At 51.0% G+C, this 55,157-nt stretch carries 60 protein-coding genes and 1 pseudogene (2 of these 61 cut by a window edge); 49 read left to right on the forward strand and 12 right to left on the reverse strand.

The genetic code is table 11. From position 1 onward, the window contains the following. The 10 genes from DESLBE_RS23460 to DESLBE_RS23500 all read left to right on the forward strand — a co-directional run. On the forward strand, window positions 1-53 hold the 3' end of the coding sequence (locus DESLBE_RS23460; protein WP_018212801.1) for an energy-coupling factor transporter transmembrane component T. Its footprint begins 760 nt before the window's first position; 53 of the gene's 813 nt are visible here — the last part of the coding sequence; its start codon lies beyond the left edge, outside the window; it ends in the stop codon at window positions 51-53. A 161-nt stretch (window positions 54-214) separates the two neighbouring features. Next, window positions 215-862, forward strand: a complete 648-nt coding sequence (locus tag DESLBE_RS23465) for a cobalamin-dependent protein (protein WP_144678377.1) — start codon at window positions 215-217, stop codon at window positions 860-862. After that, the gene (locus DESLBE_RS23470; protein ID WP_144678378.1) at window positions 855-2,000 is read left to right on the forward strand and encodes a uroporphyrinogen decarboxylase family protein; all 1,146 of its coding nucleotides are present in this window, start codon (window positions 855-857) and stop codon (window positions 1,998-2,000) included. The genes DESLBE_RS23465 and DESLBE_RS23470 overlap by 8 nt, the downstream gene beginning before the upstream one ends. A 13-nt stretch (window positions 2,001-2,013) precedes the next feature. Beyond that, window positions 2,014-2,157, forward strand: a complete 144-nt coding sequence (locus tag DESLBE_RS26735; protein ID WP_172625493.1) for a hypothetical protein — start codon at window positions 2,014-2,016, stop codon at window positions 2,155-2,157. Between the two features lie 73 nt (window positions 2,158-2,230). Continuing rightward, window positions 2,231-3,037: a methyltetrahydrofolate cobalamin methyltransferase gene (locus DESLBE_RS23475; RefSeq protein WP_144678379.1), complete on the forward strand. Its 807-nt coding sequence runs from the start codon at window positions 2,231-2,233 to the stop codon at window positions 3,035-3,037. A gap of 13 nt (window positions 3,038-3,050) precedes the next feature. After that, window positions 3,051-3,749 carry a DUF1638 domain-containing protein gene (locus DESLBE_RS23480; protein ID WP_144678380.1) on the forward strand — a complete coding sequence of 233 codons (699 nt, stop codon included), beginning with the start codon at window positions 3,051-3,053 and terminating at the stop codon, window positions 3,747-3,749. A gap of 125 nt (window positions 3,750-3,874) precedes the next feature. Further along, complete coding sequence (locus DESLBE_RS23485) at window positions 3,875-4,525, forward strand: cobalamin-dependent protein (RefSeq protein WP_018212806.1); 651 nt, start codon at window positions 3,875-3,877, stop codon at window positions 4,523-4,525. Then, on the forward strand, window positions 4,501-5,220 hold the full coding sequence (locus tag DESLBE_RS23490; protein WP_172625494.1) for a GntR family transcriptional regulator: 720 nt from the start codon (window positions 4,501-4,503) through the stop codon (window positions 5,218-5,220). Before DESLBE_RS23485 ends, DESLBE_RS23490 begins: the two co-directional genes overlap by 25 nt. 81 nt (window positions 5,221-5,301) lie before the next feature. After that, complete coding sequence (locus tag DESLBE_RS23495; protein WP_144678381.1) at window positions 5,302-7,152, forward strand: ASKHA domain-containing protein; 1,851 nt, start codon at window positions 5,302-5,304, stop codon at window positions 7,150-7,152. Between the two features lie 15 nt (window positions 7,153-7,167). Then, window positions 7,168-7,878, forward strand: a complete 711-nt coding sequence (locus tag DESLBE_RS23500) for a vitamin B12 dependent-methionine synthase activation domain-containing protein (RefSeq protein WP_144678382.1) — start codon at window positions 7,168-7,170, stop codon at window positions 7,876-7,878. Between the two features lie 96 nt (window positions 7,879-7,974). On the opposite strand, the gene DESLBE_RS23505 is transcribed toward DESLBE_RS23500, so the two are convergent. Both DESLBE_RS23505 and DESLBE_RS23510 read right to left on the reverse strand, forming a co-directional pair. Further along, window positions 7,975-8,283, reverse strand: coding sequence for a type II toxin-antitoxin system RelE/ParE family toxin (locus tag DESLBE_RS23505; protein WP_144678383.1), 309 nt, complete (start codon window positions 8,281-8,283; stop codon window positions 7,975-7,977). Continuing rightward, on the reverse strand, window positions 8,270-8,539 hold the full coding sequence (locus DESLBE_RS23510) for a type II toxin-antitoxin system Phd/YefM family antitoxin (RefSeq protein WP_144678384.1): 270 nt from the start codon (window positions 8,537-8,539) through the stop codon (window positions 8,270-8,272). The genes DESLBE_RS23505 and DESLBE_RS23510 overlap by 14 nt, the downstream gene beginning before the upstream one ends. A gap of 194 nt (window positions 8,540-8,733) precedes the next feature. Here DESLBE_RS23510 and DESLBE_RS23515 point away from each other — a divergent pair, with 194 nt between their 5' ends. Further along, a complete protein-coding gene (locus tag DESLBE_RS23515) occupies window positions 8,734-8,946 on the forward strand; it encodes a hypothetical protein (protein WP_144678385.1) in 213 nt (70 codons plus the stop codon). A 135-nt stretch (window positions 8,947-9,081) separates the two neighbouring features. On the opposite strand, the gene DESLBE_RS23520 is transcribed toward DESLBE_RS23515, so the two are convergent. From DESLBE_RS23520 to DESLBE_RS23530, 3 genes are read right to left on the reverse strand one after another with little or no spacing between them, the layout of a single operon-like run. Continuing rightward, window positions 9,082-9,816, reverse strand: a complete 735-nt coding sequence (locus DESLBE_RS23520) for an ABC transporter permease (RefSeq protein WP_144678386.1) — start codon at window positions 9,814-9,816, stop codon at window positions 9,082-9,084. A gap of 2 nt (window positions 9,817-9,818) precedes the next feature. Continuing rightward, the gene (locus tag DESLBE_RS23525) at window positions 9,819-10,571 is read right to left on the reverse strand and encodes an ABC transporter permease (protein WP_144678387.1); all 753 of its coding nucleotides are present in this window, start codon (window positions 10,569-10,571) and stop codon (window positions 9,819-9,821) included. After that, complete coding sequence (locus DESLBE_RS23530) at window positions 10,568-11,482, reverse strand: ABC transporter ATP-binding protein (RefSeq protein WP_144678388.1); 915 nt, start codon at window positions 11,480-11,482, stop codon at window positions 10,568-10,570. Before DESLBE_RS23530 ends, DESLBE_RS23525 begins: the two co-directional genes overlap by 4 nt. Window positions 11,483-11,628: 146 nt before the next feature. Here DESLBE_RS23530 and DESLBE_RS23535 point away from each other — a divergent pair, with 146 nt between their 5' ends. Both DESLBE_RS23535 and DESLBE_RS23540 read left to right on the forward strand, forming a co-directional pair. Continuing rightward, entirely contained in the window at window positions 11,629-12,348 is a 720-nt protein-coding gene (locus DESLBE_RS23535; RefSeq protein WP_144678389.1) for a response regulator transcription factor, read from the forward strand. Beyond that, a complete protein-coding gene (locus tag DESLBE_RS23540) occupies window positions 12,345-13,709 on the forward strand; it encodes a HAMP domain-containing sensor histidine kinase (RefSeq protein ID WP_144678390.1) in 1,365 nt (454 codons plus the stop codon). The genes DESLBE_RS23535 and DESLBE_RS23540 overlap by 4 nt, the downstream gene beginning before the upstream one ends. Before the next feature lie 110 nt (window positions 13,710-13,819). Here DESLBE_RS23540 and DESLBE_RS23545 read toward each other — a convergent pair whose 3' ends face one another. Next, on the reverse strand, window positions 13,820-15,427 hold the full coding sequence (locus DESLBE_RS23545; RefSeq protein ID WP_144678391.1) for a gamma-glutamyltransferase family protein: 1,608 nt from the start codon (window positions 15,425-15,427) through the stop codon (window positions 13,820-13,822). A gap of 286 nt (window positions 15,428-15,713) precedes the next feature. On the opposite strand from DESLBE_RS23545, the gene DESLBE_RS23550 reads away from it, so the two are divergent. The 8 genes from DESLBE_RS23550 to DESLBE_RS23585 all read left to right on the forward strand — a co-directional run bounded on the left by DESLBE_RS23550 (window position 15,714) and on the right by DESLBE_RS23585 (window position 21,203). Next, on the forward strand, window positions 15,714-16,214 hold the full coding sequence (locus tag DESLBE_RS23550) for a rhodanese-like domain-containing protein (RefSeq protein WP_015944847.1): 501 nt from the start codon (window positions 15,714-15,716) through the stop codon (window positions 16,212-16,214). A 199-nt stretch (window positions 16,215-16,413) separates the two neighbouring features. Beyond that, the gene (locus tag DESLBE_RS23555; RefSeq protein WP_144678392.1) at window positions 16,414-17,133 is read left to right on the forward strand and encodes a TVP38/TMEM64 family protein; all 720 of its coding nucleotides are present in this window, start codon (window positions 16,414-16,416) and stop codon (window positions 17,131-17,133) included. Then, a complete protein-coding gene (locus DESLBE_RS23560) occupies window positions 17,123-17,785 on the forward strand; it encodes a VTT domain-containing protein (protein ID WP_018307007.1) in 663 nt (220 codons plus the stop codon). Before DESLBE_RS23555 ends, DESLBE_RS23560 begins: the two co-directional genes overlap by 11 nt. Further along, window positions 17,782-18,531 carry a (Fe-S)-binding protein gene (locus tag DESLBE_RS23565; RefSeq protein WP_018307008.1) on the forward strand — a complete coding sequence of 250 codons (750 nt, stop codon included), beginning with the start codon at window positions 17,782-17,784 and terminating at the stop codon, window positions 18,529-18,531. The genes DESLBE_RS23560 and DESLBE_RS23565 overlap by 4 nt, the downstream gene beginning before the upstream one ends. Window positions 18,532-18,545: 14 nt before the next feature. Beyond that, window positions 18,546-18,878, forward strand: a complete 333-nt coding sequence (locus tag DESLBE_RS23570; RefSeq protein ID WP_005811834.1) for an arsenosugar biosynthesis-associated peroxidase-like protein — start codon at window positions 18,546-18,548, stop codon at window positions 18,876-18,878. A 3-nt stretch (window positions 18,879-18,881) separates the two neighbouring features. After that, a complete protein-coding gene (gene arsS / locus DESLBE_RS23575) occupies window positions 18,882-19,865 on the forward strand; it encodes an arsenosugar biosynthesis radical SAM (seleno)protein ArsS (RefSeq protein ID WP_144678393.1) in 984 nt (327 codons plus the stop codon). Then, window positions 19,862-20,545 carry a TIGR04283 family arsenosugar biosynthesis glycosyltransferase gene (locus DESLBE_RS23580; RefSeq protein ID WP_144678394.1) on the forward strand — a complete coding sequence of 228 codons (684 nt, stop codon included), beginning with the start codon at window positions 19,862-19,864 and terminating at the stop codon, window positions 20,543-20,545. The genes arsS and DESLBE_RS23580 overlap by 4 nt, the downstream gene beginning before the upstream one ends. Next, window positions 20,538-21,203 (forward strand): TIGR04282 family arsenosugar biosynthesis glycosyltransferase, encoded by a 666-nt coding sequence (locus tag DESLBE_RS23585; protein WP_144678395.1) that lies wholly within the window; start codon window positions 20,538-20,540, stop codon window positions 21,201-21,203. Before DESLBE_RS23580 ends, DESLBE_RS23585 begins: the two co-directional genes overlap by 8 nt. Window positions 21,204-21,502: 299 nt before the next feature. Here DESLBE_RS23585 and DESLBE_RS23595 read toward each other — a convergent pair whose 3' ends face one another. From DESLBE_RS23595 to DESLBE_RS23605, 3 genes are all read right to left on the reverse strand, one after another. Beyond that, entirely contained in the window at window positions 21,503-21,814 is a 312-nt protein-coding gene (locus DESLBE_RS23595; RefSeq protein ID WP_005811823.1) for a nucleotidyltransferase domain-containing protein, read from the reverse strand. After that, window positions 21,790-22,182, reverse strand: a complete 393-nt coding sequence (locus DESLBE_RS23600; RefSeq protein ID WP_011460531.1) for a HEPN domain-containing protein — start codon at window positions 22,180-22,182, stop codon at window positions 21,790-21,792. The genes DESLBE_RS23595 and DESLBE_RS23600 overlap by 25 nt, the downstream gene beginning before the upstream one ends. Before the next feature lie 182 nt (window positions 22,183-22,364). Then, a complete protein-coding gene (locus DESLBE_RS23605) occupies window positions 22,365-23,603 on the reverse strand; it encodes a solute carrier family 23 protein (protein ID WP_144678397.1) in 1,239 nt (412 codons plus the stop codon). A 374-nt stretch (window positions 23,604-23,977) separates the two neighbouring features. On the opposite strand from DESLBE_RS23605, the gene DESLBE_RS23610 reads away from it, so the two are divergent. The 17 genes and pseudogenes from DESLBE_RS23610 (at window position 23,978) to hslO (ending at window position 41,117) form a co-directional block, all read left to right on the forward strand. Further along, entirely contained in the window at window positions 23,978-24,298 is a 321-nt protein-coding gene (locus DESLBE_RS23610; protein ID WP_005811819.1) for a heavy metal-binding domain-containing protein, read from the forward strand. A gap of 178 nt (window positions 24,299-24,476) precedes the next feature. Further along, a complete protein-coding gene (priA, locus tag DESLBE_RS23615; protein WP_026198952.1) occupies window positions 24,477-26,804 on the forward strand; it encodes a primosomal protein N' in 2,328 nt (775 codons plus the stop codon). 166 nt (window positions 26,805-26,970) lie between these two features. Continuing rightward, window positions 26,971-27,423: a peptide deformylase gene (gene def / locus DESLBE_RS23620; protein WP_144678398.1), complete on the forward strand. Its 453-nt coding sequence runs from the start codon at window positions 26,971-26,973 to the stop codon at window positions 27,421-27,423. A gap of 419 nt (window positions 27,424-27,842) precedes the next feature. Further along, window positions 27,843-27,977: pseudogene (locus DESLBE_RS27485) on the forward strand (16S rRNA processing protein RimM); the annotation flags it as partial. 28 nt (window positions 27,978-28,005) lie between these two features. After that, the gene (gene fmt, locus DESLBE_RS23635; RefSeq protein WP_144678399.1) at window positions 28,006-28,968 is read left to right on the forward strand and encodes a methionyl-tRNA formyltransferase; all 963 of its coding nucleotides are present in this window, start codon (window positions 28,006-28,008) and stop codon (window positions 28,966-28,968) included. Between the two features lie 36 nt (window positions 28,969-29,004). Then, the gene (gene rsmB, locus DESLBE_RS23640) at window positions 29,005-30,366 is read left to right on the forward strand and encodes a 16S rRNA (cytosine(967)-C(5))-methyltransferase RsmB (RefSeq protein ID WP_144678400.1); all 1,362 of its coding nucleotides are present in this window, start codon (window positions 29,005-29,007) and stop codon (window positions 30,364-30,366) included. A 14-nt stretch (window positions 30,367-30,380) separates the two neighbouring features. Further along, a complete protein-coding gene (gene rlmN, locus DESLBE_RS23645) occupies window positions 30,381-31,454 on the forward strand; it encodes a 23S rRNA (adenine(2503)-C(2))-methyltransferase RlmN (RefSeq protein WP_011460524.1) in 1,074 nt (357 codons plus the stop codon). Continuing rightward, window positions 31,451-32,254 carry an FhaA domain-containing protein gene (locus DESLBE_RS23650; protein ID WP_005811808.1) on the forward strand — a complete coding sequence of 268 codons (804 nt, stop codon included), beginning with the start codon at window positions 31,451-31,453 and terminating at the stop codon, window positions 32,252-32,254. The genes rlmN and DESLBE_RS23650 overlap by 4 nt, the downstream gene beginning before the upstream one ends. Window positions 32,255-32,302: 48 nt before the next feature. Then, window positions 32,303-32,752 (forward strand): FHA domain-containing protein, encoded by a 450-nt coding sequence (locus tag DESLBE_RS23655; RefSeq protein ID WP_005811806.1) that lies wholly within the window; start codon window positions 32,303-32,305, stop codon window positions 32,750-32,752. After that, window positions 32,733-33,452 carry a Stp1/IreP family PP2C-type Ser/Thr phosphatase gene (locus DESLBE_RS23660; protein WP_005811803.1) on the forward strand — a complete coding sequence of 240 codons (720 nt, stop codon included), beginning with the start codon at window positions 32,733-32,735 and terminating at the stop codon, window positions 33,450-33,452. The genes DESLBE_RS23655 and DESLBE_RS23660 overlap by 20 nt, the downstream gene beginning before the upstream one ends. Before the next feature lie 4 nt (window positions 33,453-33,456). Next, window positions 33,457-34,743 carry an FtsW/RodA/SpoVE family cell cycle protein gene (locus DESLBE_RS23665; protein ID WP_005811801.1) on the forward strand — a complete coding sequence of 429 codons (1,287 nt, stop codon included), beginning with the start codon at window positions 33,457-33,459 and terminating at the stop codon, window positions 34,741-34,743. Continuing rightward, window positions 34,740-36,158, forward strand: a complete 1,419-nt coding sequence (locus tag DESLBE_RS23670) for a penicillin-binding transpeptidase domain-containing protein (RefSeq protein WP_011460522.1) — start codon at window positions 34,740-34,742, stop codon at window positions 36,156-36,158. The genes DESLBE_RS23665 and DESLBE_RS23670 overlap by 4 nt, the downstream gene beginning before the upstream one ends. After that, window positions 36,155-37,894, forward strand: a complete 1,740-nt coding sequence (gene pknB / locus DESLBE_RS23675; protein ID WP_011460521.1) for a Stk1 family PASTA domain-containing Ser/Thr kinase — start codon at window positions 36,155-36,157, stop codon at window positions 37,892-37,894. The genes DESLBE_RS23670 and pknB overlap by 4 nt, the downstream gene beginning before the upstream one ends. 36 nt (window positions 37,895-37,930) lie before the next feature. Further along, on the forward strand, window positions 37,931-38,821 hold the full coding sequence (gene rsgA, locus DESLBE_RS23680) for a ribosome small subunit-dependent GTPase A (RefSeq protein ID WP_011460520.1): 891 nt from the start codon (window positions 37,931-37,933) through the stop codon (window positions 38,819-38,821). Window position 38,822: 1 nt separating this feature from the next. After that, complete coding sequence (gene rpe / locus DESLBE_RS23685) at window positions 38,823-39,497, forward strand: ribulose-phosphate 3-epimerase (RefSeq protein ID WP_005811794.1); 675 nt, start codon at window positions 38,823-38,825, stop codon at window positions 39,495-39,497. Further along, window positions 39,494-40,189, forward strand: a complete 696-nt coding sequence (locus tag DESLBE_RS23690) for a thiamine diphosphokinase (RefSeq protein ID WP_011460518.1) — start codon at window positions 39,494-39,496, stop codon at window positions 40,187-40,189. The genes rpe and DESLBE_RS23690 overlap by 4 nt, the downstream gene beginning before the upstream one ends. Window positions 40,190-40,232: 43 nt before the next feature. Further along, entirely contained in the window at window positions 40,233-41,117 is an 885-nt protein-coding gene (gene hslO, locus DESLBE_RS23695) for an Hsp33 family molecular chaperone HslO (RefSeq protein ID WP_144678401.1), read from the forward strand. An 807-nt stretch (window positions 41,118-41,924) separates the two neighbouring features. Here the strand turns inward: hslO and rpmB are convergent. Then, window positions 41,925-42,116 carry a 50S ribosomal protein L28 gene (rpmB, locus tag DESLBE_RS23710; protein ID WP_005813371.1) on the reverse strand — a complete coding sequence of 64 codons (192 nt, stop codon included), beginning with the start codon at window positions 42,114-42,116 and terminating at the stop codon, window positions 41,925-41,927. Between the two features lie 279 nt (window positions 42,117-42,395). Between rpmB and DESLBE_RS23715 the strand changes: the two genes are divergently transcribed. From DESLBE_RS23715 to DESLBE_RS23740, 6 genes are all read left to right on the forward strand, one after another. Further along, window positions 42,396-42,752, forward strand: a complete 357-nt coding sequence (locus DESLBE_RS23715; protein WP_005813375.1) for an Asp23/Gls24 family envelope stress response protein — start codon at window positions 42,396-42,398, stop codon at window positions 42,750-42,752. A gap of 30 nt (window positions 42,753-42,782) precedes the next feature. Then, the gene (locus DESLBE_RS23720; protein ID WP_144678402.1) at window positions 42,783-44,465 is read left to right on the forward strand and encodes a DAK2 domain-containing protein; all 1,683 of its coding nucleotides are present in this window, start codon (window positions 42,783-42,785) and stop codon (window positions 44,463-44,465) included. Between the two features lie 82 nt (window positions 44,466-44,547). After that, on the forward strand, window positions 44,548-45,219 hold the full coding sequence (sdaAB, locus tag DESLBE_RS23725; RefSeq protein ID WP_144678403.1) for an L-serine ammonia-lyase, iron-sulfur-dependent subunit beta: 672 nt from the start codon (window positions 44,548-44,550) through the stop codon (window positions 45,217-45,219). A 41-nt stretch (window positions 45,220-45,260) separates the two neighbouring features. After that, window positions 45,261-46,124 (forward strand): L-serine ammonia-lyase, iron-sulfur-dependent, subunit alpha, encoded by an 864-nt coding sequence (sdaAA, locus tag DESLBE_RS23730; protein WP_035214219.1) that lies wholly within the window; start codon window positions 45,261-45,263, stop codon window positions 46,122-46,124. Further along, complete coding sequence (recG, locus tag DESLBE_RS23735; RefSeq protein ID WP_144678404.1) at window positions 46,121-48,562, forward strand: ATP-dependent DNA helicase RecG; 2,442 nt, start codon at window positions 46,121-46,123, stop codon at window positions 48,560-48,562. Before sdaAA ends, recG begins: the two co-directional genes overlap by 4 nt. Before the next feature lie 139 nt (window positions 48,563-48,701). Then, entirely contained in the window at window positions 48,702-48,824 is a 123-nt protein-coding gene (locus DESLBE_RS23740; protein ID WP_005813383.1) for a small, acid-soluble spore protein, alpha/beta type, read from the forward strand. 46 nt (window positions 48,825-48,870) lie between these two features. Here DESLBE_RS23740 and gpr read toward each other — a convergent pair whose 3' ends face one another. Further along, the gene (gene gpr, locus DESLBE_RS23745; protein WP_011460511.1) at window positions 48,871-49,857 is read right to left on the reverse strand and encodes a GPR endopeptidase; all 987 of its coding nucleotides are present in this window, start codon (window positions 49,855-49,857) and stop codon (window positions 48,871-48,873) included. Window positions 49,858-50,141: 284 nt separating this feature from the next. Between gpr and rsmD the strand changes: the two genes are divergently transcribed. Beyond that, window positions 50,142-50,684 (forward strand): 16S rRNA (guanine(966)-N(2))-methyltransferase RsmD, encoded by a 543-nt coding sequence (rsmD, locus tag DESLBE_RS23750; protein ID WP_018307015.1) that lies wholly within the window; start codon window positions 50,142-50,144, stop codon window positions 50,682-50,684. Then, window positions 50,681-51,214: an ATPase gene (locus DESLBE_RS23755; RefSeq protein WP_018307016.1), complete on the forward strand. Its 534-nt coding sequence runs from the start codon at window positions 50,681-50,683 to the stop codon at window positions 51,212-51,214. Before rsmD ends, DESLBE_RS23755 begins: the two co-directional genes overlap by 4 nt. A gap of 112 nt (window positions 51,215-51,326) precedes the next feature. Here DESLBE_RS23755 and DESLBE_RS23760 read toward each other — a convergent pair whose 3' ends face one another. Further along, window positions 51,327-52,481, reverse strand: coding sequence for a nucleoside recognition domain-containing protein (locus tag DESLBE_RS23760; protein WP_144678405.1), 1,155 nt, complete (start codon window positions 52,479-52,481; stop codon window positions 51,327-51,329). 81 nt (window positions 52,482-52,562) lie between these two features. Here DESLBE_RS23760 and DESLBE_RS23765 point away from each other — a divergent pair, with 81 nt between their 5' ends. From DESLBE_RS23765 to DESLBE_RS23775, 3 genes are all read left to right on the forward strand, one after another. After that, window positions 52,563-53,321, forward strand: a complete 759-nt coding sequence (locus DESLBE_RS23765; protein ID WP_144678714.1) for a patatin family protein — start codon at window positions 52,563-52,565, stop codon at window positions 53,319-53,321. 211 nt (window positions 53,322-53,532) lie between these two features. Further along, entirely contained in the window at window positions 53,533-54,732 is a 1,200-nt protein-coding gene (locus tag DESLBE_RS23770; protein WP_035214222.1) for an acetate kinase, read from the forward strand. Window positions 54,733-54,797: 65 nt separating this feature from the next. Further along, window positions 54,798-55,157, forward strand: the 5' portion of a protein-coding gene (locus DESLBE_RS23775; protein WP_035214224.1) for a DUF177 domain-containing protein. The gene runs 150 nt beyond the window's last position; only the first 360 of its 510 coding nucleotides appear in the window; the start codon lies at window positions 54,798-54,800; its stop codon lies off the right edge, out of view.

Consider the following 55,157-nt stretch of genomic DNA (forward strand, 5'->3'; position numbering starts at 1 on the left):
GCTTAGGGGGCGGGCTGTATTTGCGGGTCGGTTTAAACTTAGGGATGCTGTGAATTAAGCGCGAAAGTAGTACAAATTGATTGAATATTTGATATTGACAAATAGTTCTGGCGTGTTAATATAAAACCATAGAACATCTTTTATTTTGTCCCAAGTTGTATATACAGGTATATGTAGCTTTCCGGTTATTAAAAACATTAAGGGAGTGAAAAGGATGCTGGATTTAAATGCATTGACACAGGCCATTGGGGATCTGGACGAAGGACAAGTAGTAAGCTTATTGGAGGAATTTGTTGCCTCCAAGCCCAGTATGGCGGAGGCCAACCAAGTGGTTGCGGCTTGTCAAAAAGGAATGAGCATCGTCGGAGACTTTTATGAAAAAAAGGAGTACTATGTTGGTGACCTTATTTTCGCCGGTGAACTTTTAAGCCAGGCATTTGATCTTTTGAAACCCGTGATTGGCGGAGACAGCAGCAGCAAGGTAGGCAGCATCGTTGTGGGTACGGTTCAGGGGGATATGCACGACATTGGCAAAAACATCTTTGCCAGTATGGTGGAGGCGGCAGGTTTTGTCGTCCATGATCTGGGCATCGATGTGGAACCCGGGGTTTTTGTGGACAAGGTAAAAGAGGTGAAAGCAGAAATATTGGGGATGAGCGGAGTTCTTACCCTGGCCATTGATTCCATGAAAGCAACGGTTGACGCTTTGGCAGCGGCGGGCCTGCGGGATCAGGTGAAGGTCATCATCGGCGGCAACCCTGTCACCGAGGAGGCCTGCAAACAGATCGGAGCCGATATGTTTACAACCAATGCCGCCGAGGGCGTAAAAATTTGTCAGAGGTGGGTGGAACAACATGTCTGATAAGATGGCTGAAAGAACACAGTTATTCACGGATCTGATTGACGGGAAAATCCCCAAGCGGGTGCCCATTATGTCAATGTTTACCCATGAATTTGCTATTCAATATGCCGGTATGGATTTAAAAAAGGTCCAATGGGATACGACGGATTTAGAGGCTTGCTTCGAGAAAGTGTGCGAAGATTTTTATTCCGATCTCCTGCCTGTCTCAGCCTTCAGAATGCCGTCCTTCTATAAGATATTGGGTTCGCGAAACTTTGTCATGGGGTCCAATGGTTTTCTGCAGCATCCGGAGGTGGAAGGGCTCAAAGTAGAAGAGTATGATGATTTTATTGCTTCCCCTTATAATTGTATCGTCGAAAAAGTGCTGCCCAATTTATATTCCGAACTTAACGCCGACCCGGTCACCCGCTCTATCGTCATGGCTAAGGCCTTCAAAGCTTATACAGACGAAAACAACAACTTGTTCAGGATCTATGGGAATCTGATCGGCAAATACGGTTACGGTACCGTATCCCTCTTTGCTGCCTTCTGCGAAGCACCCTTTGATATTTTGACCGACCAGTTAAGAGGATTCAAAAATATTTCCATGGATGTCAGACGGATTCCCGATAAAGTGGAAGCTGCTGTCAATGCGGTCACTCCTTTAATGATCAAAATGGGAACCCAGCCTTTCCCCAACAAATACAATGCCACCTTTATTCCCTTGCACATGGCTCCCTATCTTAGAGGGAAGGATTTCGACAGATTCTACTGGCCCAGCTTTAAAAAACTGGTGGAAGGTCTGGCGGAAAAAGGCATGAGGTCTTATCTGTTTGTTGAAGAGGACTGGATGCGTTATATCGACTATCTGGCCGAGCTTCCGGCCGGAACCGTAATGACCTTTGAGTACGGGGATCCCAAGCTTGTTAAGGAAAAATTGGGCAAGAAGCATATTATCGGCGGTTTCTATCCCCTTACCCTCCTGAAGACAGGGACCAAACAGGAATGCATCGACAAGGCAAAAGAGCTTAATGATATTCTGGCCCCAGGCGGCGGCTATTACTTTACTTTTGACAAGGCGATCATCACTGCTGACAGCGTGAATATTGATAATACCAGAGCGGTTCTGGATTATGTAGCCAATAACGCCAACTATTAAGGAGGGGAACTTCATGAACACCGATTACTATAAAACATGGGAAGAATACCTGGCCGGCCATCCGGAAATCGATGAGCAGGAAGCCCAGGTCATGGCACCTAAAATGCAGAGCTACGAGGATATGATGTTTAGCTTCATTATGTTCCTCTGCGCTTAAGTAGTTCTATAAAAAACAGAAACAAAGGGGCTGTGGCTAAACAGCCCCTTTTGTAACAAAAGGAGACTAAGCTATGATCATTATTGGAGAAAAAATTAATGGAACCATCCCCAGCGTAAAACAGGCGATTGCTGAGCGGGATGAAGAGTTCATCCGCAACCTGGCCCTTAAACAAACGGAAGCAGGAGCCCATTTTCTTGATGTATGCGCCAGCACAGCACCGGAATACGAAGTGGAAACCTTGATCTGGCTGATGAATATTGTTCAGGATACGGTGGATACGCCCTTGTGCATTGACAGCCCCAATGCCGCCGTGATCAAAGAAGTCTTTAAGCATGCCCGGCGTCCCGGGCTGATTAACTCCGTTTCCGAGGAAGGGGATAAATGCGAGCTTATTTTCCCTTTGCTTGAAGGCACGGAGTGGCAGGTGATAGCCCTGACCTGCGATAATAAAGGCATCCCTTCCGACACTGAGACACGGGTGGAGATTACGAAGAGGATTGTGGAAAAGGCTCAAAAGCATGGCATCACTCCGGACCGCATCCATCTTGATCCCCTGGTGCTGGCGTTATCGGCGGATAATAAATCCTTATTGAACTTTACCGAAACCCTGAAGTTGGTTAAAGAGTTATACCCCACAATTAAAGTAACTTCCGGGTTAAGCAATATTTCTTTTGGCATGCCTCTCAGAAAAGTTGTCAATCAAGGCTTTTTAACCATCGCTCTTTATGCGGGAATGGATTCCGCCATTCTCGATCCCACCAACCGGGATATGATGGCTACCCTGATGGCCACTGAGGCTCTGCTGGGCCGGGACCGTCTCTGCAGAAACTTCGCCAATGCTTTCCGCAAGAATAAAATCGGCCCCATCAAAGAGTAAATGGGGAGGATGTATGGTTAAGGAAAGTGCAGGAGGCACGGTGCTCATTGCCTGTAAAATGCTTCAGCATGAACTGAATAAGGCCATAGCCGAGAGTGGCTGCCCCTATCCGATCATCTGGATTGATTCCGAATACCATACAGACCCTAATGGACTAAGAGCTAAGCTCCAGGAGGAAATTGACCGGCTTGAAGAGGTAAAAACCATTCTCTTGGCTTATGGCTGCTGCGGCAATGGCACCGTGGGCTTGAAGGCGACCACCGGGGATCTGATCATTCCCCGGACTGAGGATTGTATTTCCATGCTGATGAGCCGGCAGGGCCAGGCCTATTTGCGGCCCAAAGCCACCTTTTTTATGACCAAGGGCTGGCTGGAAGGCACCCACAGCATGGCCAGAGAAATAGAGCATGCCGTAAAACGCTACGGGCCGGAACGGGCGAAAAAAATCTTTGAGCAGATGTTCAGGCACTATAAGCATTTAATGCTCATCGATACCAAGTCCTATAGTATTGAGGAATGTTTGCCTGAAGTAGAATTGCTGGCCCAAAGCCTTAATTTAGAACTGACCTTTGCCGAGGGCGATGTTTGGTTTTTAAGGAAACTGCTTTCAGGGAGCTTTGCCCAGGATTTCAGCATCACACCCCGAGGAGAAACAGTAAGTCAACAGGATTTTGCCTGCTGCAGCCAGGACCTTCCCCGCCAGCCCTATTGACCTGCAGGTATTGAGGGAAGACCCATTCCCTTTAAAAATTGACAAACCCCAGAGTGGGAAATAAGATGATTATGAGAAATACTTCTATATAAAGTGACCTGAGTATACCTGTTAGGGAGGGCGTAATGAAGGATTTTGGCACGACTGAAGAACTCTTGATCAATTATGTGGAACAACTCGAAGAGAACAAAGTCTTTGAGCTTGCCAATCATGCTTTAGACCAAGGGATGAATCCTTTAGACCTGGTCAACTTAATCATCGAAGGGATGAACCGGGTGGGCAAACGCTACGAAGCGAAAGAGTATTATATCGCCGACCTGATCATGGCAGGCATCATTTTTCGGGGAGTTTTGGAGCTGAAGCCCATGACATCGTATTTCAGCAGCCATCACAAAAAGAAAAGCGGGAAGGTGCTCCTGGGCACTGTCAAAGACGATATCCATGATATTGGCAAAGAGATTTTCCGGGCCTTGCTGGAAACCCATGGCTTTGAAGTCCTGGATCTTGGTGTGGATGTATCCGGGGAAACCTTTGTCAAAAAGACCAGGGAGTTTAAGCCTGATATCATTGGACTGAGCGGAGTGTTAACCAGCACTATCGATCAAATGAAACAGGTCATCGACATTTTAGCCGCTGCAGGACTGAAGGACCAAGTCAGGATTATCGCCGGGGCAAATTACCTTAACGCCGATGGCTGCAGCTATATAGGTGCTGATGCTTTCGCCACCGATGCCTCAAAAGGGATTGAAATATGTTTGGAATGGATGAAAAGATGATTAATCCCGTCTATCTTCAGATTGTGGAAGAGCTCAAACGGAAAATAAATAGCGGGTCCTTGAAGCCGGGGGATGCCGTTGCTTCAGAAAACGCTCTCAGCAAGGAATATGGGGCCAGCAGGATGACGGTCAGAAAAGGGCTGGCGGTTCTGGCCAAGGATGGCTATATTTATTCCATTCCGGGAAAAGGCAGCTTCGTGCAGAAACCGGAATTGAACAAATACACCATTTACTATGATGAGATGAAGAACTCCATCAACACGGTAGACCGTTCCCGCCTGCTGGAAGTCAATATTATCATGCCTGATGAAAAACTGGCCGGGGAATTGCAGATCACCAGGAATAAAAATGTGATTGTGATTCGCAGGTTGTTTTTTACCGAAGGCAAACCCATCGCCTATGATCTAAAATATCTGCCCTACTCCAAAGGGATGCCCATTGTGGAAGAAGAGCTGGAACAAGCCACTTTTCCCGAGATGGTTTCGGGCAGTGTGTCCTCTTTTTCTTTAAAAAAGGAACTGACCATTTATGCTCAGCCACCTGACGAAGAGATCAGGCGCCATTTAAAGATTCATGACGACCTGGCACTGCTGGTTATTGAACAGCGCATCCATAATGAAGAGAATAAGCCGATTGGCTTTTGCGTGACTTATTTCCGGGGAGACTATATAAAATTAAAGGGCAGAAGTGAGTAGACTTGCTGATTTAATGAGCTGCATCAATCTACGATGCAGTTTTGCTTTACACAAGCCCACCATGGGGAGGAGGTCGTTTTCTTGAAAGAAGTCAGGATAGTGTTCCAACCTGGAGAGATCAGCGTGCCGGTAATTGCCGGCACCACCATTATGGAAGCCATGAACCGGTCGGGACTGGGAGAGGATTTCCCCTGCGGAGGCAGGGGGAAATGCGGGAAATGCCGGGTAAAGGTTAGGGAGGGGCTGGAGGACTTTACGGCCATTGATGAAGATCATCTGACAGCTCAGGAGTTGGCGGAAGGCATTCGCTTAGCCTGTGCCACCAAAATAAACAGAGACATGATCATCGAGATGCAAAGTCCCAAAAAGCTGCAGCATCATATTCTGATTGATTCTGCGGAGAGAGCCTTTCATATTCAGCCCCATCTGCTCAAAGTATTTTCAGAAATTGCCCAACCCTCTCTCAGCGAGCATAAGTCGGACTGGCAGCGCTTGCAGGAAAGCCTGGCCGGGCTTGGCGGCAGTGCCGGCGATTTGCAGGCCCCTCTCTCCGTGCTCCGCCGGCTGTCGGACACCCTAAGGGAGTCCGCCAACCGGGTGACAACTGTAGTGTACGGTTCTCAGGTCTTGGGAATAGAGCAGGGAGATACCACCGGGACCCTCTTGGGCATGGCCTTTGATATCGGAACGACGACCATTGTCGGTTATTTGCTGGATTTGAATTCGGGTAGAGAGCTTGAAGTGGTATCGACCCTTAATCCCCAGGCCCAATATGGGGGAGATGTCATATCCCGCATAACCTTTGCCGGCAAAGAAGAGCAGGGACTGGACACCCTGCACCAAGCCGTTACAGGAGCTATGAACAGGCTGATCGGCGAAGCGGTTGACAAGGCGGGAGTGGACAGAAATCAGCTTTACGGAATTTCCGTGGCAGCCAATACCACCATGCATCACCTTTTCCTGGGGATAACCCCCCGGACCATTGGCATGTCCCCCTATGTTTCCGCCGTTAACCAGGGGCTTGTGGTGGCTCCTGCCGAACTGGGCCTGGAAATCAATCAGGCCGGCCGGGTTTTCGTCCTGCCCAATATCGCCGGCTTTGTAGGTGCGGACACCACGGCTGTTCTGCTGGCCGCCGATCTGGAGAAAAGGGATCAGGTTACCCTGATTTTGGATATTGGGACCAATGGGGAGATTGTTTTAGGTTCCCAAGACCGGATGGTGGCCTGTTCCGCAGCGGCCGGTCCGGCTTTTGAAGGAGCCCAGATCACCAGCGGCATGAGAGGTGCCGAGGGGGCGATTGATCATATCTCCTTTGACGATGGTTTGAGCTATACGGTCATCGGCAACGGGCTTCCCATAGGAATCTGTGGTTCCGCTCTTCTCGACGGAGTAGCCGGCCTTGTGGAGCTGGGCATGATCAATAAACGGGGCAAGTTTTTAGAGCCTGAAAAACTAACTCATCCCAGCGCCCTTAAATTAAAGGACAGACTTATTAAATATGAAGAGACCTGGGCCTTTCAATTGGTTGAAGCCGGTCAAACCCGCCATGGCCGACCGATTTTGATTACTCAGAACGATATTCGCGAGCTTCAGCTGGCCAAAGGGGCTATTGCAGCCGGTGTGAAGATTTTGCAGGAGGCCATGGGCATCGAGTGTGATGATATTAAGGAAGTGCTGCTGGCCGGAGCTTTTGGCAATTATCTCAATCCCCACAGCGCCTGTGTGATCGGCTTAATTCCCCGGGAGCTGGAGAACAGGATCAAGACCATTGGCAATGCAGCAGGAAATGGAGCGAAAATTGCCTTGCTTTCCGCCCAGGAGTTTTCGCGGGCCAAGGATCTGGCCGGAGAGGTTTCCTTTGTTGAACTGGGCAGCTATCCGGGATTCAACACTATTTTTGCACAAAACACCTATTTTAAGTTGGATTGAGGGGTGTGGGACACTATGGCAGAAGCAGGATCCTTGGCGGTTTTGGTGCCGGAGATAACCATAGAAGAGCTGTTTACGGCTCAGGGAGCGGATCTGAGCCGCCGCTCACCGAGACAGGACATGGTGGATTTAAACATCAAGCTATTGGCGGAAGCCAGGGAATTGGCAAAGGTCAGCATCATTTGGCAGGAAGTCAAAGTGCTGGGTTCGCAGCAGCAGGAGCTCTATCTTGAGGGTGGGCTTACCTTAAGGGGCAGCTTATTGCCCAAGGTGTTAGGCCCGGCAGAGAGTGCGGTTTTGTTTGCGATGACCATCGGGGAAGGGATCGATGAACGGGTCAAGGAATACACCCATCAAGGCAAAACCCTGGAAGCCTTTATCCTGGATGCGGCCGGATCGGCGATTTTGGCCAAAGCGGCCTATCATGCTATCGCCGAACTCGCAGGACTCTATAAAGAAAAGCAGCTGGATACCACGTTTTCTTTAGGTCCCGGACATTCTTACTGGAAAGGCCTCGAAGATGTAAGAACGATCATAGATTACCTGAAAGGGGAGCAGATCGGCATCAGCCTGACCGACTCCAACCTTATGCTGCCCAAAAAATCCATTGCCATGGTCATGGGAGTGGGCAGCAACTTGCCGGATTTCAAAGGTAAAACCCATTGCGATTTTTGCCATCTTAAGGGCAGCTGCACGATGCGGGAGCTGGGCGCCAATAATTGCTGAGGGCAGCAAAGCCCCCTGACCCCTCGTCAATCGAGAGGCCAGGGGGCTTTGATTTTGTTGAATTTCAAGGGAAACCCTTCTAGTGGAAAGTTACGACTATTCATTGAATAAGCCGGGACAATCGCGCATTCCATGAAGAACTCTGTATACGATAACCTCATTATCAATGACTTTGTAAAAAACTATATAGTTGCTGACAATGAGCATCCTGTATTCCTGCTTAGCTAATGCACTGTCAGGTACGATTTTCCCCGCATACGGAAATTCTGCCAATAAGTCGATTTTCTCAATAATCTTCTCCGATATTTCCAGGGCTGATTCTGGATTGTCTGCCCCAATATATATGAATATCTCGCCAATGTCATCACGGGCCGCTTGCAATAGAGTGACTTTATACTTGATCATTGTGAAGACTCCTTATATATTCCCTCACTTCATCTGAGGTATAGCTCGGTGCGCCATTAAGACGCTGCTTTTCGGCTTCTAATAGCTTAGTCCTCAGATCTAACATAGCCTCCCTGTGCTCGTAAGCAGCTATGCTCATAATAACCAATTCACCCTCACCATTTTTGGTCAGATAAACAGGTTCGGCCTTCTCCTTGCATATTTTAGTAATTTTCCCAAGTTCTGTTCTCAGTGAAGAGGTGGGCTTTATAATCATAATATCACTCCTGTGCAAAATTAAGTCTATATTTTGATCTTATTTTATACTGAATTTTGATCCTTAGCAATGGAAGCAAAGAGATGAGCAGAGAGCCCAGGGGTCTCGATGTAAGCAATTAATAATAAAGAAGTCCTGATGGTTAAAGATATCGGCTCACGAGGGGACATATATAAATAAGGAGAGGTGATACTATGTCCGCAGTTTCAAAGCAAATTATTGATATGATCGATATGTTGCCTGAGTCGGAACAAAAACTGGCATTTGAAATGATTAAAAGAATGGTCCTTGCCTGGGACAGCGATTTTACAAAGCTAACCTCTTCGGAGAGAGCGAGGTTAACAGAAGCCGAAAAAGAAATAGCCAACAATGAAACCGTTAACCATTCAGACATCGACTGGAATTAACCGACTTACTGATCGGGGAATCAGGGTTCTTTGCTTAAAAATTCGGCCGTTTTGGATTGACTCATCTAGATGAATCCATCGCAAAACGGCCGAATTTTCATTTAGCTAAGGCAGGCCCCTTTCCACAAACCCGGCTCAGCCGGTGTGAACATCACGCCGCTTCATCCAGAGCACGGCCCATAGTACGCAAGCAAGGACATAGAGGGCACAGCTCAGGAGAAAGTGCCCCAGATCGCACTGCATAGGCCCCCCAGGCTGATTGGCGCGCATGCCCAGGCTTAAAAGGGAATAAGGGAAGAAGACCCCATACCCTTTGGCAAGCATGCCCAGCCCGGCAATACCTCCCATCAGGGCCAGCCCCACCGGCACGGCAAAGCTGCGGATCATCAGGGATAAACAGAGCTGTACGGCGCAGATGGCGATGGCTCCCGCAGCGCCGGTCAGCAGCCATTCCGGAAATTGTCCGGGAACCGGGGAAGACAGCCCCGCCAGTTTTCCGGACAAAAGGTACAATGCCCCTGTCCATACCTGGGTGAAGATGACCATAGCCGAGGCGATGCACAGCTTGGCGAGAAAGAAACAGCTCACCGGTATGGGCATGGTCATAACCGAATTCCAGTTGTGGTTCAGATGCTCCAGCCGGTAGAGATAGGAGCAGTAGACACCAATAATGGCGGGAAGAAAGAAATAGCAGGAAAACAAGGTGTGCTGGGTCCAGAGGCTGTACCATCCATCCTGCAAAATACCGATATTCAGCAAATAGTTAAAGGTTCCGATCAAAGCGGGCAGAATAGGCAGCAGGATAAAGGCCAGCCAGACGGGACTGTGGCGCAGCTTCATTCCTTCGGCTTTAAGAGCGCGGCCAAACATAATCATACCTCCTTTCTCCTGAAGAGGGCACGCCCGCCGCTATAGAACAGCAGGGAGGCGGCTGTGATGATCAGGAATCCCGGCCAGTCGATATCCGTCCAATAAAAATCACTGATCCGTGTTTCCCGGTCCCAATTCATCCCCACCTGCATCAACACCCCGTAATAGCCCCAGGGAATCAGCCTGGCAAATTGCGGGGGGAGATACATGATGAAAAGCCCGGCGAAGCCCCCCAGCAATCCCAGGGAAAGAGGGATCATCTGATTGCTGCACAGCAAGGATAAAGTCTGCTGAAGCAGCAAAAGGGTGAGAGTCACCCAGGAGGTAAACAGAAGGTAGTATCCCAGCTGGGGAAGGGGAGGAGATTCCGTAAAACCTTTGGCATAGCCGGCTAAAAGCATAGCCATGACCTGTAAAATAACGAGGGCAAGAAGATAGAAGGCGCCGCAGAGAAATTTGGCATCAAACAATTTTCCCGCCGGCATGACCGTATTTAAAAGCCTGAAGGTCTGCCCTTTATGCTCCACATCGCTGAGCCGGGAGGCCACAACGGCTGTGACCACCGGCAGCATAATGGCATTGAGCACAGGAAACTGGTACAGACAGAGCAGCCAGCCCTGCTGCAGCTTCCCGGCGTCCATATTCTTTAACCCCCAGAAGAACCAGAGCAGCTGAAAGCCCAGCAAGGCGGCCACAATCAGCCAAATCTTGCGGTGCCGGGTTTTTCTGAATTCCACGGACAGGGCTTTTCTCATAAACTCACCGCCGATCCCGTCAGTTCCAGGAAGATATCTTCCAGGCTTTTTTCGCGCTGTTCAATCCGCACGACCCCTACCTTCTGTTCAAACAGGTTCAGGGTTAAACGGGACAATTCCCAATCCGCAAAGGCTGGGAGGAGCAGGTAATCCTGCTGGCTCTGCACAGCAATACCTTGTTCCCTCAGAACAGCGGCGGCCCGGTGATTATCCAAAGTGCGGATGGCTATGCTGGGGCTGCTTTTTTGGTGCAGGGCTGCTAAGCTGCTTTGAAAAACAAGCCGGCCCTTGCTGATGATGCCCAGATTGGTCGCCATTTGCTCGATCTCACTGAGCAAATGACTGGAGACCAGAACCGTGATCCCGTATTCCTTGGGCAGGGAACGGATCAGTTCCCGCATTTCCTGAATCCCGGCGGGATCAAGTCCGTTGGTAGGTTCATCCAGAATCAAAAGCCGGGGATTGCCCAAAAGGGCGCAGGCCAGCCCCAAACGCTGCTTCATGCCCAGAGAATATTGATTTGTCTTTTTATTTTTTTGGTTTTCCAGCCGGACAATCTCCAGAACCCGGCCGATGTCTTTTTCCGGAGTACCTTTGAGGGTGGCAATAATCCGGAGATTTTCATAGCCGCTTAAATGGCCATAATAGCTGGGGGACTCAATTAAAGACCCCACATCCCTGAGAATGGACATGCGGCTGCGGTGATTCATGGTTTTGCCGAATACCGTAATGCTGCCGGCGGTGGGCTTAACCAGGCCCAGAATCATTTTGAGTGTTGTCGATTTGCCGGCGCCGTTGGGACCAAGAAAACCGTAGACGGCTCCCTCGGCAACCGACAGATCCAAATCACTGACTCCCGGCGTCTTGCCATAGTGCTTACACAGACCCTGTGTTTTGATAATATCAGCCATACAAGTACCACCTTTAATCTGAAAGTAAGCTCAGCATAGCAGAGCAGGCTTACAGGAACCTGTGGGCCACCTTACATTTACCTTAAATCTTTGCCGGCTCATAGGTATTCTCCCGGCAATACCTTATAATAAAAGCGGTGATGAACATGAAGACAATTTTTGACTGCAAACTATTATTAGTGGATGACGAACCGGAGCTGCGCGGGATGCTGGTGGAGATTCTCCACAAAGAAGGCTTTCAGCGCGTCCGGACAGCAGCCAGCTGCCAACAAGCAAAAGAGCTGTTCCAAACAGAACAGCCCCAGGTTGTGATTTTGGATGTCTCCTTGCCCGATGGCGACGGCTTTTCATTAATGGCTGAATTAAGAAGCTTTTCCCCGGTGCCGGTGCTGTTTCTCTCGGCACGGGATGAGGATGAGAACCGTTTACTCGGCTTGGGGCTCGGTGCCGACGATTATATCACCAAGCCTTTTCTGCCCCGGGAACTGCTGCTGCGGCTCAAGGCCGTGCTGACGCGAACCTATTTTCCCCCCACCCTGCGGCAGAGCAAGAAACCCCTCTTCCGCCTGGGGGAAGCGGTGGTGGATCTGAACAGCGCCTTGGTGACCCGTCCCCAGGGTCAGGTGACCCTGACCGCTAAAGAATATATCTTATTGACAAAACTGTATGAAAACAGGGGCAACATCGTCACCGGAGACAGTCTGTGCCGGGCGGTCTGGGGGGATGATCTGTACGGATATGAGAATACGCTGATGGTGCACATCCGCCGCCTGCGGGAAAAAATAGAACCGGAACCCTCTTCTCCCTGCTGCCTCCTCACGGTGCGGGGTTTAGGATACAAGCTGACCGGGGTGGTGGAAAAATGAAAAACATGCTGAGGATTTTGGGACGTTATGTGGGCAGCGCCGCCGGCATTGCGCTGATTCTGCTGATCCTGAATGCCGCTTTGTTTTTGCTGTGGGTGACCGGAGCTAAACAAGAAAACGGAAACGCTTACCGGGTTTCCGTCATTGCCGACGGCCTGGCCAAGGAGGGGGAAGAGTATACCCTTGCCGACAGTGCACGGCAGGCCATGACGGCCCGCTATGAATGGGCCATGCTTCTGAGTGATTCAGGAGAAATCCTGTGGAGTCTGAATTTGCCCCGGGAGCTTTCCCGAACCTATACCATCCCGGAAGTAGCCAGCTTTACCAAATGGTATCTGCAGGATTATCCCGTCTATGTCTGGCGCCATCAGGACGGGCTTCTGGTGGTGGGCTGTCCCAAGGGAAGCGTCTGGAAAATGGGCATGGAGCTGCCCCAAAGCATTATGGACAAAACCATCTTTTGGATACCTATCGTGCTGGCGGCCAATGGGCTGGCTGCCGTGCTGCTGGCCCTGCTGCTTGGCCTGCGCCTGTTCCGCTCCATGCACACCCTGGTGAAGGGGATTGAACAAATGGCGGCAAAGCAGCCGGTGCAGCTGGGGACCAACGGAGTTTTAGGGGAGCTGGCCGCCGCTCTGAATCAAACCTCCCGGGAGCTGCAAAGGCAGGAGATCGCCCTGCAAAAAAGGGAGCAGGCACGAACCTCATGGATCGCCGGCATATCCCACGACATCCGCACTCCTCTTTCCATGGTCATGGGCTATGCCAGCCAGCTGGAGGATAATCAGGAGCTTGCCCGGCCGGTCAGGGAGCAGGCGGGAATCGTGCGCCAGCAAAGCCAACGGATCAAGACCCTGGTCAACGATCTGAATCTGGCCTCCAAGCTGGAATACGATATGCAGCCCTTGCACCAGGAGGAGGTTCTCCTGGCGCCCTTGCTGCGTCAGATTGCCGCTGATTTTTTAAACGGAGGGCTTGCCCGGCCCTACTCACTTGAATTAGATGTGGGCGAATCAGCCCGGCAGGCTAAGGTCCTGGGGGATCAGGAGCTGCTCAGGCGTGCCGTTTATAATCTGATCCAAAACAGCATCCGCCATAATCCCCAAGGCTGTGCTATCCGCATTGCTCTCCACCAGGAAAGTTCCCGCCGGGTCATCTCTGTCTCCGATAACGGCAAGGGCTTTGACCAAGAGCTTCTGGACCGGCTCAAGGGGGAGGACTCTTTGACCGGGATGCCGAGCCATGGCTTGGGCCTGACCCTGGTCCGGCAGATCGCAAGGGTTCATGAGGGGACCACGGAGTTTGAAAACCTGCCGGAAGGAGGGTGCCGTGTAGTGATCAGTCTGCCGCCGCCCTCCTAGGGGGATAAAAATTGGCCGTTTTGAGATCGACTCATCTGGATGAGTCAATCCAAAACGGCCAAATTTTCATTTAGTCCAAGCTTAAGGGAGCCGGCTCCCATGATTAGTTATTACCAAGCGGCAACGACTCCATCAGTTCGCGGCTCAGTAGCGCCGACCAGGACATCCTTGTCATTGCGCCAAATGATCTGTCCTCGTCCAAAGAGTCCGGTATTCGCACTCCACTCGATCTCATGCCCCATACGGCTGAGGCCGTCCCCGATATGGGAAGGCAGGGAACGCTCTACCTGAACATGGCGGTCCTGGACCCAGAGAAAACGGGGAGCGTCCAAGGCGGCTTGGGGATTGAGATGAAAGTCGATGGCATTCATCAGCACCTGAACATGCCCCTGGGGCTGCATGAATCCGCCCATGACCCCAAAAGGACCGACCGCGCTGCCGTCTTTAGTAAGGAAGCCGGGAATAATGGTATGGTAGGGGCGTTTTTTAGGTTCTAAAAAGTTAGCATGGTGGGGATCGAGGGAAAAATTATTGCCCCGGTTATGGAGGCTGATCCCCGTGCCGGGAACCACCAGACCTGAGCCGAAATCCATATAATTGCTCTGAATCATGGACACCATGTTTCCTTCATCATCGGCAGTAGCGAGGTAGACTGTTCCCCCTTTGGGAGGAGTGCCCGGCTCGGGGAGGAGGGCGGTTTGGCCGATGAGTTTGCGGCGTTCCAGAGCATATCCTTCGGAGAGCAGATCGCTGATCTTGACTTCCATACTCCGGGGATCGGCAATATATTTGCGTCCGTCCACATAAGCCAGCTTAATGGCCTCGATCTGCTTATGATAGGTTTCGATAGAGTCCTTTGCCGAGAATTGGAAGCCTTTAAGGATATTAAGCGCCATCAGGGCGACTAAGCCATGGCCGTTAGGGGGGATTTCCCAGACATCATAGTCCCGGTAATTGAGATGGATGGGGTCCACCCAGAGGGGCTGATAGTCTTCCAGATCCCTTTTGCGCAGATGACCGCCGTATTTTTGGGAGAAGGCATCGATCCGATCGGCTAAGTCTCCTTTATAGAAAGCCTGGGCCTTGCTTGCCGCGATTTGGGTTAAAGAGCGGGCATGATCAGGAGAACGCCAGACTTCGCCGATGAAAGGAGCGCGCCCTTGGGGAGCAAAGGTCTCAAACCAGGATGAATATTCCTCCCCCTTGAGCTCCTGGGCGTATTTCCCGTAGGCTATCTGCCAGTTCTGGCCCAGCACGGGGGAGACGGGATAGCCCTGCTCAGCATAATCGATGGCCGGTTTAAGGACTTCAGTCAAGGGCAGCCGGCCGAAGCGTTCCGATAAGGCTGCCCAGGCTGCAGGCGCACCCGGCACCGTCACGGGAATCCAGCCGTATTGGGGCATCTCCTTATGTCCGGCTTTGATGAGATCATGACCGGAGAGGGAAGCAGGGGCTGTCCCGCTGGCATTCAGGCCATGCAGCCGGCCTTTGGTCCAGACGAGAGCGAAAGCATCGCCGCCCATACCGTTGGAGGTGGGTTCAACCACAGTTAAACAAGCGGCAGTAGCAACAGCCGCATCAATGGCATTTCCGCCTTTTTTGAGGATGTCCAAACCGGCTTGCGCGGCCAGGCCTTGGGAAGTGGCCACCATGCCCCGGCTGGCAAAGCTCAGGGAACGCTTGGAAGGATAAGGATGATATAAGGGATCGTAAAACATACATAACCTCCAAATGTATAGTGATCATTAATTATGAATGGCTTAAGTATATCATTAATTGTTTAAAAATCCTGGCTTCTTTAATATCTCTGTGCTTCTTTAATATTTCTGTGAAATGGATTTCCCCACGTTTGGCTGCTCTTCAGGTGGCTCTGCAGGGCTATGGATTCATATAAAAAAACTATAGTGCTTGGGTATCTGATTGTAATTTTCAATTGGACACCCCATTATTTGCCTGATTATAATGAAGATTGTAGCAGAGATAAGAAGGAGGAGAGGGTTAACTATGAGAAAATTACTGTCCCTGACAATGTGCCTGCTTTTATCAGTATCCGTGCTGGCAGGCTGTACTCAGGCAACACCTGCCAGCGGAGGTTCCGCAGCGCCGGCTGCCGATCGTGCAGAGGCCGACATCAGCTGGCAGTACAAGACCGCGGACGAGACCAAGGCTATGCTGGATGCTCAGGAGAGCGTCATCATTCTTGATAGCCGCCCGGATGACATGTATACTAAAGGTCATATTCCCGGTGCCTACCACGTGCCCAGCTATCCTATGGATACTCCGGAGCTTGAACAGGTATTGAAAGATGCGGTGCCCAATCTCCAGGGTGATGACCCCATCGTGATCGTATGCAAGAGCGGCAACAAAGGGGCCAAACGGGCCATATCTTTCCTGCAGGATCAGGGGGTTGCCCCCGAGCGCCTGTTCATCCTGGAAGGTGGTGGTGATGGTTGGAAAATTCCCGAATACACTACCACTGCCAACGACTCTACCATTCCTAATTAGGCCGCCTCTAGGGTGACCACATCATTCAGCGACCAGTACATGGACGATCCTCAGTATATAAAGACCGAACGGGCAGTGAAGATGTGCTCTTTGCAGATGCCCAAGGTAAGGATCGATACGGCTAAAGAAGGGCTGCCAGGGGGTTATTGCTTTCCCTGGCAGCCCTTAGCACATTGTGCCCGGTGGGTAGAAACGAGGTATGTCAATGAACGAACAAAGATGGTCGAAAAAATATCGGAAGTGGACTGTTTGGGCAGTCATTATTCTGGCGGTGATCATTTGCCTGATTGTACCTCCCCTTAGGAGCGGACTTGGGTCAGTCTTCACCCTGCTCTCCTCAATGGACGTCAGCCAGGTAGTGGAGTACATCCGCTCCTTCGGTCCCTGGGCCGTCGTTGTTTCCTTCTGCCTGATGCTCCTCCAGTCTGTGGCTGCCCCTCTTCCGGCCTTTCTGATTACCTTCGCCAACGCTATGATCTTCGGCTGGTGGCAGGGGGCCATCCTCTCCTGGTCCAGCGCCATGGCCGGAGCGGCCATCTGCTTTTGGCTTGCCCGCCTTCTGGGGCGGGACACCGTAGAGAAGCTGGCCTCTAAGACGGCACTGAGCAGCGTGGATGTATTTTTCAGGCAGTACGGAAAGCATACTATTCTTATCTGCCGCTTGCTCCCTTTCGTCTCTTTCGATTTGGTGAGCTATGCTGCGGGGCTGACAGGCATGAGCTTTTGGGGCTTTTTCCTGGCTACGGGCATCGGGCAGCTCCCGGCCACCCTTGTGTACTCCTATGTGGGGGGTATGCTCACCGGAGGGGCCAGGCTCTTCGTCACCGCCCTGCTGATCCTCTTCGCCCTTACAGTTTTGATTTACCTATTCAGGAAGATTTATCAGGAGCGGAAAAGGGAAGCCACGGATGAACAATAGAAAGCCTTGGCTCTTTTTGGGGTTAGCTGTACTGGTGTTAATCGGCAACCTTATCTTCGGTTGGTCGGATTATCTTGCCAACCAGGAGACTCTGCCCCTTATGCGCCGCGCTCTGGAGGATAACTTTGCCCTGGCCCTGCTGCTCTACGGGGTCCTTACCGTGGCCGGCTGTGTGCTGCTGGCTTTGCCGGGGGTGACCTTTGCTATTGTAGCCGGGGTGCTTTTCGGTCCTGTATGGGGAACCTTGGCCTGCTGGTTGGCCGTGACCCTGGGCGCCTGCCTGTCTTTTCTGGCCGGGCGCTACTTTCTCAAGGATACGTTGAAGCCCCAGTTGGCAAAGAACAGCTATCTCAACCGCCTGCTCTTTGCGGGAGCGGGACAGAGAGATGTATTTTTGTTGGCGATCACCCGGCTGGTACCGCTTTTCCCCTACAATCTGCAAAATTTTGCCTACGGCATCACTGACATCAGATTCCTGCCCTATGCTTTGTACTCGGCCCTTTTTATGCTGCCGGGCACTGCGGCCTATACCGTAGGGGCGGCAGGGGTGGCCAGTCCGGAGAGACGGGGTCTTTATTTAATGATTGCAGGGGCCTTGCTGGCCCTTGTGTTGACATTATCCTTCATATTGAAGAAGGGGGTGAAGGAGTGAAGACGAGACAGCTCATCACTTTATTGGAAAAGAGTCATTATCCTTTCCGCAACTACCCGAAAGGGTCCTGTGCGACCCTGCTCTTTCCGGGGTGCAGTTTCCCTTCCCAGTTCCCCAAGACCATGGACGCACTGGCGGAGTTGTGCCGGGAACATGGGGTGGGCGTGGCCTATGACTGCTGCGGCAAACCGGTGGCGGAGCTGAAGGGGGAGAGGCACATGGTGCGGATCGGGGAAAAGATGACTGAGCGGCTGGAGCGGCTGGGCGTGGGGGAGGTAGTCTGTCTGTGCCCCAACTGCCTGGAGTATCTCGGTGAAACACTGGCTTTCCCGGTGATCAGCATCTACGCCCTGCTTTCCCGCTGGGGTTACACCAGCCAGAGCCCACCCCCGTCCGGAGTAGTCTTTCGCCCCTGTCCGGATCGGGAGGCGGGGCGGCTTCTGGAAGAGATCGGTGAATTGGTATCTTTGGCGGGTCTGCGTACCATGGAGAGGGTTCCCTGCTGCGGATTGCGGGGGGACATCGCCGCCCATGGCCCGGCGGCGGCAGACAAGCTGTGTGCCCTGGTAAAGGAGGAAGGGGCAGGGGAGACCATTTATACCTACTGTGCTTCCTGCTCCGGGCAGTTCCAGCGTCAGGGCTGCGGCCAGGTGCGCCATCTTCTCTCCTCCCTGCTGGGAGTAGAGGAGGAGCCGGATGCCGCCCACGCCCTTTTCAACCGGGCGAGAAGAAAATTTGCAAAATAAAGGAGAAATGCACTATGGCGACTTACTATGAAGCAAAGGATCTGGAGAAATTCGCTACTATGGGAGAGTGTGCTTCCGAACTATGGGAGAAGTTCATGGGCTATTATGGCGCAGTCTTCGCCGAGGGGAATCTGACCGCCCGGGAAAAATCCCTGATCGCTCTGGCAGTGGCCACAGCTGTCCAGTGCCCTTACTGCATTGACTCCTATACTCAGGACTGCCTGTCCAAGGGGGTCACAGAGGAGCAGATGACCGAGGCTATCCATGTTGCCTGCGCTATCCGGGGCGGAGCCAGCCTGGTCCACGGGGTGCAGATGAAAAATATCGTGAAGAAGCTGGAGCTCTAAGCTATGGGTGATGCAAGACTGGAAAGGCTGGACGGCATCCCGGCTTTTGAGACAAAATTCGGGGATCAAGCCTTGATGGATACCGCCGAGCGGCTTTCGGTGCTGCAAATCAACGTGGGAAAGCGGTGTAATCTGGCCTGCAAGCATTGCCATGTGGAAGCCGGACCCAACCGGACTGAGGAGATGAGCCGGGAGGTGATGGAAGCCTGCTTGCGCCTTTTGGAGGAAAATCCCTTCGCCACGGTGGACATCACCGGCGGAGCCCCCGAACTCAACCCCCACTTCCGTTGGTTTGTGGGAGAGTGCGCCAAGCGATGTGCTCATGTTATCGTGCGCACCAACCTGGTCATCCTGTTGGAAGAAGGGTATACCGATCTGCCGGGATTCTACCGGGATCACCGCGTCAACGTGGTTTGCTCCCTACCCCATTACACAGCCAAGAACACCGACCGTATGCGGGGAGAGCAGGTCTTCCGGCGGTCCATCGAAGCTATGAAGCGGCTGAACGAAGTGGGCTATGGACAAGAGCCGGAATTAGTTCTTGACTTGGTCTATAACCCGGGCGGGGCTTTTCTGCCCCCCTCCCAGACTGCTATGGAGGCTGAGTACAAGGAACATCTGCTGCGGGAGTACGGAGTGAGCTTCAGCCATCTGTTCACGATTACCAACAACCCCATCGGCCGTTTCGGGGCCTTTCTGGAGCGCTCCGGCAATCTGGAGGACTACATGTACAGGCTCTATGGAGCCTTTAATGCAAGCACTCTGGAAAGCATGATGTGCCGCTTCCAGGTGTCGGTGGGCTGGGACGGCAAGCTCTACAACTGCGACTTCAACCAGGCGGCGGATATGCCTATGGCTGACGGCGCCACGATCTTCGACTGGACGGGCAAGCCCATGGCGAAGCAGAGAATCCGCTTTGGCAAACACTGCTATGCCTGTACGGCAGGACAAGGCTCCAGCTGCGGCGGGGCTACGGAGGGCGTATGATCTCCGTCATTATCCCGGTTTACAACGAGGAACAGACCCTGGCTACTTTTTTACCCTCCCTGGACAGCCTGGCGGGAGAGCATGAGGTGCTGTTTTCCGACGGGGGCAGCACTGACGGTACTTTGGAACTGCTGACAGGTCACCGGGTGATAACGGGGGCCAAAGGGCGGGCTGCTCAATGCAACCGGGCTGGGGCTGAGGCCCGGGGGGATGTGCTCTTCTTTCTTCACTGTGACAGCATCGTCCCTGCCGACGCCCTCTTCCACATCCGGGCTGCTGTGGACAGGGGAGCGAGGTGGGGCTGTCTCACCCTCCGCTTTGACAACACCGGTCTTCTCTATCGGCTGGGCGGGCATCTGTCCAATTTGCGGGTGCGCTGGGGGCACATCGCCTTCGGAGATCAGGGGATGTTTATGACCCGGGCTCTTTTTGAGCAAGTAGGGGGCTTTCCGGAGCTGCCGATTATGGAGGATTATGAGCTTTCCCTGAGGCTGAAGCGCCTGAAGGTATTTCCGGTGCAGGTGAAGAGCCGGATCATTACTTCATCCCGGCGCTTTCAGGCGGGTGGGATCTTCCGGGTGACCTGGTCTATGCAGCGGCTGCGGGCTATGTACCGCCGGGGGGTGGACATTGAGACCATCAGCCGGGCATATCGTGATGTGAGGAGAGGCAATGAGTAAAGGCGCGCTGATTTTGTTGACGAGGATTGCTGTGCCGGGCAGGGTGAAAACCAGGCTGATGCCTTTGTTGAGCGGAGCGGAATGCGCCGCCCTGCAGAAGGCCATGACTCTGGACACAGCCTATGCCCTTGCCACTTTGGAACGGGAACTCTTTATCTTTTACTCGGATGAGGGGCCGGTGGAGCTGCTGGATGAACTGCCGGAGAAGGCACGCCTGTACCCCCAGAAGGGGAGGGGTTTGGGGGCGCGGATATATAATGCCCTGGATACGGTCCTGACTCTTGGCTACAAAGATTGCCTGCTGCTGGGTTCCGACCTGCCTCTCCTTGACCCTGGGGAGGTGGCAAAAGCAGGCCGCATCCTGGAGGAAAAGGACATTGTGTTTTGTCCCTCAACCGATGGCGGGTACTGGCTGGTAGGGATGCACACCCCTTTCCGCCCCGTTTTCCAGGGACAGCGGTACAGCACCGGCAGTGTGCTGGCCGATGCTCTGGCCTGCTGTGCTGCCCACGGCTTACGTGCAGGATTGGGGCCGGTCCGGCGGGACTTGGATACGCCGGAGGATCTGGCCTGGCTCCTGGCGGTGAAGGCCGCTCATCTCCAGTTGAGTGGGCGGGTTGTGGATTGGCTGCAAACATGGCAGGGCAGCCGAGGATAGCGAACTTTTATGGTATGCTCTACAATCCGGATTTACCGCCTGCTTCATGAGGGCAGGGCGGCAGTAAAAGAAGGAAGAAAGCGTCTGCTTGAAGATACAATGCGGGATATCAAGCAGGAAATAAGCGATGGAAAATTATAAGGTTGATCTAAATGCCAAAGCCTTAGAGGACTGTAATGTCAGTCTCTCTAAGGCTTTGGCATTTAAGGGTGGTCTCAGGCGATAAAATAAAGCGTCTACAGAGCTCACTCTTTATTAAAGCTTTATTAAGCCCAAAACAGAGTAATGCAACGCGAAAATTATGACTGATAAATAATTTGCCCCGTCTTGAAAACATGTTGCACAAGGCCACTTTTGTCGTCCGTGGTATCCAATAAGTGCGGTTCAATGTCGTAGCTGATACCACGACGCAAACGCCACAGCAAAGACGATGCTTTCAGCCAATCACCGGAAAATCCGTTAAAGATGACAGCAACGTCAATATCACTTTCGTCATGTGCTTCACCTTTCGCATAAGATCCAAATAAGACAATAGCGGCAGGGCTGAATTCTTTTGTTACAGCGTCAGCATATTGTGTGACGGTATTTATAACTGTTCCTTTATCCAACATAAAAGCCCCTCCGTTCTCTTGATAAGGGTTTGACCTACCTCGCTATCAAGCGTTTGCGCTATACGCTCTTTATATTCCGGGTAACGCGCTTCAATGTTCAGCGGGTTTAATTCCTCAATAAAATCCTGCTGTTCGTCGCTCATTATGTCTATGAGTTTTGCTCTAATGGATAGTTTGGTCAAGTCGTGAGTTTTTGGCGGTAGTTCCCCATCGGCGCAGTCGCGGGCAATAATTGCTTTGAGTGCCTTTTCTATTGTTTGATGGCACATAAAGCCGACGTATAGATACCGCTTTGTTTCTAACATTGCCTTTGCAGTTTCAAAATCATAATCGGCTATGCTAAACCAGTACTCAACTTTGTTATCCATAAGCCTAGCCCCCCTTCTGGACACAAGTTTACAAATTTATTCCAACATAGGCTTTTATAAAAGTCAAGAGCCTATTTTTGGGGTTTAATGTTTTATCTTGCCCCTATCGTGAGGAACGATCAAAAAAGCCTTAGAGGACTGTAATGTCAGTCTCTCTAAGGCTTTGGCGTTTAACGGTTAGCTTAGGATACTTCTTTGCCACTCCCGGCTACTTCATCCTTCTCTTCCCGGAGAACCAGGTTAAGGATAATTCCTGCTAAGGTGGCATAAGCGACACCATGGCTGGAGACGCCGATTCCTACGGCAAAGATGACGGAGGCGATAATGAGGTTTTTGTTCTTAGAGAAATCTACTCGCGCTTCAATCAAAGTGCGCAGACCGGTGACCCCAATCATACCGAAGAGATAGAGGGATACTCCACCCATAACCGCTGTGGGGATGGACATAATCAGAGCTTGCAGGGGATTGACGAAACTCAGGATAATGGCGATAAAAGCTGCTACCCAGATATTGAAGGTGCTGTAAACCCGAGTAACTGCCAGTACGCCGATGTTTTCACCGTAAGTGGTGACCGGAGGGCCGCCTAAGAAACTGGCGATTCCGGTGGCGAGACCATTGCCCAGCAAGACCCGGTTAAATCCTGGTTTCTCGATGGGGTCGGAATGGGTGATATTTCCCAGAACAATCATGTGGCCTAAATCTTCAATAATGGTGACAAAGGCCAAAGGGGCAAACATCAGGATAGCAGCTTTATTAAAGACGGGTGCCTGCCAAGTGTCGGCGTTGATAGGGGAGACGATAATCTTGTCCAAAGAGGCCAGAGAAGCCGTTACTCCGGTGAAATCCACCAGGCCGGCGAAAGCAGCGACAATATAACCGATAATAATTCCGGAAAGAATGGGAATGATTTTTAAGAAGCCCTTGGCATAGATGCTGAGGAAAGCGGTAACAGCCAAGGTAAAGATGGCGATATACCATTGCTCGGAAGCCATTCCGGCGGCGGTAGGTGTGAGGCTTAAGCCGATAATGGCCACGACAGGACCGGCTACTACCGGAGGAACAATTTTATGAATCCAGGAACTTCCGAAATAACTCATGAGAGCAAAAAGAAGGACATAAATAATTCCGATGACCAGTGCGCCGCCCATAGCCGCGGCTAAATTGTTTTGATCCTTAACAAAATAAGTCAAGGAGGCAATGTAAGCAAAAGATGAGCCGAGATAAGCTGGGATTTGACTTTTAGTTAAGAGAAGAAAAACGATGGTGCCAATCCCTGAGGAGAGAAGAGCGACGGCGGGACTTAATCCGGTGAGAAAAGGAACCAGTACCGTGGCTCCGAACATAGCGAAAACATGTTGCAATCCCAGGGGTATCGTTTGGGCAAGAGAGAGTCTTTCATGAATCTGAACTTCTCTAATCATGGGTTGTCCTCCTTTTTTAGTAAAACAAAAAACCTCTTCCTTGCCCGCAAGCAAGAAAGAGGTGTCCATGCACATAGTTCATGGTACGCCATTTCCTTCTTAGTCTCACGGGACTAATTTAAAGGTCACGGGATAATTACCTTGCTTAGAGCATAGCATAAATAAAATTAGTTTGGCAAGAGTTTTCTTGAGGATGATGCTCTGGGAAGGAAGATCGAGTTATTATTTTTCCTGTTTTGTAAATTTGTAGTCATTAAAGGTGTAAAGTATCGAAACATCGAGAATATTAGATAATGACTAAGCAGGACTCTGTTGCTTCGCGGAGAATTAACTTTTAGTAACTAAGCTGATGTTTAAAGCGGGAGGTATAGTCTATGATTGTAACAACAACCCCTAATATCGACGGCCGTAAGATTCAGAACTACTATGGAATCGTTACAGGAGAAGCCATCATGGGTGCCAATGTGGTGCGGGATATCTTTGCCGGCATCACGGATATCATTGGCGGCCGCTCAGGGGCCTATGAAGAAAAACTTCAGGATGCCCGTCAAATAGCCCTTAAAGAAATGGAGCAAAATGCCGCCCGCATGGGAGCCAACGCCGTGGTCGGTGTGGATATCGACTATGAAGTGGTGGGGCAAAGCGGCAGCATGCTTATGGTGAGCGCCTCAGGAACAGCCGTTACTGTGGTGTAAGCGGCAAAGCTATAGATGAAAGGTTCGGGGATGTTGGAAAAGCCGGCATCCCTTTTTGGATCATGTTCATTAGGCAAGGATTTAGGTATTTGCCCCTTTATATGATAAAGTAGACTTAGCTTCAGATGAAGTGCAGCTTCGTCTGAAGGCATAAGAAAGAATAAAGGAGACGATGAAAGTGCATTATGCAGAAGTTCTTGTTGATGTGGCCAATCGTCGTCTTGATCAGGTGTTTCACTATCAAATTCCTGAAGGGCTATCCTTAAAAAGAGGGATGCGGGTCCTTGTGCCTTTGCAATACCGTCAGGTTCAAGGCGTGGTGGTCCGGGTCACGGAGCAGCTGCCCCAGGAGATAGCCCACTCGGCTCTAAAACCCATTTTGGGGATTGTTGACACTATGTATGTCGTTCCTGAAGATCTTGTGGATTTAGCTCTGTGGCTGGCGGAGACGACCATCTGCTCCATCGCCCAGAGTCTTCATACCGTTTGGCCCCTGCTCAAGGGTAAGGTGGAAGAGTATGTCATTCCTATGGCTGCCCAGGAGGATGAGGATGTTAAGGCTTTAAAAATCCTGGATTCAGAGACCTATCAGGCATTGGCGGTTATCTTTCGGTCGCGGAATAAGGCATTGCCCCTGAGCACCTATCTTAAGCGTTCAGGGCTGTCCAAGACTCAGGTAGAGCACTTAGCCAAACAAGGCTGGCTCAAACTGGAATCCCGCTTTACCTCCGGTGTTCCCCGCAAGGTCCAGGCTGCGCTTACTCCCGAAGAGAGGGTTGGCGATGACCTGGGAGATAGGGAATCGATGACCGGTATGATGCATGAAGCCGATATTGAACTTAATGTTCACCAGGGACCGGATTACCTGCGGACACTCACTCCTGAACAAGGGAAAGTATGTGAAAAAGTTACTCAGGCCCTGGATAAACAAAGTTATGAAACCCTGCTCTTGCATGGGGTTACCGGCAGCGGCAAGACGGAAGTCTACCAAAGACTGATTGGGGAAGTGCTGGTTAAAGGTGGTTCAGCCATTTTATTGGTTCCTGAGATTTCGCTGACGTCTCAGATCGCCCGCTATTTTCAAGACCAATTCGGCGAGCAGTTGATTGTACTTCACTCGGGATTGCAAGTGGGGGAAAAGGCCAAGGCCTGGCAGGATATTCTCCAGGGGAAAATCAGGATTGTCGTCGGGGCCCGTTCGGCGGTTTTTGCCCCGCTGCCTGATTTACGCTTGATCATCTTGGATGAAGAGCATGAGAGCGCCTATCACCAAGAGGAAAATCCCAAATACCATGCCCGCAATGTAGCCCGTAAACGGATGGAACAGCTCCGGGGAGTAGTGCTTTTGGGAAGCGCTACCCCTTCGCTGGAAGCCTATGCCGCGGCTCAGACCGGCAAGGTTCCTTTGCTTACCATGGAAGAACGGGTCAACCGCCGCCCGCTGCCCCCTGTGGAAGTGGTGGATATGCGGGAGGAATTGATTAAAGGGAATCGCAGTATGTTTTCCCTCTCCCTGCAAGACAAGCTGAAAAGGACCCTGGAGCGGGGAGAACAGTCCATGCTGTTCTTAAACCGCCGCGGCTACTCCACCTTTGTGGTCTGCCGGGAATGCGGTTATGTGATTCGCTGTCATGACTGTGATATTGCTCTGACTTACCATACTCAAGGCCACACCATGCGTTGCCATTATTGCAATCATGAAGAGGTTCCTCCCCGCACCTGTCCGGAATGCGGCAGCCGCTATATTCGGTTTTTTGGGCAAGGGACTCAGCGGGTGGAAGATGAAATCAAAGGACTTTACCCGGCGGCACAAATCCTCCGCCTGGATTTTGATACCACCCGCTCCAAAGATGCCTATGAGAACATTCTGGGCAAATTCCGCCGCCAAGAGGCAGATATTCTCGTGGGCACCCAGATGATGGCCAAGGGACTGGATTTTCCTAATGTCACTTTAGTAGGAGTTGTGGCAGCCGATCAGATGCTGAATATGCCGGATTTCCGTGCCAGGGAGAGAACCTTCCAGCTTCTGACCCAAGTGGCCGGCCGGGCCGGCCGCAGTCAAAAACCCGGGCAGGTTGTGATTCAGACCTATACACCGGAAGACAGGGCGATTATTCAAGCCTCTCAGCACAATTTTAAGGGCTTCTTTTGGGAAGAGATTGGCTATCGGAAAGCCAGAAATTATCCTCCCTTCACCCATGTCATCCGGGTGACCCTTATTCATGAAAAGGAAGAGAAAGTGATCAAAGGAGCCCATAGCCTAGTCAATTCTTTAAGGCAGGGAATAGTATCCGATCAAAATGGGAATACTTCTTTAGATATTCTCGGCCCTGCTCCGGCTGTGATTCCCCGCCTCAAAAATCATTTCCGCTGGCAGGTCTCGGTTAAAGGAAAACTTATGGATACACTACGTGAATTCTTGCATCAAGGTGTCCGGCGTTTTACACGTGATCCCATTAGTTCGGGAATTCAACTCAATATCGAAGTAGATCCCTTAAGCATGTAAGACATTATCGAGTATTGAACTAACCCGCCCCAAGTCCAGGGTGGATTCGGCAGGCCTTCAGTGGGTGTTGGATCTCCTCCTGAATGGGGTCTCGTTCAATATTGGAGATATGTAGTATAATAAATAATAAAATAAGAAGAAATGAGTAGGAAGGGGAAACCGTGACATGGCGATTTATCAGATTGTAGAAATTGGTTCCGAAGTACTGCGGGAGAAAGCTGTTCCCGTCAAAGAGATAACACCTAATATTGAAAAGCTTTTAGATAATATGCTGGATACGCTCTACGATGCCAATGGGGTAGGCTTGGCCGCTCCCCAGGTGGGAGTCTCCAAGCGCGTTGTCGTTATCGACGTAGGAGAAGGCCCCATAGAGCTGATCAACCCTGTCATCATTGCCAAAGAGGGCGAAGATCTTGATGATGAAGGATGCTTAAGCATCCCCGGCATAACCGGTCAGGTAGCCCGGGCAGCCAAAGTCAAAGTAGAAGCCCTCAACCGCCAGGGAGAGCTCCAGGTCATCGAAGGAGAAGGACTGCTTTCCCGCTGCCTCCAGCATGAAATCGACCACCTGGAAGGGATCTTGTTCGTTGATAAAGCGAAGAAGACTTCTCGGAGGTAGCACCTGTTGGCTGTATTGGTAGAAGGGGAACCGATGCTTGGGTCGTGTGTAGCTTTACGCACAACGGTCTCTCCATAGCTCCGGGGCTGGTTCACTCGCTTCCTTAACAGCTACGCCAAACCCCGCTGTTTTCTGCATGTGAACCGTGGCTGCGCTATGTTAAGAAAGCGACCTTCACCCGACCACCCCTCCGCTAAATCCGTTCCCTTTTGTGCGCAAAGCTACACTTGAAGGTCCTCTTTTCAGATCTTCTCTTGAGTATAAGCAGCACTTAAGGGTCCTGAGTGAAGTAATCCCTATCCTACAACGCCCCGCTTGCTTGAACCCAAGAAACAGCCCAAGGATTTTGATTTACACGAGGGAAGCGAATTTAAGCGAGCGGAAACAAAACTTCGCGAAAAGCATGCAGCGGAGTCAGGTTGGAAACAGGACGTTTCCAACCGCCCATTGAGCAGGAGCGATTTGGGCGGGGACCCGATGGAGCGGAGGGCTTGAGCGTTAGTTTTGTCCGCGCAGCTTATGGAGCGAACGACGTAAAGCAAAATCCTGGAGATATAACCTTCAATATAAGGAGTAATCACTATGCGACTCGTTTTCATGGGAACGCCGGACTTCGCCGTTCCAACTCTCCAAGCCCTGGCGGCTCACGGTCACGATGTGGCGGGAGTGTTTACCCAGCCGGACCGCCCTTCCGGCCGGGGCAAGAACCTGAAGCCCAGTCCGGTTAAGACAGCCGCTCAGGAGCTGGGGCTGCCCGTTTATCAGCCCCACAAAGTCAAAAGCCCCGAGAGCCTGGAAATCTTAAAGGAACTGATCCCGGAGGTCATCATCGTGGTGGCCTACGGACAACTATTATCCAAGGAAATCCTGGAACTGCCCCCTTATGGCTGCATCAATGTCCATGCCTCCCTTTTGCCGGATTGGCGCGGTGCCGCTCCCATTCATTGGTCCATCCTGGAGGGAGATCAAAGGACCGGCGTGACAACCATGCAGATGGATGAAGGGCTGGATACGGGAGATATGCTTCTGAAAGCCGAACTCCCGATTGGGGAGGATACCACCACCGGGGAGCTTCATGATGATCTGGCCCAAGCCGGCGCTCAGCTTCTCATCGCTACCTTGGAGCAGCTCCGCAAAGGAGAATTGCCCAGGACACCCCAAAAGGGGCCGGTGCGTTATGCCTCTTTGCTGACCCGGGAACATGAGAAGATCGACTGGGCACGCAGCGCCCAGGCTATTCATAATCAAATCCGCGGCCTGAATCCCTGGCCCGGCTCCTATACTCTGTTCAGAGAAGAAACGGTCAAAGTGTGGAAATCAAGAGTCTCTGGTGAAGAGGGAGGATCTGAAGCAGAACCGAATCGGCTTGCTCTTAAGGACGCTAGGCCGGGTGAAATTATCGCATGGGATCAGCAGGGCTTGTTGGTTCAGACCGGGGAAGGATTGATTCGGATTGCTGAGGTGCAGCCTGCAGGAAAGAAACCTATGCCGGCCCGGGACTTTTTCTTAGGCCGTCATGGACAGGTGGGAGAGTGTTTCTCGTAAAAGACAGACAAGGGATGGACAAAGGATGAATAAAGCATGGATAAAATAACCTCAAGGGCCCTGGCTGTACAGATTCTCCAGCGTATCGAGGAAGAAAAAGCCTATGCCAATCTGGTAATGCAAAAGTCTCTGCACGATTTAAGCGATCCCCGGGAACGTCAATTAACCACCCTTTTGGTCAATGGGACGTTAAAACACCGTCTGACCCTGGATTACGCCTTAAGGCGCCACTTGCGCAAACCTTTATCCCAACTGCCCCATGAGGTGCGTTGGATTCTCAGAATCAGCGCCTTGCAAGTTCTCTACCTTTCCAGGATTCCCGCTGCTGTGGCCATCAACGAAGGGGTGGAATTGACCAAAAAGCAGCAGGGAAAATACACTTCCTTAGTGAACAGTGTCTTAAGGAGAGTTTTGGAAACCGGTTGGGAGATGCCTTGGCCCAGCCAGGAGAAGGAGCCCGTCCGCTATCTTTCCCTGCGCTATTCGCACCCGGAGTGGATGGTGAAGCGCTGGTTGAAACGCTATGGCATGGCGGATACGGAAGCTCTTTGTCAGGCCAATAACGAGCCCGCTCCGGTGTGGATCCGCACCAATACCCTGAAGATTTCCCGGGCGGACTTGCAGGCAAGGCTGGAGGAGGAAGGGGTAAAGGTGACGATTGGGGAACGGGTTCCGGAGAGTTTGATGATCGAAGAATTCGGATCTCTGGATCAACTGCCCAGCTTTCAGGAAGGACTCTTTACCGTTCAGGATGAAAGTTCTCAATTGATTGCTCATGTCTTGAATCCCCAAGCCGGGCAAAAAGTGTTGGATGCCTGCGGCGCCCCGGGAGGGAAAACCACCCACCTGGCCCAAAGGATGGAGAATCAGGGGGAAATCCTCGCTTTTGATATCCATCCCCATAAGGTGAAGCTCATCGAAGATCTGGCCGCCCGTTTAGGGATTACCATCATCCGCGCCCAGGCCGGAGATGCCCGGGAGCTGGCGGGTGTAAAAGATGCTTCCTGTCATAAAGTATTGGTGGATGCCCCCTGTTCGGGGTTGGGGGTCCTGCGCCGCCGGGCGGATATGCGCTGGCATAAGGAAGAGGATGAAATAAAAACTTTACCGGCCTTGCAATTGGCCATCCTGGAGCGGGCGGCTCAATGCGTTGCGGCCGGCGGCGAGCTGGTTTATTCGACCTGTACGATTGAGCCTGAGGAGAATTTCGAAGTGGTAAAGGCTTTTCGTGCCAAGCATCCGGAATTCACCACCGTTGATCTCAGCGGGGAGCTTCCTTATTCTTTGGCATCAGAACAAGACAGGAAACAAGCCGCCAAGGGATTTCTGCAGATTTTGCCCCATAAACAGGGTATGGATGGCTTTTTCCTGGCGAAATTTCGCCGGGTGGAAGTTTAGGTGGAAAGATTTGGGTGAATACTATGAAGAGAATGGATTGCCGGGATCTGAATCAAAGTGAGTTAACCCAGCATTGTGCTGAGCTGGGACTGCCGAAATTCCGGGGCCGCCAAGTATTCCAGTGGGTCCAGCAGAAAGCTGTTCAAAACTGGGAAGAGCTCAAGAACATCGGAGCAGGGGATCGGCAAAAGCTGCAGGATGGCCTCTTCTTGCAGCCTCTAAGAAAAGTCAGGGAACAGATTTCTCAGGATGGCACCCGTAAATTTCTCTTCCGTTGTGCTGACGGTGAAACCCTGGAATGTGTGCTGATGGATTATGATCGCCGCAAGAACAGGGATCGCCATACGGTTTGTGTGTCCACTCAGATCGGTTGTGCCGTGGGCTGTGCCTTCTGTGCCACCGGCCTGGGGGGATGGCGGAGAAATTTAAGCCCCGGGGAGATCCTGGGTCAGGTTCTGGACATCACGTACCTCATGCGCCAGGAAGATCCGGATTTTCAGGTCACGAATATTGTCTTTATGGGCATGGGTGAGCCTTTATTGAATTATGAGGCGGTTCTCAAAGCCATCGAACTGCTCAATGATCCAGAAGGTCAAGGGATTGGGATGAGGCGAATGACCATCTCCACCAGCGGAGTAGCCCCGAAAATCCGGCAATTAGCCAAAGATAACCCTCAGGTAGGCTTGGCTGTTTCTTTACATAGTGCCCATAATACGACCCGGGATCAACTCATTCCTATGAATCGCAAGTATCCCTTAGAGGAACTTATGGAAGCCTGCCGAGACTATACTACGCTGACGAACCGCCGTATTACTTTCGAGATCGCTTTGATTTCCGGTCAGGCAACCCTGGAAGCTGCTCAAGCAGTAGGGCACCTTTTAAAGAGACAATTAGCCCATGTGAATCTCATTCCGGTCAACCCTGTAGCGGGAACAGGAATGGCCCGGCCCACGGCCAAGGAGGTTCAGCAATTTGCCCAGTGTTTAGAGAGTATGGGCATCCCTGTTTCTGTTCGTGAAGAGAAAGGAACAGATATCGACGCAGCCTGCGGTCAATTAAGACGGCAATTGGAGTGTGAGCAGAAATGAACCTATTGGCCCGTTTTGAAGAAGTAGCGGAAAGTCTATTTACGGGTATGTTTAAAAAGAATAACAATTCTCGGCTGCAACCTGTGGAATTGGCTAAAGAACTGGTTCGCATCATGCAGAAAAACAAGCAGGTGAGCATTTCACAAGTCTATGTGCCCAATGTTTACCGGGTTTTTCTCCACTCCAGTGATTGGAGTCCTTTTGCTAATTTTGGGGACGCTTTTTTGATTGAGCTTTCCAAATATCTGCATGCCGAGGGCAAGAAAAGCGGCTTTACTTTCTTGAGCAAACCTTCCATCGAACTTCACTCCGATGACACGGTCAAGCCTCATGAAATGTTCATCGAAGTGGATTTTGATGATTCCATCGAGGTCCTTTGGGACGACGATGACGAATACGAAGAAGAGGCCCAGGAAGCGGTTGAATCTGTGGACTGGCGGGATCAGACCAATATCTTTCAAGGGGAACTTCCTTACAATCTCCGAAATTCCTATGAACAGAGCAGGAAAATTCGTTATGCTCTCGAAATAATTCAAGGACCGGATTCTGGAAAAACTTTCCCTTTGGAGGAAGAGACGATTCATATCGGGCGCCATGGTCAGTGTGAAATTGTCCTGCAGGATCCCGAAGTATCCCGGCGGCATCTCAAGCTCAGCAGCGACGGGGAAGACTGGGTGATTGACGACTTAGGCAGCACCAACGGAACCTGGCTCAATGGACAGAGGATTGCCAAGCAGAAAATAGGCTTGGGGGACCGGGTGGAAATAGGGCAGACGATCTTTATCCTGCGTCACCATTGAACGGGATGCTGGAGGGGTTAAGAAGGTCAGTAAAGTGCGGAGGTTTCTATGCAAGGAATTTTAGTACTGGGAAGGATACTTTTCATTGGACTAATTTATCTTTTTCTTTTTCGGATACTCACAGCCTTATTGGCTGATTTGCAGGTTAAGGGGCTGATCCGCAAGGGGGAAAAGGAATTTGGGCGCTTTGAAGTGCTCTCCGGAGGAGAGCTGTTGCCTAAAGGCCGGGTCTTTCGCATTGACCAAAAAGGCCTGAAAATAGGCCGCGGGAAAAATAACGATGTGGTTTTAGCCGATCACTTCGCTTCCATGGATCATGTCCTGGTACGGCATCATAAAGGGGTAACGACCCTGGAGGACTTAGGAAGCACCAATGGAACCTGGGTTAACGGAGAGCGGATCTCCTCCCCGGTTCAACTGGTTGCCGGAGATTATGTGAAAATTGGAAGTATTACTTTCCAATATTCGAGGTGGCAAAATGAGAGTTCTAAGCTTTAGTGAAACAGGCTGCGTACGCAAAAATAATGAGGATGCCTTCCTTGCTCTGCCGGAGTACGGTGTGTATGCAGTAGCCGACGGTATGGGCGGGCATCTGGCAGGGGAAGTAGCGGCACGGACAGCCCTGGACGAATTGATCAAGGGTGCTCCCCATCTGGGGGCCCAAGAGAATGAGGACCTGGAGAACCAGGTCAGGGAGATTTTGGTGCGGGCCAATCGGGAAGTGTATATGAGCTCGACCCGCAACCCTGCCACGGAAGGAATGGGTACGACCTTGACCGTTCTGGTCTTCAGAGAGACTAAGGTTGTCCTCGCCCATGTGGGGGATAGCAGAGCCTATGTATGGCGCAATGAGCAACTGATTCAGCTGACTCGTGATCATTCTCTAGTCGGTGAGCTGGTGCGTCTGGGACAGATCTCTTCGGAAGAGGCGGATAGCCATCCCAAGCGTCATATGTTGGTAAGAGCTGTGGGAGCCGGATGGGATGTGGAGGTGGACTCTCAGTTCCTGGAGTTGCAGACAGGTGATATCTTTTTCCTCTGTACGGATGGGGTATCCAATGTGATCAGCGATCGGGAGTTAGAGGAGGAGTTCTTGCAGAAAGGTTCATGGGAAGAGCACCTTGAGCGCCTTCATCAACTGATCATAGAACGAGGTGCACCCGATAATTTTACAGCTTTATGCTGTATTACGGAGTGACAAAATGAAAAGGGTCTGGATATTACGTCTATTAATCTTAAGTATTCTCTGGGTCGGACTGGGCGTCTTAGCCTTAGACGGCAAAGCCAACGAGCAAATCCTTTGGCAGGCGGGGGTTTTTTCGCTGCTGCTCTTAATCGGCGCAGCCCTGGAAAAACTTGTGGCCTATCAAGGGGATCCCTTTCTGTTGCCCACAGTGCAGATGATTCTGGTGATTGGACTGGTCTTTATCACCCGCATCCGCCCGGCTTCGGCCTTAAAGCAATTCTGGTGGGCTTGTCTGGGGCTGTTTATCTTTTATTGTGTGCTTTATGCTCTGCGGGATTATCGGGCCTTGGGCCGCTTCCGTTATCTTTCCGGTTTAGGTGCCGTGGTTCTGTTGCTGATCACCCTGCTTTTTGGGGTGACCCAAGGAGGAGCAACCAGTTGGCTGCATATCGGTGGTATGGGCTTTGAATCCGAAGAATTGGTTAAGGTGGCTATGCTCATCTTCTTAGCCTCTTACCTGAGTGAGCATGAAGAGGTTCTGCGTGTAGGGACGGTACAGATCGGCCGGCTTTCCTTGCCGGACTGGCGCACCCTGGGCCCCTTTCTGGTCATGGGAGGATTTTCGCTGCTCCTGTTGGCTGCTCAGAAGAGCTTAGGTACAGCCCTGGTCTTCTATTCTCTGTATGTTTTGGTGCTCTATGTGGTGACGGAGCGGGTGCTTTATCTCGGTGTTGCCCTGCCTGTCTTCTTAAGTACGGGAACCTTAGGTTATTTTCTTTTCAGCCATGTTCAAGTCCGTGTTGCCACCTGGCTCAATCCCTGGGGGGATCCCAGCGGTGGCGGCTATCAAATTGCTCAATCCCTCTTTGCCATTGGCGGGGGCAAGATCCTGGGAACAGGTCTGGGCAATGGCATCGGCGCCTCTCAGGTACCTGCCGCCAGCACGGATTTTATCTTTTCTATCATTGCCGAAGAGCTTGGATTTGCCGGGGCTATGGCCCTGCTGATGCTCTTTTTGGTGGTGGTTTTGCGGGCCTTCCACATTAGTATTCAAGCGGCAGACCGTTTTGGTCAGATTTTAGCAGCAGGTATCGGAATCCTGGTGGGGACGGAAGCCATCATCATCCTGGCCGGAGTCACCAAGCTCCTGCCCTTAACGGGAATCCCTCTGCCTTGGGTTAGTTATGGCGGAAGCTCCTTGCTTATTCACTTTTTACTGTTGGGAATTCTAGCTAATATTTCTCATGGGTCAGCTACCGGTCCTTTATATGTTAAGAATAAAGGAAGGGAGTATGCCGCATGAAAAAAGGTTTAAGAAATGTAGCCATAGGCTTCTCCTTAAGCATCATTGGCCTGAGCTTTGGTCTTGTCTATTGGCAGGTGGCCCGTTCTGCGGAATTGATGGACAATCCCGCCAATCGCCGGCTTATTCTCATGGAGCAGCGGGTGGTTAGAGGAGGAATTTTCGACAGAAATGGCGAAGTATTGGCACAAACCGAAGTAAAAGAAGACGAGAAAACTCGAATTTACCCTAAAGGTGAAGCTTTAGAGCCCCTGATCGGGTATGCAACCCTGCTGCGCGGTTCTTCCGGGCTGGAGGCTCATCTTGGCGATTGGCTTTTGGGGATCAAAGATGCCACTGCTGAACAGACCCTGGAGCAGGTGTTCCAACTTCCCCGCCAGGGCAATGATGTGGTGCTTACCCTGGATTATGGTCTGCAGAAGGTGGCCTATGAAGGCTTAAAAGGAAAGATCGGTTCGGCAGTAGCCATCGACCCCCGCAATGGGGAAGTGCTGGCCTTAGTCAGTCAGCCCAGCTTTGATGGCAATACTGTGGATGAAGATTGGGAGAACATCAGCAAGAAGCCGGGGAGCCCTTTTCTGAATCATGCTTTTGCTCTCTATACCCCGGGCTCTACGTTAAAGGTGATGACCTCGGCGGCCCTCCTGCGGGCCGGGTTGGATACAAGTGATCTCTATCATTGCACAGGTACGGCGATCATCAATGGACAAGTGATCCGTGAACAAAATGACAAGGCCCATGGCTGGGTGAATTATAATCTGGCTTTGGCTGAATCCTGCAATACTTATTTTGCAACCTACGGTGTGCAAGCAGGCGATAAGGTTTTTCTGGAAGCAGCTAAATCTTTCGGATTTGGCCAGGAGATACCTTTTGAATTGCCGGTGAAGCGCAGTACCCTGACCAACGAAGAGGCAGTGCCCAGCCGCATGGATGATAACCTGCTGGCAGCCAGTGCTTTTGGGCAGGGGGAAGTTTTGGTTTCACCTTTCCATATGGCCTTGATCACAGCAGGAATTGCCAATCAAGGTGTGATTATGAAGCCCCACATTGTGGATCAGGTGATGGATGAGAATCAGAATGTACTTTATATAAAAAAACCTGAACCGTGGTTAACCCCTCTGTCCTCCCAGGAAGCGGAAAGGATTAAGAGCGCCATGGTCACGGCAGTTAATGAGGGGACAGCGGCTCCCGGCGGCATTGCCGGGTTCCAGGTAGCCGCCAAAACAGGTTCGGCTGAACCGGGAGGAAATGTCAGGACCCATGCTTGGTATATTGCTTTTGCTCCGGCGGATAATCCTCAAATCGCTGTAGCAGTCCTGGTCGAGAATGGGGGTACCGGGGGAGGAGCTTCGGCGCCCATTGCCCGCGCCATCATTGAGACCGCATTAAGGCAGAAAGCAGGTGATAACTCGTGAGCAAGATATTGAGTAATCGCTATGAAATAATTGAAAAGATCGGGTCCGGCGGTATGGCCATTGTCTACAAAGCCAAGGATCTTTTATTGAACCGGATCGTCGCCATTAAAATTCTCCACGAGCAGTTTACCGCAGACGAGGAATTCGTCCGCCGTTTCCGCAGGGAGGCCCAGTCGGCCGCCAGTCTGTCCCACGCCAATATCGTCTCCATCTACGATGTGGGCAAGGACGGTGAGACGGAGTACATTGTCATGGAGCATATCGAGGGACAGAACCTGAAGGATATCATCCGCAATTATGCCCCCTTATCCACGGAACAGACCCTGGAGCTGGGCATCCAGATTGCGGAGGCCATCCGCCATGCCCATGAGCATCATATTATTCACCGGGATATTAAACCTCATAATATTCTGGTTACCGAAGACGGGCGGATCAAGGTCACTGATTTCGGCATCGCCCGGGCTGTTTCAGCAGCCACCATGACCCATACGGGAGATATCGTGGGTTCGGTTCATTACCTCTCTCCGGAACAGGCCCGGGGAATCCAGACCAACGAACAATCCGATCTCTATTCTTTAGGGATTATTCTCTATGAACTCTTGACAGGAAAGGTGCCCTACGACGGCGAGACCCCGATCTCCATTGCTCTTAAGCATTTGCAGGAATTAGCCGTCCCTCCCAGCAAGCTGAACGCCAGGGTCAGCCCTGCTTTGGAGAATCTGGTGATGAGATCCATTGCCAAATCTCCGGATCAGCGCTATGCTACGGCCAAAGATCTCTTGCAGGATCTGCGCAAAGTTCAGGCCGGCTTGCCTGTGGACAAGACGGTGGATGAGGACCAGGACTTGGAAAGCACCCGGGTCCATAGCTCGCTAAGGGCCGGAGTGAACTCAGCTTTAGCCTCCGAGGAAAAGGAAGCAGGCCGGAAAAAGGCCAAGGTCCCACTATTTCGTAAACGCTGGCCCTGGGTGGCTCTGCTGGCCTTGGTACTGATCATGGGGGGAGGCTGGGTTGCTTTATCACAATGGTTTAATGTAGGAACCACTACAGTTCCTCCCTTGGTGGGAAAAACAATTCAGGAAGCCGGTTATTTTGCTGAACAAAAAGGTTTATCCTTAGACCCGAACACTCAGGAAGAATACAATAATGACATGGAGAAGGGGAAGATTACCCGAACCGACCCTGAAGAGGGTGCCGTTGTGAAAAAAGAACGGGGCATCAAGGTCTGGGTGAGTTTAGGTCCCGAACAAGCAAGAATTCCTAACCTTAAGACCGGAGATATCACTCAGGAAGCGGCCATTAATTTTTTAGAGAGCCAGGGTTTCAAAAGAGATAACATTGTTGCCCAGGAGGATCAAAACTCTTCTCTGCCCAAAGGCATTGTGGTGGAGCAGGATCCCGCCCCGGGTTCAGACTGGCCCAAAAATGGGAAGATCACCTTAACGGTCAGCGCCGGGAAAGTCGATGAACCAAAGCCCATGCCCAATGTCATTTCCAGATCACCGGCTGATGCTAAAGCAATTCTGGAGCAGCAGTATGAGTTAAAAGTGATCGTGGACAGTGAAAATTCCACCGAATACCCGCAGGATGTGGTAATGGCAACCGATCCTAAACCAGGTGATATGGTTAAAAAAGGAGATACGGTCAGAATCATCATTTCCCGGGGGCCGGGGCCTATAGCCTTTAATCCGGTTATTTTAGGCCATGTGGCCAAGCTGGATAAAATTGCGCAATGAAAGGCAGGACTCTTTGAGAAAGGGTAAAAGGAACGCATGATTTCTGGAATATTACTCAAGGGATACAGTGGATTTTATTATGTATTCGCGGAAGGCCGGGTATGGGAATGTTCCCTGCGCGGTCGCTTTCGCATTCGCAATCAGGGATTTCTGCCGGGAGACCGGGTAAAGATTTTACCGGGAACAGGGGATAAAGGGACGATTGAAGAAGTAGAGACCCGCCATAACTCCTTGGTCAGGCCGACCATAGCCAATGTGGATCAGGCCTTTCTGGTCTTTGCCTGTGTATCCCCCGCACCTGATCTGAACCTGCTTGATCGGCTTATCGTTCAAGTGACAGCTGCTCAGATTAAGCCCATTCTTGTTTTAAATAAAATCGACCTGGGCAGCAGGGGAGAAAGCATCGTTGAGAATACCTTTCCGGCCGACGGGCTGGATTTTTACCGGCAGCTGGGCTGCGAATTAGTTAAGGTATCGACAAAGACAGGGGAAGGGCTGGCTGAATTGCAGGAGCATATCAACGGGAAGGTAAGCGTTCTTGCCGGTCCCTCCGGTGTCGGCAAGTCCAGCCTTGTCAATGCCTTATCCCCCGGTCTGGAGTTAAAGACAGGGGATGTCAGCCGCAAGCTGAAGCGAGGCCGCCATACCACCCGCCATGTGGAGCTGATGGTTTGCGGGGAAGGGCTGCTGGCGGACACCCCGGGGTTCTCCTCCCTCTATCTTCCCGCCATGAAGAGGGAAGAGCTGACGGATTATTTTTGGGAGTTTCAGGACGTAGGAGAATGCCGCTTTGCCGACTGCCAGCATCATAAAGAGCCGGATTGCGCGGTAAAAGCTGCGGTGGCATCAGGGAGAATTCAGCCATCCCGTTATGAGCACTATTGTCAGTTTTTAGAGGAAGTTATTGCAGCTGAGAGGAGATATTAGAATGATAAAAATTGCGCCCTCCATTTTATCGGCAGACTTTGCCCATTTGGGAGATCAGGTTGCCTTAGTGGAAAAAGCAGGGGCTGAAGTCTTACATATTGATGTGATGGATGGGCATTTTGTACCCAACATTACCATTGGCCCCTTGGTGGTTAAAGCGCTGCGGCCTTATTCCCAGATGCGCTTTGATGTCCATTTAATGATTGAACATCCGGAACGCTTTATTGAGGAATTCGCGAAAGCCGGGGCGGATCATATTACAGTGCATCTGGAAGCCACGCCCCATATCCATCGTGCCATCCAGCAGATTAAGGGGTTAGGTCTTACCGCAGGAGTTTCCATTAATCCGGCCACCCCTTTGGACGGAATCAAGTACATCCTCGATGAATTGGATATGGTTTTGATTATGAGCGTTAATCCGGGCTTTGGGGGGCAGAAATTTATCCCCGCGGTTCTTCCTAAGATTGAAGTTCTTCACCGGCATCTCGATCAGATGCAATCCTCTTGTGAGATTGAGGTGGACGGAGGAATCAATCTGGACACGGCTCCTGCCGTAGTCAAAGCCGGTGCCAATATCCTGGTGGCCGGAGCGGCGGTATTTGCCTGCGCTGACCCGGCCCGGGCAGTCCAAGAGCTCCGGGAAGCCGCCCAAGGCTATAAGGGTGATCCAAAGTGAGGATTGCCGTAGTAGCCAATGGCGAATGGGATCAGGAATGGGGTAAACGAGAGCTGGCCGCTTATGATCGGCTGATCGCAGTGGACGGTGGGGGCAATCATATCGTCCGGGCAGGATTCGTTCCGGACGCTTTGCTCGGCGATCTGGACTCCGCGGAGCCTGAGACCTTGGAAATCTGCCGCCAGAAGGGAACCGTTATAGTTTGCTATCCCGCCGAAAAGGATGAGACCGACCTGGAGCTGGCCCTGGAGTATGCTGTCAAGCTTATGGAGCAGGAAGAGCGGACGGTGAAAGCGGAAAAGGCAGGGGTCCAAGACCGGGAGAGCCAGGATGTTTTCTTATTAGGGGCAATGGGCGGACGAATCGATCACTTATTGGGGAACCTCTTTCTTTTGCAGGGCCTTTTAAAAAGGGGTGTTCGGATTCGCATGAAAGGGCCCGGTCAGGAGCTTTGGCTCTTGGAGGGGCTGGGGAAGTTAACAGGGAAAAAAGGGCAAAAACTATCGGTAATACCCATAACGGAAAAAGCTGTTGTACGCACTGAGGGTCTCTATTATCCTCTTTATGATGAAATTTTGTATCGGGATTCTCCCCGAGGGATAAGCAATGTTTTTTTGGGGGAAGATGCAATAGTAGACGTCTCGGAAGGAACGGCTCTGATTGTGGTTTTGAGCCCTGACAATAGAAGATAATTTGTACATAACCCAATTGAATTGAATGAGGTTGAATAAGAAGATGAACAATAAATATTCTGATGAACTATGGCTGGGTACCCTGAGCAATGGTGAGATTCGCTGGGTTGCCGTAGGCATGACCAATACCGTGGAAGAGGCGGCCAACCGCCATCACACCACACCTGTGGCCACCGCAGCCTTAGGACGGCTTATGGGGGCATCCCTGCTTCTGGCCAGCTCTATGAAAGCGGAGGAGGCCATTACCTTACGGCTCCTTGGAGACGGTCCTTTGGGAGGAGTGGTTGCCGTAGGTAACGCTCAGGGAGAGGTGCGGGGTTATGTCCATGAGCCCCAAGTGGAGCTTCCTTTAAATCCTCAGGGAAAGCTGGATGTATCCGGTGCCGTAGGATCCGGAGAGTTTGTCGTAAGCCGCAGCCTGAGCAATGGCGAAAGCTATACCGGAATGGTTCCCATGGTCAGTGGGGAAATCGCCGACGATTTGGTCCATTATCTGCTGAATTCCGAACAGGTACGTTCCGCTGCCCTGCTGGGTGTAATGGTGGGTAAAGATTCTCACGTGGCCGGAGCGGCCGGGATGCTGTTCCAATTACTGCCTGATGCCTCTGAAGAGAGTATTCAGGCACTGGAAGCTCAGTTGGCCCGGATTCAAGGCATCAGCCAAATTGCTGCGGATAGTTCCACCATGGCAGAATTAGTTGCGCAGCTCATAGGAGATCTGGATTATCGTGTTCTGGAAAAAAGACCGGTGCAGTACAAATGCACCTGCTCCAAAGAGCGGGTCAGCGAGACCTTGATCAGTATCGGCAAAGAGGGCTTTGAAGATCTGATCAAGGATCAACAGGCTGAATTGGTGTGCCATTTCTGCAATGAGCGTTACCATTTTAACGAAGAGGATTTGCGCGAGCTTTACGAGCAGTCGAAGTAGGCGCTTATATAAGCGTCTGGCTGGGGAAATGCTGTCTGTCCGGGTCGTGTAGCTTCACGCCCAACGCGTACTCCATAGCTCCGGAGCTGGTTCACTCGCTTTCTTAACAGCTACGCCAAACCCCGCTGCTCTCTGCATGTGAACCGGTGGCTCCGCTACGTTAAGAAAGCCTTGTTCACCTGACCGCCCCTCCGCTAAATCCGTCCGCTTTTGTGCGTAAAGCTACACTTGAGGGTCTTTTGGCTCTTTTTAGCCCTGTTTTGGGCTTGGTACATATAAGCTGTGCTTGAGGGTTCTTCAGGCTACTCTTTAGAGGCTTTCCGGGTTTTCTTCCCGAGCAAATGGCCGACCATGCCGCTTAAGCGGCGTCGGTAAAGACGGAAAAAGCTGCTCGAGTCACGTAGCTTCTTCTCTCACAAAGCCCCACATGCACGAACATACAGACCGGAAAAGCAGCCCAAGGATTTTGATTTACAGCAGGGAAGCGAATTTAAGCGAGCGGAAACAAAACTTCGCGAAAAGCCCGCAGCGGAGAAAGGTTGGAAACAGGACGTTTCCAACCGGCTATGAGGCAGGAGCCGATTTAGCCGGGCACCTTTCGGAGCGGAGGGCTTGAGCGTTAGTTTTGTCCGCGCAGCTTATGGAGCGACCGGTGTAAATCAAAATCATGGAGACCCTACTTGCGGGCCTCATCGGGAGCAAGCCAGAAAGAAAAAGCCCGGGTTTCCCCAGGCTCTAAAAAAACTAAAACTGGCATCGTTATAACGATACCAGCCAAGTTACACTCTATGTGATGGAACTGAGACATTATACTGCACGTTGAACTTTACCGGAACGTAAGCATCTGGTGCAAACACTGATCCGGGTCGGAGTGCCGTTGACGATGGCGTGAACCCTTTGCAGGTTAGGTTTCCAAGTCCGCTTTGTCCGGATATGGGAGTGGCTGACCTGAATACCTGAAGCAACCCCTTTTCCGCAAATAGCACATACATTAGCCATGCTCTTACCTCCTTTACACCGGAAATGATACCTATGTATTCTATCAAATGTTTACTGGGTTGGCAAGGTTTTTCCGGGCCTTTTCCGCGAAAGATGGTTAAATCTTTTTTACGGGCTTTATTTTCTCCAGAAAGATCCATAATTTGTACAAGTTGCATACAATTAAACCTCAGACATAAGATTAATTGTAGATTAGGATAATTTTCTTTGAACATTTCATGAATACTTGGTAAAATAGTGACGATATGGACACATGCCGATAAAGGGAGGTCCTTGTATATGGGTAAAGAGATTAATAATAATTTGGGGAAAATCGATATCTCCGAAGAGGTTATTGCGACGATAGCAGGTGCTGCCGCAGTTGAATGTTATGGTCTTGTCGGGATGGCTTCCCGAAAATCCTCGGATAAGTTCTCCGAACTCTTGGGCCGCGAAAATTTAGCCCGTGGGGTTGTTGTATCCATCGATGATAATCAGGTGGTTATTGATCTGTATATTATTGTCGGTTATGGAGTTAAGATTTCTGAAGTAGCAGCCAATGTCATCGAACGGGTTCGCTATACCACTGAAAATCTAACCGGTCTCAAGGTAGCGCAGGTCAATGTCAATGTCCAGGGTGTCCGTGTCTTGGAATAGATCGAGGTTCTGAAGAGTAGGGGGATTATTTTGAATGGAGATACAGGCAATATGATTACAGGACAACAGTGGAAACAAATGATGCGCTCCGGTGCGAGAGCCTTGGAACGCAAGAAGCATGATGTGGATGCATTGAATGTTTTCCCCGTACCTGATGGCGATACCGGAACGAATATGAATTTTACAATTCAATCGGCTGTAAGGGATGCCGATAAAACTTCGGGAGCGACCGTGGCTGAAGTCGCCGCCGCCGTCTCTATGGGTTCTCTGATGGGAGCCCGTGGGAACTCCGGGGTTATTTTATCGCAGCTTTTACGGGGGATTGCCAAGGGTCTGGAAGGGCATAAGGAAGCCGGCGGCCAGCAAATCGCCCAGGCCTTGCAGATGGGCGTGGACACTGCCTATAAAGCCGTCATGAGGCCTGTGGAGGGAACTATTCTCACGGTGGCCCGGGAAGTGGCCAAAGGGGCACAAAGCAGTGCCAAGCAGGGCTCGGATCCTGTGAAGGTTCTGAAGGATGCCTATGGACGCGGACAGCTTACCTTGGAAAAAACACCGGATATGCTTCCCACCTTGAAGCAGGCCGGGGTGGTCGACGCCGGAGGACAAGGATTCCTCATTATACTGAGCGGTTGGATTGCAGCTCTGGAAGGCCAGGAGATTGAAGAAGAAAACGTTCTCCCTGTGTCGCAAGTTGAACCGCAAACCGTGCGGGGAATTACTGCGGTGGAGGATCTGGAATTTCCTTATTGTACGGAATTCTTAGTTAAAGGCCAGAACCTTCAGGTTGAAAAAATCCGTGAAGATTTAGCGGACCGCGGAGACTCACTCTTGGTTGTGGGCACAGAAGAAGTGGTAAAGATTCATGTTCATGTGAAGAATCCGGGCAAGATTCTGGATTATGCTATTCAATGGGGATCTCTTCATGAGGTAGCGATTCATAATATGTTAGCTCAAAATGAAGCCATGGCCCATGCTCAAAAGATGGAAGACATTCCGGAAGAAAACCGGTCAAAAGCCGCTCAAGAGCAAGAACCGGGTTCGGGGGAAGAGAAAGAGCACGGTATCGTGGCTGTAGCCATGGGTGAAGGTATAGCCGAGGTCTTTAAAAGCTTAGGAGTGGATGAAGTCATTTTTGGCGGCCAGACTATGAACCCCAGCACAGAGAACTTAGTGGAAGCCGTTCGTAAGGTTGCTGCTAAAAATGTTTATATCTTGCCCAACAATGGCAATATCGTCATGGCGGCCCGCCAGGTTAAAGATATCGTGACGGATCGCAATGTATTTATTATTCCTACTAAATCTATCCCTCAGGGTATTTCTGCCCTGGTCAATTACAATCCTTATGGCGATGCCGAGGAGAATGCCAGGACGATGGAAGAAGGGCTGTCCCTGATCAAATCGGGAGAAGTTACTTATGCCGTCCGGGATTCTCAGTTTGGTGATTTAGAGATCAAAGAAGGGGACATTCTGGGTTTAGTTGAGGATGTTATCCAGGTCACGGGCAGAGAACTCCTTCAGGTTGCTCAGGAGACTTTGGGCAAAATGAACTGGAAAGAACATGACCTGCTCACCGTTTTCTACGGAGAAGATGTTTCCGAAGAACAAGCGCAAGAGCTCAGAGCGTGGATTGAAGCAGAAGCCCCCCATATCGAACTGGAGCTTTATCCCGGCAATCAACCCCTGTATTATTATATTTTCGGGGTAGAATAATAGGCAATGAACAATACCCTCCGGAGCCATCCGGAGGGGTTTTTACAATCAATAGATGAGACCATGAGTAGGAGAGAATGTTATGGGACGGAGTACCGTTTTTGATTTAATCGGTCCGGTTATGGTCGGCCCTTCCAGTTCACACACCGCAGGAGCAGTGCGGCTGGGGGCGATGGCCCGAAAGATATGCAGCGGGCAGATCGTTGAAGCTGTATTAACTCTTCATGGTTCCTTTGCCGAGACGGGCAAAGGCCACGGGACGAATCTGGCTTTAGCGGCAGGACTATTAGGAATGCATACGGATGACGAAAGGATTCCTCAAGCCCTGGCGATGGCCGAAGAGCAGGGAATCGACATAAAATTTAGAAGCGGGGACTTGGGAGATGTCCATCCCAACACCGTCAAGATCAAGTTGAAAGCCAAGGAAGGGCAAGAGGTGGAAGTAGTGGGTTCTTCCATCGGCGGGGGCCGCATCATCATTGGCGGCATTGATCAATTTAAGGTAGAGATCATGGGGGATTACCATACTTTAGTGGTTCTGCAGAATGATCTGCCCGGTGTGGTGGCTCAGGTCAGCTCCCTGATCGCCGCCACACAGATCAATATCGCTCAGATGAGGGTTTCCAGGGAGAAAAAAGGAGCCCATGCCCTGATGATTATCGAGACGGATCAAGCCATCGATCCGGCAGCCTTAGCCCTGATCAAAAAGCTTCCGGCAGTGAATCAGGCTATGGCCATAGAGCCCTTGGATTGAAGACTAATAATTACCGAAAGGTGTATAAGGAGGGAAGTTTCATGCGTTCCACCATGGATTATCTGGCCCTGGCTGAAGAAAAAGGAAAAAGGCTTGGCGAAATCGTCTTGAAGGAGCAGGCTGAAGAGGCAGAGAAAAGCCAGGATGAGTTAAGAAAAAGAATGGCCGCCAATCTTCAGGTGATGAGGGAAGCTGTCCAAAGCGGACTGAGGGGAGAAAGGAAATCCTTATCAGGGTTGGTGGGCGGAGAAGCCCTCAAAGTAGAAACTTTGCGCCGTTCCGGGAAGAGCTTGATCGGGGAGCGGGTCAGCGGAGCGATTGCCAGAGCTTTGGCCGTAGTGGAAGTCAACGCCAGTATGGGTAAAATCGTGGCAGCTCCTACGGCTGGGTCCTGTGGGGTCTTGCCGGCGGTACTGCTGACTGCTGAGGAGGCCCTTGGCTCTTCTGAGGAAGATGTGGTGACCGCCCTCTTTTGTGCTGCGGGAATCGGCATGATCATAGCCGATCGGGCCAATGTCTCGGGAGCAGAAGGAGGGTGCCAGGCTGAGATTGGCTCTGCTGCGGGAATGGCCGCGGCAGCAGCGGCGGAATTGGCAGGGGGAAGTCCTGAAGCTTGTATTCATGCTGCAGCCATAGGGATTAAATCATTCCTGGGATTGGTTTGTGACCCTGTAGCCGGTCTTGTGGAAGTTCCCTGCGTCAAACGCAATGCCACCGCAGCCACTGTGGCTCTTGCGGCGGCAGAGATGGCTTTATCCGGGATAGCAAGTGCGATTCCTTTAGACGAAGTCATTGATGCCATGAACGAAATCGGCAAAAGTATGCCCTGCTCCCTTCGGGAAACGGCTCAGGGAGGATTAGCCATTACCCCAACCGGGCAGAGAATTCAGGCGGAATTCTTATGATCGGCAACCAAGGAAAAATAGTATTGAATCATCTCCAACGAGCTATTGCTGCGGAAGAAAAGCAAGGGTGCTGCAACACAGGAGTCATCGGCGGATTTCATCTCTTTTTGAAAGGGATTCTCAGCCGCCTGGAGCAATTGGAGAAGGATGAAGACTTTAAGGTACTGAAGGATATTACCGGCCATTACAAAGACTGGAGCCCTCTACAGCGCCGTCAGGCTCTGGCCCATCTCCGCCGTTTTATCGAAGAGCATCAGGAGTTGGAAGCACATCAGGAACCGGGGAGCCAAGGTCAGGCTTCTGTCCAGCCGGGAAACCGGTCCTTGCCGGAAAAGGAACCTGGGGTTCATAACTCCTTGGAGTCATCCCAGCCATCGGATACCCCTCCTGTCTCCGAAAAATCCGACCCCGACAAAAAAGAAAGACCCGCCAAGCCTTCCCCGTCCCGCTCCCTGCAGTTCCTTAAAGGGGTGGGACCGGAACGGGCGAAGCTGCTGGCTCAGATCGGTTTACATACAGTCAAGGATCTCTTCTTCTATTTTCCCCGTCGTTATGAGGACAGAAGCCTGCAATCCATTGGCGAACTTAAAGATGGAGAATTGGCCTCTGTGGCTGGAAAAGTAGTGGCCGGACAAATAGCCAGAGGGAAGCTGAAGGTGGTTAAGCTCAGCATCGAGCAGGATGGCCGCCTAGTCTATGCAGTCTGGTTTAACCAAACCTATATCCTCAAGCAATACCCCGTAGGAACCTCCGTCATTGTGACGGGAAAGGTCAGGTGGCAGCAGCGGGTGCCGGAAATCCAAGCCACCGATATTCAAAAGGCAGGAGCAGCACAGCCGGCAGCCATCCTGCCGGTCTACTCGGAAACAGCCCGTCTTTCCTCCAAAGTGATACGAACTATTGTGCAGGGAGTTTTGGAGCAGGCTCCCGAGCTGTTTCCCGAGTTTTTGCCCCCTGAGGAAGGCAAAGGATGGGTCCCCCGTGCCCAGGCCTACCGAGAGATTCATTTTCCCCGGACCTTCCACAGTCTGGGTCAAGCCCGTGAACGCCTGGTCTTTGAAGAAGTGCTCTTTCTGCAATTGTCTGTTGCCCGTTTAAGATCCGGAGTCCAAAGGGAAAACAGCCCTCAGCTTAAGAGCGGGGAGAGCCTGGTTCAGCGGTTTTTGGCGAATCTGCCTTTTGAACTGACTCAGGCCCAAAAGCGGGTGATTCAGGAAATCTTCCGGGATATGGCCAATACTCAGGGGATGGCCCGTCTGGTCCAGGGAGATGTGGGCTCAGGCAAGACAGCAGTGGCTATGGCCGCTCTGCTGATGGCTGTGGGCTCAGGCTATCAGGGGGCTATGATGGCTCCCACCGAGATCCTGGCTTTGCAGCATTATCAATCCCTGGCGGCCGCCTTTAACCCCCTGGGGCTCCATGTCGTTTGCCTTTTGGGCAGTCAGACCAAAAGCGAAAGGGATAAGATTCTTACCGAGATCGCCTACGGAAAAGCCCATGTCATCGTCGGAACCCATGCATTAATCCAGGAAAGTGTACAGTTTCACTCCCTGGGATTAGCCATCACCGATGAACAGCATCGTTTTGGGGTCAAACAGAGAACCTCTCTCCAGACCAAAGGGGAAAACCCCCATGTCCTGGTCCTGACCGCCACTCCCATCCCCCGGACCCTGGCCCTGACCCTCTATGGCGATCTCCAGCTTTCCGCTTTGGATGAAATGCCTCAGGGCCGCAAGCCCATCATGACGCGTAAATTAACTGAACGGGGCCGGCCCAGCCTGGAAAAATTCATGGAAGAGCAGATGGAAAAAGGCCGGCAAATCTATGTGGTCTGCCCGCTGGTGGAAGAATCGGAAAATGTGGATCTGATTTCAGCCACGGAGCGTTTTCAATCCTTGCAGGAGCGGTTCCCCAACCGTCGGGTAAGCCTTCTCCACGGTCGCATGAAAGGGGTTCAAAAAGAAGAAATCATGGACGCCTTCCAGAAAGGGGAGGTGGATATCCTGGTCTCCACCACGGTGGTGGAGGTAGGAGTCAATGTCCCCAATGCCACCGTGATGGTCATCGAGGGAGCGGAGCGTTTTGGCCTGGCCCAGTTGCACCAGCTCAGGGGCAGAGTGGGCAGGGGCAGCGAGCAGTCCTATTGTTTCCTCTTGTCCGATGCCAAAAACAGCCGCCGCCTGGAAGTCCTTTGTGATACTCAGGATGGTTTTAAGATTGCTGAGGAAGACTTAAAGATCAGAGGAGCCGGGGAATTGCTGGGGACCAGACAGCATGGGGTGATGGAATTGCGTCTGGCCGACTTATCCCGGGATGGCCGTCTCGTGGAGCAAGCCTATCAATTGGCTCAAAAAGTTCTTACCCATCCTGACCGTTATCCCGGAGTATGGCATGAATGTGATCAGTTTTTTTCTTTAGAAAACATTGGCCTTCATTAAATTCCAACTTCACCAGCTATTGTCGGGAATGTTTATGACCGTCTTAGACGATAATAAAAGTGAAGTGGAGTAAAAGAATGAAAGGCAGCGATGCAGGTCTGCCGTAAAAAATTAGGGAAAGAAAGAGGAGGGCTTACGCATGGCAGATACCAAACAAACGAACCAACCTGTACTCAGTGCTGCTTTAGAGCAATTCAAGTATGAAGTGGCTCAGGAAATCGGCATCGCAAATCGTAAGCACAAGAAGTTCCCCAATACCTAATCTGCGGATTCAGACAAAAGAGAGCGAAGTCATCGCTCTCTTCTTGTTATTGCATATACATCTGATACTCTTCCACACTGATACCGGGATGGAGACTCATGCCCAGGGCTCCGGCGATAATTCGGGCGGTGGTTTCAATTAGGGAATCGATTTCTTTCGGTGTGACCATGAGATTGTTGTGATAAGGATATAAAGCCTTATTAAGAATCTGCTCAAAGACTTTGGGACTGAATTCCTTGTATAGGCGGTAAAGGGACGGACTGCTCTTTAATTCATCCAAGAGGGATTCCAGGCAATTATTGGCGATAATGGCGGCATTCATGACCGTAGGAAGACCGATGGCAATGACCCGGCAGCCTAAAGTCTCTTCGTTGATTCCCGTGCGGTGGTTTCCTACACCGGCTCCCGGTGAAATTCCCGTATCGGAGATTTGAATGCTGGTCCCGATCCGTTCCAGGGAACCGGCGGCCAAAGCATCGATAGCGATCACCAGATCGGGCTTGACATGTTCCACGATGCCGCGAATGATTTCCGCCGTTTCGATGCCGGTGATGCCGAGAACTCCGGGAGCTATTGCGCTGACCTTGCGCAGTTTGCCCTGGAGCTCCGCAGGTGTATAATTAAATAAATGACGAGTGACCAGGCTTTTGTCAATGACCTGAGGCCCCAAAGCATCAGGAGTGGCATTCCAATTGCCTAATCCAACCAAGAGGATGCTGGCGTCTTCAGGCAAGTTCATCAGCTCGGAAAGTTTGTCAGATAGAGTTTTGGTAATCTCCTGGTGGATCAAATAATTGTTATCATGAACTTCCGGGACATCGATGGTGATATAAGTACCTTGGGGCCGTCCCATTTCCTGAACCCCTTGTTCATTCAAAATTTTAATCGTGGTTACTGTAGCATGTTCAAAGTCTTCTTCTTCCATGCTGACGCCAGGTACCTCGGTGTCTGCATCTCCCCTCAATAATTCATGGGCTTCAACGGCCAGATCGATAGTTACATTAAAATTGCGGAATAGATCTGCTTTTTTCAAAAGATAACCCTCCTTAAGCTATTCGATAGTTGGAACTCTGGTGAAAAAAAAATCACTGGCCCTCGCGACCAGTGACCAGAGAGGAGAAAACGAAAGGAAGAACTGGATGGGGGAAAGGTCTCGGATTAAAAAATCTCGACGACCAGTTTTAGTATTTACAGCAAAAATGCTTTTATTCAATATTTTTTAGGGAAGAATTTAGAAGATTGTGTTATACTTATGCTGAAATTAATTATATAAAGTGATAGTTTCTGGATAACCCCACTCGAAGGTCGTGAGATAATATGCGGATTATTGCCGGAGATTACCGCGGGCAGCGTCTGAAAGCTGTTCCCGGGATGAACACCCGGCCCACAGCGGACAAGATTAAAGGTGCCATTTTCAATGTGCTGCAGGAAAAGACCCCAGGTGCCCGGGTTTTGGATTTGTTTGCCGGTACGGGAAATTTAGCTCTGGAAGCTTTGTCACGGGGGGCGAAAGAAGCGGTACTTATTGAAAAAAGCCGGACGGCGCAACAAATTATTCGTGAGAATATTGACCATATGGGAGTAGAACAGGCCCGACTCATAGGGATGGATGCCTTTGCTTATCTTGAACAGCATAGAGAAGAGCGCTTTGATTTGATTTTTATTGACCCACCCTACCATCAGGGTTTGGTGGAGAAATCCTTGAAGCTGCTGGCGGATCCTTGCCGGCTTACTGACTCAGGAGTGATTATCGCCGAGACAGCCAAGGATGAAAACCTGGAGAGTTACGATCCCTTTGAAATTAAAAAAACTGGGGAATATGGAGATACAAAGATCTGGTATTTGCAAAGAATGGAATGAACAGATTGGAGAGGATAGTCTTGGAAAATGATGTTATGGCTTTGCTTGATGAATTAGAAGAAATCGTGGATCGGGGAACCAAGATACCGATGACCGGAAAAGTATTAGTGGATGATAATGTGGTTTTTGATTTGCTTGACCGGATAAGAGCAGCTCTCCCTGAGGAGCTTCAGAATGCCAAATGGGTCTTGTCGGAAAGACAAAAGATTATGGACGAAGCCCATACGGAAGCGGAACGGTTGCTGGAGCGTGGAAAAACTTATATAGAGAAAATGGCCGAAGAGAGCGAGGTTGTCAAGCAAGCTCAAGGCTATGCGGAGGATATTGCCCGTCAGGCCCAGGCTTATGCTAAAGAGGTCAAACTGGGTGCTATTCAGTACACCGATGAAATGCTCCTCCAAGTAGAGCAAAATGTGGCCGAGACCTTGCAGGCGGTTCGTCGCAACCGGGAAGAACTGCGGAGTCTGGCTAAACGGGATCAGAGGGAAAAGCCCGGCGATAAAGGAAACCCGGTGCAGGGAGAGTCTTGATTCATCTCAACTGCTTAGACCCGAAAGATGGCCCAAGGGTGTTGCTTTCGGGCCTTTTTCAGAATAGAGTATGTGCATTTTATTACAAGTGTGGTATGATGGAAATATAAAGTTATTTCGATGAATAAAAGACTCGGACTCCCAGACTGAGCAGCAGGAAACACAGCATGATGCCACAGAAGATCCAAGAGCTCATTTGCCAGGTCTCCATGAACCCAAAGGGACCGGGAGCCAGGTGCAGGTCAAAGACAGGAATCTTAATCAGGGTTAAGAAGAGCTGGCTTAAAAGAAAAGCAAAGATGGAGTGCAGGACCCTGCCGATGACAAAGGGCAGGAAGCGTAAATTCGCAGAGCCGGTAAAACTGGCGACCTGGGCAAAGGCGGATAGCCCTCCCCATCCCAAAACCCCGGCAAGCAGCCCAATCGTAAGATTAAGGCTGGAAAAAGAGTCGATGATCGAACGGCAGCCCAAGGTTGCTTCCAAGGTGCCGTTCACCAACGCGGAGACTTCCTGGCCGCTGACCAAGCCGCCGGACAGCCCGTGAATCAGAGTGCCGATGCCACCGGTGATGTGATAGGTTTCCAGCATATTCACCAGCACAGAGAAAAAGACAATAAAGCCTCCCACCACCAGGATGGTATTAACGCTTTGCCGTACAGCATCCCCGAACATTTGGCCAAAAGGCCGCGGGTCCTGACCCTGAGCTTTTCTCAGCGCTTGAAAAGCCCGGCCGAGGGAGGTGGGAGCAGGGGAGGAGGATGTTCCCCGACCCCCATAAAAGCGAAAAAGTATCCCCACTAAGATGTTGCCTAAGTAAACGGAGCCTACCAGGACGATGCCTAATTCCGGCTTGAGGAGCATGCTGGAGGCCACGGCTCCAAACATGAAGCCGGGGCTGGGATTGCAGGTAAAGGTCAGGAGCCGCTCCCCTTCTATTTGAGTGAGAGCATTTTCCTGGCAAAGCCGTGTGGTAAGGATCGCGCCAATGGGAATTCCTGAGGTAAGGCTCATGGCTACCACAAAGGAAGCCTGGCCGGGTAAACGGAATACCGGACGCATTAAAGGTTCCATCAGCACACCTAGGAAATGAACAAAGCCGGAGGCAAGAAGAAGCTCAGAAAGAATAAAGAACGGCAGCAGGGCAGGAACCACATAATTCCACCACAAAGACAGACCGTCGGCTGCCGAACGTACCACCGCCTGGGGATAATAGAACATTCCTATGGCCAAAAGAAAAAAGGGGATAACACGAAGAATAGAAGCCATATCTCACCCGCCCTTCCACATAAATATATATGGAGAAAGGGGGCTCCTTAGAAGGATTTTTGATCACAGGGGGTTGTGATGATGGAGAGAGGCTTGGTTTTGGGAGCAGGGGGAGCACGGGGGCTGGCCCACCTGGGTTTCTTGCAGGTGTTGGAAGAGGAATCCATCAAGGTGGATTGTATCGTGGGGTGCAGCATTGGTGCCGTATTTGGTGCCCTTTGGGCAGCGGGGATGGATCTCTACCGCTTGGAGCGGCTTATTACCTACCAGGGATTCAGCAAGAGGCTTTGGGACCTTGCCGTGTCCCGGGATGGCCTGGTCAAAGGGGAAAAAGTCCTTGAGGCCATGCGCCTTTTGACGAGGGATCTGACCTTCGCCGAATTGAAGATTCCCTTAGCCGTTGTCGCCACCGATCTGGAAACAGGGGAAAGGGTAGTATTACGCGAAGGCAGTGTGGCTCATGCCGTGCGGGCCAGCATCTCCATTCCCGGTATCTTCAAACCTTATCGCTATCAAGGCCGGCTTTTTGTGGATGGAGCTGTCAAAAACCGTCTGCCCATCCAAGTGGCTAAGGATATGGGGGCGAAGAAAGTATTGGCAGTGGATGTGAAAAAGGGGCTTTCCACGAAGCTCAATACGGCCATGGATGTCATGCTGCAGGCGCTGGAGATCTTAGAAGAAGAGGTTTTTTGCACCCAGAAGGAAAAGGCTGATGTACTGATCCAGCCTGAAGTCGGCCATATAGGAGTCCTGCAATTTGATTTGGCGGAGGAGGCCATCGCCTTAGGAAGAACTGCAGCAAAGTCACAACTTTCTGAAATTGTTCGTAATTTCTATTGACTCTTGAAATGCAAACGAATTATGTTAAACTTATTAAGGTGTTTTATCGTGTGAGACAGAAAGAGAGATTCACACGAAATTTTGTGTTATTTTTTAAAAGTATTAAAGAAAAAGTCGCTTTTGGGGCAAAATGAAGCAGAAGAACCTTTGCTTAAAAGAGACAAAGACAGAAAGAAAATGGGTGGAAAAGAAAAATAGGGGGTAATCAATAGTGAAGATTCTTGTGATTAACTGTGGAAGTTCCTCGCTGAAATATCAATTATTGGATATGGACACACAAACACCGATAGCCAAGGGTCTAGTGGAGCGGATCGGACTTCCGGGCGCCGTGCTGACACACCGCCCGGCTGATGGTGAAAAAGAAATTATTACGGCGGAAATTTCTAATCATACGGTAGCTATCCAATTGGTTCTGGATGCCTTAGTGAATCCTGAATATGGCGTAGTGAAAAGCCTTGAGGAAATCGGTTCGGTGGGTCACCGTGTGGTTCATGGCGGCGAGAAATTTGCCAGTTCCGTATTGATTACGGATGAAGTCATGCAAGCCCTCGAAGAGTGTATCGAATTAGCACCTCTTCACAACCCTCCCAATATTGCCGGAATTGAGGCTTGTCAAAAATTAATGCCGGGAGTGCCTCAAGTAGCTGTTTTTGATACTGCCTTTCACCAAACCATGCCCCCCCATGCCTACCTTTATGGATTGCCCTATGAACTTTATGAGAAATACAAAATCCGTAAATATGGTTTTCATGGGACTTCACATAAATATGTAAGTCAACGGGCCGCCAAGCTGCTCAATCGTCCTGCGGAAGGGTTGAAGCTGATCAGTTGTCATTTAGGCAATGGCTCCTCGATTACGGCGATTAAAGATGGCAAATCCATTGAAACCTCCATGGGCTTTACCCCTTTGGAAGGATTAATGATGGGAACCCGCTCCGGGGATTTGGATCCGGCCATTGTCTCCTTCATTCAACAAAAAGAAAACCTGTCTTCCGATGAAGTCAATGATTTTCTCAATAAAAAATGCGGAGTGCTGGGGCTTTCCGGAGTGAGCAGTGACTTTAGAGATATCGAACAAGCCCGTGATCAAGGAAACTATCGCGCCGCTTTGGCTCTCGATGTCTTTTCTCATGATGTGAAAAAATATATCGGCTCCTATGCAGCCGTCTTAAACGGTGCCGATGCCATTATCTTTACGGCCGGTTTAGGGGAAAACTCTGCGGAGATGCGGGAAGCGGTTGTCGATGGCCTGCAATACCTCGGTGCCAAACTGGATCTGGAAAAGAATAAGGTCCGCGGTAAGGAAGCTGATATTTCGGCTCCTGAGGCAACCTGCCGGGTCCTCGTCATTCCTACCAATGAAGAGTTGATGATTGCCCTGGATACTTTGGATATTATTCAGAAGGGTTAAGGAGTTTTCCTTGACAAAGAAAATCCAGCAAACTATAATAATGGTTGTGTATTGGAGTGGTCATTGTGCATATTAATGTCGCTCAAATTCGCCGTGATGAAAATGGAACTGCTCATTTTGATTTAAAGGAAGATTTTTCGGCCTTTGAGTCTGAACTTGAGGGGGTAGATTTTGTCGCTCCTGTACACGTTCAACTTCAGGTGAACAACACGGGAAAATCCTTGATTGTTAATGGGTCGATTGAGACTGAGCTTAAAGCTCAGTGCGGTCTTTGTCTCGAGCCTTTTCACTATCAGATCCATCAGGATTATGAGGATGAATGGGTTTTTGCTCCTCAAGCTACAAAAGAGCAATTGGAGACAGCGCTGGTGTTCCATAAGGATGAGATCGAACTCACCGAGCGCATTCTTGAGCAAATCGTGTTG

This window comes from Desulfitobacterium sp. LBE (genome assembly GCF_007830365.1).
Classification (GTDB): domain Bacteria; phylum Bacillota; class Desulfitobacteriia; order Desulfitobacteriales; family Desulfitobacteriaceae; genus Desulfitobacterium; species Desulfitobacterium hafniense.

Coding starts and splice junctions, on each gene's coding strand:
- DESLBE_RS23465 (WP_144678377.1), top strand. CDS start 215: ATGCTGGATTTAAATGCATTGACACAGGCCATTGGGGATCTGGACGAA.
- DESLBE_RS23470 (WP_144678378.1), top strand. CDS start 855: ATGTCTGATAAGATGGCTGAAAGAACACAGTTATTCACGGATCTGATT.
- DESLBE_RS26735 (WP_172625493.1), top strand. CDS start 2,014: ATGAACACCGATTACTATAAAACATGGGAAGAATACCTGGCCGGCCAT.
- DESLBE_RS23475 (WP_144678379.1), top strand. CDS start 2,231: ATGATCATTATTGGAGAAAAAATTAATGGAACCATCCCCAGCGTAAAA.
- DESLBE_RS23480 (WP_144678380.1), top strand. CDS start 3,051: ATGGTTAAGGAAAGTGCAGGAGGCACGGTGCTCATTGCCTGTAAAATG.
- DESLBE_RS23485 (WP_018212806.1), top strand. CDS start 3,875: ATGAAGGATTTTGGCACGACTGAAGAACTCTTGATCAATTATGTGGAA.
- DESLBE_RS23490 (WP_172625494.1), top strand. CDS start 4,501: ATGTTTGGAATGGATGAAAAGATGATTAATCCCGTCTATCTTCAGATT.
- DESLBE_RS23500 (WP_144678382.1), top strand. CDS start 7,168: ATGGCAGAAGCAGGATCCTTGGCGGTTTTGGTGCCGGAGATAACCATA.
- DESLBE_RS23505 (WP_144678383.1), bottom strand. CDS start 8,283: ATGATCAAGTATAAAGTCACTCTATTGCAAGCGGCCCGTGATGACATT.
- DESLBE_RS23510 (WP_144678384.1), bottom strand. CDS start 8,539: ATGATTATAAAGCCCACCTCTTCACTGAGAACAGAACTTGGGAAAATT.
- DESLBE_RS23515 (WP_144678385.1), top strand. CDS start 8,734: ATGTCCGCAGTTTCAAAGCAAATTATTGATATGATCGATATGTTGCCT.
- DESLBE_RS23520 (WP_144678386.1), bottom strand. CDS start 9,816: ATGTTTGGCCGCGCTCTTAAAGCCGAAGGAATGAAGCTGCGCCACAGT.
- DESLBE_RS23525 (WP_144678387.1), bottom strand. CDS start 10,571: ATGAGAAAAGCCCTGTCCGTGGAATTCAGAAAAACCCGGCACCGCAAG.
- DESLBE_RS23530 (WP_144678388.1), bottom strand. CDS start 11,482: ATGGCTGATATTATCAAAACACAGGGTCTGTGTAAGCACTATGGCAAG.
- DESLBE_RS23535 (WP_144678389.1), top strand. CDS start 11,629: ATGAAGACAATTTTTGACTGCAAACTATTATTAGTGGATGACGAACCG.
- DESLBE_RS23540 (WP_144678390.1), top strand. CDS start 12,345: ATGAAAAACATGCTGAGGATTTTGGGACGTTATGTGGGCAGCGCCGCC.
- DESLBE_RS23545 (WP_144678391.1), bottom strand. CDS start 15,427: ATGTTTTACGATCCCTTATATCATCCTTATCCTTCCAAGCGTTCCCTG.
- DESLBE_RS23550 (WP_015944847.1), top strand. CDS start 15,714: ATGAGAAAATTACTGTCCCTGACAATGTGCCTGCTTTTATCAGTATCC.
- DESLBE_RS23555 (WP_144678392.1), top strand. CDS start 16,414: ATGTCAATGAACGAACAAAGATGGTCGAAAAAATATCGGAAGTGGACT.
- DESLBE_RS23560 (WP_018307007.1), top strand. CDS start 17,123: ATGAACAATAGAAAGCCTTGGCTCTTTTTGGGGTTAGCTGTACTGGTG.
- DESLBE_RS23570 (WP_005811834.1), top strand. CDS start 18,546: ATGGCGACTTACTATGAAGCAAAGGATCTGGAGAAATTCGCTACTATG.
- arsS (WP_144678393.1), top strand. CDS start 18,882: ATGGGTGATGCAAGACTGGAAAGGCTGGACGGCATCCCGGCTTTTGAG.
- DESLBE_RS23580 (WP_144678394.1), top strand. CDS start 19,862: ATGATCTCCGTCATTATCCCGGTTTACAACGAGGAACAGACCCTGGCT.
- DESLBE_RS23585 (WP_144678395.1), top strand. CDS start 20,538: ATGAGTAAAGGCGCGCTGATTTTGTTGACGAGGATTGCTGTGCCGGGC.
- DESLBE_RS23595 (WP_005811823.1), bottom strand. CDS start 21,814: ATGTTGGATAAAGGAACAGTTATAAATACCGTCACACAATATGCTGAC.
- DESLBE_RS23600 (WP_011460531.1), bottom strand. CDS start 22,182: ATGGATAACAAAGTTGAGTACTGGTTTAGCATAGCCGATTATGATTTT.
- DESLBE_RS23605 (WP_144678397.1), bottom strand. CDS start 23,603: ATGATTAGAGAAGTTCAGATTCATGAAAGACTCTCTCTTGCCCAAACG.
- DESLBE_RS23610 (WP_005811819.1), top strand. CDS start 23,978: ATGATTGTAACAACAACCCCTAATATCGACGGCCGTAAGATTCAGAAC.
- def (WP_144678398.1), top strand. CDS start 26,971: ATGGCGATTTATCAGATTGTAGAAATTGGTTCCGAAGTACTGCGGGAG.
- fmt (WP_144678399.1), top strand. CDS start 28,006: ATGCGACTCGTTTTCATGGGAACGCCGGACTTCGCCGTTCCAACTCTC.
- rsmB (WP_144678400.1), top strand. CDS start 29,005: ATGGATAAAATAACCTCAAGGGCCCTGGCTGTACAGATTCTCCAGCGT.
- DESLBE_RS23650 (WP_005811808.1), top strand. CDS start 31,451: ATGAACCTATTGGCCCGTTTTGAAGAAGTAGCGGAAAGTCTATTTACG.
- DESLBE_RS23655 (WP_005811806.1), top strand. CDS start 32,303: ATGCAAGGAATTTTAGTACTGGGAAGGATACTTTTCATTGGACTAATT.
- DESLBE_RS23660 (WP_005811803.1), top strand. CDS start 32,733: ATGAGAGTTCTAAGCTTTAGTGAAACAGGCTGCGTACGCAAAAATAAT.
- DESLBE_RS23665 (WP_005811801.1), top strand. CDS start 33,457: ATGAAAAGGGTCTGGATATTACGTCTATTAATCTTAAGTATTCTCTGG.
- DESLBE_RS23670 (WP_011460522.1), top strand. CDS start 34,740: ATGAAAAAAGGTTTAAGAAATGTAGCCATAGGCTTCTCCTTAAGCATC.
- rsgA (WP_011460520.1), top strand. CDS start 37,931: ATGATTTCTGGAATATTACTCAAGGGATACAGTGGATTTTATTATGTA.
- rpe (WP_005811794.1), top strand. CDS start 38,823: ATGATAAAAATTGCGCCCTCCATTTTATCGGCAGACTTTGCCCATTTG.
- hslO (WP_144678401.1), top strand. CDS start 40,233: ATGAACAATAAATATTCTGATGAACTATGGCTGGGTACCCTGAGCAAT.
- rpmB (WP_005813371.1), bottom strand. CDS start 42,116: ATGGCTAATGTATGTGCTATTTGCGGAAAAGGGGTTGCTTCAGGTATT.
- DESLBE_RS23715 (WP_005813375.1), top strand. CDS start 42,396: ATGGGTAAAGAGATTAATAATAATTTGGGGAAAATCGATATCTCCGAA.
- sdaAB (WP_144678403.1), top strand. CDS start 44,548: ATGGGACGGAGTACCGTTTTTGATTTAATCGGTCCGGTTATGGTCGGC.
- sdaAA (WP_035214219.1), top strand. CDS start 45,261: ATGCGTTCCACCATGGATTATCTGGCCCTGGCTGAAGAAAAAGGAAAA.
- recG (WP_144678404.1), top strand. CDS start 46,121: ATGATCGGCAACCAAGGAAAAATAGTATTGAATCATCTCCAACGAGCT.
- DESLBE_RS23740 (WP_005813383.1), top strand. CDS start 48,702: ATGGCAGATACCAAACAAACGAACCAACCTGTACTCAGTGCTGCTTTA.
- rsmD (WP_018307015.1), top strand. CDS start 50,142: ATGCGGATTATTGCCGGAGATTACCGCGGGCAGCGTCTGAAAGCTGTT.
- DESLBE_RS23755 (WP_018307016.1), top strand. CDS start 50,681: ATGAACAGATTGGAGAGGATAGTCTTGGAAAATGATGTTATGGCTTTG.
- DESLBE_RS23760 (WP_144678405.1), bottom strand. CDS start 52,481: ATGGCTTCTATTCTTCGTGTTATCCCCTTTTTTCTTTTGGCCATAGGA.
- DESLBE_RS23765 (WP_144678714.1), top strand. CDS start 52,563: ATGGAGAGAGGCTTGGTTTTGGGAGCAGGGGGAGCACGGGGGCTGGCC.